Below are 57,671 nucleotides of genomic sequence, written 5' to 3' on the forward strand. Positions count from 1 at the left end.
AGGCGCTCCTCCGGGATCTGCTTGTAGGCGATCTCGCGGATCTTGTCGTGGACGAAGCGGAGCCGCCCCTCGCCGGCCTCCTCGAAGATCTGGCGCATGCGGAGCTCCCGGAGCGCTTCCATCCACGCCTCCTCGTCGACGCCGGCCACGCCGAGGAGCAGCGCCCCGTCGAGCTCGCGGCCGAGCACCGCGGCGATCTGCGCGAGCTCCGCGCTGGCCGGGTGCAAGGCGCGCAGGCGCCGCGTGATCAGGCCCTCCAGCGAGCGCGGCATCGGCATCGCCATCGCCCGCTCGAGCGCCTCGGTCTGCCATGCGCCCGCGGCGTCGCGGGAGAGGAGCCCCGCGTCGATCGCCATGTGCAGGTACTCGGCGATGAAGAACGGGTTGCCGGCCGAGTGCCGGAACAGGAGCTCGTCGAAGTGCCTGGGCGACTCGGGCAGCGCGAGCATCTCGCGGGCCATGGCGCCGGCGCTCTCCTGGGTGAGCCGGCCGAGCTCCACGCTGAGGCTCTCCGGGGCGCGGGCGATGGCGTCGAGCTCGGGGCGCAGCTCGTCCATCCTGTAGGCGCCGAGGACGAGCACGCCCGCGGCCCTGAGGGCGCCGGCGGACAGCTCGGCCAAGAGGCCCAGCGACAGCTCGTCGGCCCACTGCAGGTCGTCGAGCAGGAGCAGGAGCGGCGCGGCCTCGGCCATGGCGAACAGCACCTCGCGCATGCACCGGAAGAGCCGCGCGCGCGCCGCCTGCGCGGGCAGCGGCGGCAGCGGCGGGCGCTCCTCGGCGTAGGGCAGGTCGGCGAGGCTCGCCTCGTAGGGCTCGAGCGCCTTGCCGCGGTCGCCGAAGATGCGCTCGGTCTCCGCGGTGCCGAGGGCGCGGCACCGATCGGCGGCCTCGATGAGGCACGACCGGAACAGGTGCAGCGGCGCGGCCTTGACGGCGCCGTCGTCCGTGCCGATCGCCACGCAGCGCCCGGTCATCACGGCGGCGCCGCGCATCTTGGCGTCGCGCGCGACCTCCATGATGAGCCGCGTCTTGCCGGCGCCGCTCTCGCCGCCGACGAGCACCTTGCCGCCGCGCCGGCGGTCGATGAGCGCGTCGATCTCCCGCCCGAGGCGGCGCACGATCGCGTCGCGCCCCGTCAGCTTGGGCCGGTACAGGTAAGGCGCGGGCCGCGGCGGCGGCACCGGATCGTGCGGGTCGGCGCCGAGCGCCTCGAGCGCTCGCGCCACGTCTTCCGCGTAGCCCAGCCGGTCGCGCGGCTCCTTCGCGAGCAGCCGCAGGACGAGCGCGTCGAGCTCCGGGGGGACGTGGGGCGCGCGGCTGGAGGGCGGCTGGGGCGCGGTCCTGAGGTGGTGCCTGCCGAGCTCGGACTCGGGGGTCGACGGGAACGGCGTGGAGCCGGTGAGGCACTGGTACAGGATGCAGCCGAGCGCGTAGAGGTCGGCGCGCGCGTCGGTGAGCTTCCCGAGGATCTGCTCGGGCGCCATGTACGCGAGCGTCCCCATGACCTCCCTGTCGACGGCGAGCTCCTCGCGGCCCTCGGCGCCGCCGAAGCTCCCGGCGATGCCGAGGTCGACGAGCACGGGCAGGTCGCCGTCGCGCAGGAAGACGTTCGCCGGCTTGAGATCGCGGTGGACGATCCCCTGGCCGTGCAGGTAGGCGAGGGGCGCGCAGAGGCGTCGGATCAGCGTGAGCATGTGGCGGATCGCCTCGCGCGGCGCGGCCGAGCGCGGGGCGGCGGCGCCGGGCCGCGTCGCGGGCGCGCTCAGCGGCGTGGTCTCGGCGGATCGCACCTCGTGCCAGATCTCCTGGATGCAGGTCTGGAGGGTCCGTCCTTCGAGGAGCTCCATGGCGTACCAGGGCAGCCCATCGGAGACGCCCTGATCCACGATCCGCACGACGCCGGGGTGGCGGAGGCGGCCGAGCGCGTAGATCTCGCGCCGGATGCTCGCGATGGTCAGCTCGCTCGCGCTGAAGATGGTCTTGATCGCCGCCGTCTGGCCGGTCTCTCCGTGCCTGCCGCGGTAGACGACGCCCATCCCGCCTTGCCCGAGCCTCCCGAGCAGCCGGTACGGACCGATGTGCGTGCTCGGCGCGGCCTTGGAGCTCGGCGGGGCGTGGCCGGCGAAGTGGGTCGCGTCGTCCGCGGCGGCGGGCGAGCGCGTCTCGGCGGCGACCGCGATGCGCACGCGGCGGAGGGTGCTCGGATCGACGGCGGCGCCGCTGCTGTGCTGGCGGCGCCCTTCACCCGGCGCGCTGGCGCGGCCTGCCGGCGTGGTGCCTGCCGGCGTGGTGTCCGGCACCCGCGGCGATGGGGGGGAGCGGACCCCCGTCTCCTCGTCTCCGCCGGGCGACGGTGGCTGCTGCTTGGGGTCGACCATGGCGTCAGGTCGGGGCGGACCCGTCGTGGGTCCCCCTCGGGGTGCCGCGCCGGGCGATGGTACACGAGAGCCGTCCGGTGTCGCCAGGCGTCGGCGCTGCGGTTTTCGTCCGACATCGTGATCCTGGCCCGCGTCGTTTCCGAGACAGCTCCGCATCTCTGTCCGGAACCCGTGAACGGACACGCTGCTCGAGTACAAGAGCCCTGCCCGATCGGCGTTTCGCCGCGGTGCTCTGCTGCGCCTGTGGGGTTACGGCGTGCAGCATCACGTGGCTCAGATCGACCGGCTGTCGAGCTATCGCGAGCTCACGCTGGTCCTCGTCGTCGCGAGCATTACGCGCACGTTGGTCCGGGAGCTCGATGAAATGGACTGGACGCTGGCGCGCCTGGGCGGAGGTTACGGCCGGATCGACGGCGCGGTGTACACGACCTATCTTGTCGTCACGGACGAGGTGGCGGAGGCCGAGCAGGATGACTTCTTGAGGATCTTCAGCCATCGCCCGGTGCTCGGCCCCGAGGCGCGGCAGTGGTTGCGGCAGTGGGTGAGGCCGGCGAAGGAGGGTACGATGCAAGACGTGGAGGAGATGGAAGGCGACGACGAGATGCTGCAGGAGCTGCTCGACTCGCTGCCGATCGAGCGGCGGCTGGCCGGGCTGACGCTGGAGCAGCGGCTGGCTGGGCTGCCGCCGGCGTATCAGCTGCTGGCGCTCTCCGACGAGGTGCTGCACGGCTTTCCGGACGAGTACCTGCGCTCGCTCCCGGCCGAGGTCCAGGACGCGATCCGGCGCCGGATCGGCCGGCCCTCGGCCTGATCGCTGCGCCCTGGAGAGCGCCGCTTCGGGCGCTCTCCACCGCCCGCCAGCGAGTGAGGCGCGCTGCGGCGCGCGGCGTGGTCGGCGCGGGCAGAACGCGACGCGGCGATCAGACCCCGGTGGCGCCGGACCACGCCGATGCACGTACACCGCGCGTGGCGTGCGGCTTGCTCTGTCGACCCCGCATGAAGCTCGGAACGTGCCTCACCCTCGCGACCGCGCTCGGCGTGCTGACGGCCGGCGGCCCCGCGAGCGCCTGCGACCCTGTGGATACCAGCGTCTCGGAGGGGTTCCTTCGCGCTGCCGCGCCGGGAGAGCCCGCCACGGTGCCACGCAATGTGGCGATCGTGATCTGGGGCGAGCTCCCGGAGCTCTCGCACCTGCTGGTCGAAGAGGCGACCGGCGCCGCCGTCGCCGGCGCTGGCTCCGACGTTCCGGTGGCCCCGCCGGGCTACAGCGTGATTCGCCCCGCCGAGACGCTGGCGCCTGACACCACGTACCGATTGCGCCTGAGGCCGTCCGTCGAGCGCCTCGTCCGGACATCGGATGTCGTCGATGGCACCCCGCCGAGCGCGCCGGTGCTGGCGGGCGGAGACGTCGAGTTCCACGCCAACGAGCCCGCGTGCGGTTACGGCAGCTGCCCGGACATGACCACGCTGACGTTCGATCTGGCCGCGCCCAGCGAGGACGATCACACGCCCGCCGAGGCGCTCGTCTACGCCGTGTACGTCGGCTTCAGCCCGGAGCAGGCGCTCACCAAGTCGCAGCCGGACGCGTGGCTGGAGGGCGATTCGATGTTCCTCTACGTGGACGAGGACCACGTGGGCCGCAACGTGTACATCGCGGTCTCGGCGATCGACGAGGCCGGCAACGAGAGCGAGCGCAGCGAGGTGCTCCAGGTCGAGCGCGAGGCGTCGGGCTGCGCGTTCTCGCGGAGCTCCACGCCGAAGGCGGGGCTCGCCCTGCTGCTCCTGGCCGCGCTCGCGCCGCTCCGGCGCGCGGGGCGGAGGGGAGAACGCGGTTCCGTGGCGCGCGACGGGCGATGAGCTCCACCGGCGCGCGGCACGGAGGGGGAGTGCCCGGAAAGGGAGCGTCCCGGGCCTCTCCTGCCCACGCGCCCTGATCCGGGCGGGCGCCATTCGCTGTCCAGCGCACTGCGACGGCTGTAAGCTCGCTGAAGCAGACTGCAGCTTTGCGCGCGCATGTCGAATCCGGTCCGTCTCTTCCTCTCCGCTGTCCCGAAGGACGCCGCGTTACGTGACGAGCTCGACGTCTGCCTGAAGCCCCACGAGCGCAGCGGGCGGATGGACGTCTGGCACGAGGGGCGGGTCGGCGCCGGAGAGGCGTCCGCGGTGGAGGCGCGGGGAAGAATCGAGGCGGCGGACATCGTGGTGCTGCTGGTGAGCCCTGATTTCCTCGCCTCGGATCGACATCATCACGAGGAGGCGGCGCGCGCGCTCGCCCGGAGCGCTGCGGGCGAGGTGGTGGTCGTGCCGGTGCCTGTCCGGCACTGCGACTGGAGCTGGACGGGTTTCGGTCGGCTGAAACCGCTGCCGGCGGGTGGGCGGCCCGTCAACGCCTGGCCGCATCGGGACGAGCCCTGGGCCGAGGTGACGCGCGGCCTGCTGGAGGTCGCCGGTCAGGCGGCGCGGCGTCGGGCGGCCGGCGGGGGCCCGCGTCCGGGGGCGGCGGGGCTGCCCGACGTCGGGCGGTGCATCGGCCGGGACGCGGAGGTGGAGGCGCTCGCCGCGGCGGTGTCGCGCGATCCTCCCGGGCGCGTGCTCCTCCTCGGCGCGGCGGGGATCGGCAAGAGCACCGTCAGCCGGGCGGTCCTGCACCGGCCCGAGGTCGTGGCCCGCTTCGGGGAGCGGCGCTTCTTCGTGGAGCTCGACGCCGCGCCGGACGCGGCGTCCGCGGCCGTGGCGCTGGCCGACGCGCTGCGCGTCGCGCCCGGACCCGATCTGCGGCAGCGGGCGCTGTCGTTCCTCGCCGCGGGGCCGGCGGTGCTCGCGCTGGACAACCTGGAGACGCCCTGGGATGGCGGCGACCAGGCCGGGACCGAGGCGCTGCTCGCGGAGCTCGTGGCGATGCCGCAGCTCGGCCTCGTGGCGTCGGTGCGGGGCGCGGGGCGGCCGGGGCGCGTGGCCTGGCGCGCGCCGGTCGAGCTCCGGCCGCTCGGACCGGCCGAGGCGGAGGAGATGTTCTGCGCGATCGCGGGCGAGGAGCACCGGGGCGAGCCGGCGCTCACCGAGCTCCTGTCGCTGCAGGAGGGCGTCCCGCTGGCGATCGATCTGCTCGCGAGCGCGGCGCAGGGCAACGATCTCGTCAACCTGAGGGCGGAGTGGGAGCTCAGCCGGGCGGCGGTGCTGGAGCGTGGGGGCGGGGCGCGCGACCGGCTCCGGAGCTGGAAGGCCTCGCTGGAGCTGTCGATCGGCGCGCGGCGGATGACCGCGGAAGCGCATCGACTGCTCGCGGTGCTGGCGGTGCTGCCGGACGGGATCGCGCAGCGGGACCTCCCCGCGATCCTACCGGATGCGGGGCCTGCAGCGGCGCGCGCGCTGGCGCAGCTCCGGCTGGCGTACTTCGAGGCCGGGCGGCTGAAGATGCTCTCGCCCGTGCGCGAGTACGTGAATGGGGCCTATCCGCCGGCTGCCGAGGATCTCGGGCGGGTGATGGAGCACTACGGTGAGCTCGCGCGCACGCTCGGGCCGCTGCCGGGGGGGCCCGGCGGCACCGAGGCGGCCGCGCGGCTCACACCGGAGACGGCGAACCTGGACGCGATGATCCGGCGGGGGCTCGCGGAGGCCGCCGCGGGGCGATGGATCGACGCGGCGGCGGCGTTGACCCGTTTCGCGCGGTTCTCGGGGCATGCGTCGCCGTTGCCCCTCGGCCGGGCGCTGGAGGTGGCGCGGCGCGCCGGAGACAGGCGACGAGAGGCGCTGTGTACCGAGAGCCTTGGAGGCATCGCGCTGAGACGTTCGCAGCACGCCGAGGCCACAGCGCGCTACGAGCAAGCGCTGCCGCTCTATCAGAAGGTGGGGGATGTGCTCGGCGAGGCCAGCTGCATCCGGCGCCTCGGAGACATCGCGCTGGCGCGTTCGCAGCACGCCGAGGCCGCAGCGCGCTACGAGCAAGCGCTGCCGCTCTATCAGAAGGTGGGGGATGTGCTCGGCGAGGCCAACTGCATCAAGAGCCTCGGAAACATCGCCCTGGCGCGTTCGCAGCACGCCCAAGCCACAGCGCGCTACGAGCAAGCGCTGCCGCTCTACCGGAGGGTGGGGGATGTGCTCGGCGAGGCCAACTGCATCAAGAGCCTCGGAGACATCGCGCTGAGACGCTCGCAGCACGCCGAGGCCACGGCGCGCTACGAGCAAGCGCTGCCGCTCTACCGGAGGGTGGGGGATGTGCTCGGCGAGGCCAACTGCATCCGGAGCGTCGGAAACATCGCGCTGAGACGCTCGCAGCACGCCGAGGCCACGGCGCGCTACGAGCAAGCGCTGCCGCTCTACCGGAAGGTGGGGGATGTGCTCGGCGAGGCCAATTGCATCAAGAGCCTCGGTAACATCGCTCTGAGACGCTCGCAGCACACCGAGGCCGCGGGCCGCTACGAGCAAGCGCTGCCGCTCTACCGGAAGGTGGGGGATGTGCTCGGCGAGGCCAATTGCATCAAGAGCCTCGGTAACATCGCTCTGAGACGCTCGCAGCACACCGAGGCCACGGCGCGCTACGAGCAAGCGCGGTCGCTCTACCGGAAGGTGGGGGCTGTGCTCGGCGAGGCCAACTGCCTCCAGAGCCTCGGAAACATCGCGCGAGCCTACGGCGATGCCGGCGCTGCCGGCGCTCTCTACCAGGAAGCCCTCGCGCTGTACCAGCGCATCCCGGAGCCTTACTCGATCGGCTGGACCCATCACCGCCTCGCTGGCATCGCCCCCGACTCCATGGCCCAGCGCCGGCACGTCGAGGCCGCGAGCGCCGCTTGGCGCAGCATCGATCGGATGGACCTGATCGCCCGCCTGGACGAGGACTTCGGCGCCTGACCCGCGTGACACCACCCCGTCCGGTTTGAGGCGCGCCGCCGACTCCTCGATGTGCTCGTCCCGACGCGCTCGAGGTCGCTCGACGCCGATGTGGCGGACCTGGGTCTAGGATGGGACGATCTCGGCGACGGCTACTGGCGGCGTTCCCCCCCCGAGCAACGGGTGGCGGGCCTGCCGCCCGAGCAGGTGCTCTCGGCATTCCCCCCCGAGCAACGGGTGGCGGGCCTGCCGCCCGAGCAGCGGGTGGCCGGGCTGCCGCCCGAGCAGGTGCTCCTTGCGTTGCCCGATGACGTGCTCCGAGCGCTCTCCGATTCCTACCTGGACACGCTCTCGGCGGAAACGAGGGCCGCCATCCGCGCGCGCGTCGGGCGGTAGCGCGCGCCGATCGGTGGCCTGGTCCGGACCACGCCAGACCCGACCCGCAGGTCGTGCCCGCCCGGTCCAGACCACCCCGCAACCGACCCGCACGTCGCGCCCGCCCGGTCCGAACCACCCCGCAGCCAACCCGCAGGTCGCGTCTGCCTGGTCCAGCCCAACGCTCAGCCGACCCGCACGTCGCGCCCGCCCGGTCCGGACCACCCCGCAGCCGACCCGCACGTCGCGCCCGCCCGGTCCGAACCACCCCCCGACCGACCCGCACGTCGCGCCTGCCCCGGTATGCCTACGGCCCCCCGGCCTCCCCGCCGGCATCCACCGGGCTCGCCTCCGCCGACCCCGGCTGCGCCTTGCCCGGCTCCCCGCTCGGCTCCGCCCCCGGCGCCTCGGGCGGCGCCTCCGCCGCCTTGCCCCGCGCCGCCGCAGGGCGCCAGTTCTCGATCGGCGCGAGCAGCTGCTGCGCGATCTCCGTCTTCCTCGGATCCCGCTTGCTGACCATCCCGGACACACGGACCACGTACGTCCGCAGCGCGTCCACGAGCTCGTCCAGGGCCGCGCGCACGTTCGTCACCTCGACCTCGGCGCCCTCCACGGGCGACGTGATCCCCAGCGCCGCGCCGTACGCCTCGTGCGCCTCGTAGAGCCGATCGAGGATCTTCCCCGCGCCGAGCCGCTTCAGCTGCCCCCCGAGCTCGTTGTCCTTGATCATCAGGATGCGCGTATTGCTCTCGGCCCACTCGAGCTTGTACGCGATCTGGGTGAACTTGAGCCCTCTCGGAAACAACGCGGCGCGCAGCGACGCCGCCGTCTCGGCCTCCGGCAGCCCGGGGATCTTCGACCAGCCGCCCAGCACGTCGTAGAGACCGCTCCAGATGGCGTCCACCGTGATATCGGCCGCCTTCGCGCGCGCCGTGTCCTCGGTCGGCTGGGAAGGCAGGCGCGTCGCGACCGCCTGGTTCAAGGTCGCGAGCGCCGACGTCAAATCCTCGTGCGCCTCCATCACCCCCTCGGGGACCCTCCGCGCCGCGCCCCTGTCGCCCAGCACGGCCTTCGCGGCGGTCAACACCTCCGTGCCCAGCGCCTGGGCGGACGGCGCGTCCAGCTTCGGTAGCTGGACCAGATCAACGGCGGTGAACGTTCGTCTCATGCCTCCCTCTTCTCCTGGCCATCTCCTGACCATCTGTGGGCGAACGTAAGCGCTCCCCCGTTGGTCACCGTATATCCCGACCACCCACCCCTCGCCAACGAGCCCACCCGTCGGAGCCATGCTCCGCAAGAAACCGTCAATGCCCCCGGAACCCTGAACGCGCGCCACGCCCACGCCGCGTTCACACCACGTTCAGCTGATCGCGACATCACCGCGAATCCGCGACGCAGCCGCCGTAGCCGCCGTAGCCGACGCAACCGCCATAGCCGCCGTAGCCGACGCAACCGCCGTAGCCGACGCAACCAACCCGGCGCCACCCAGGCACCGCGAGACCCGTTCCCACCCCCCGCGCCCGACGCGTGAACACGCTCGACCAAAAAGTCAGCAATGAGCGTTGTATACCGTGCAAAGGAGGAATATAAGGTGAATCATGCGATACATACGTACAAGCGCCGCGCGCGCTTGCCTCTCCCTCCTCGTGCTCGCTGCGCTCCCCGGGACGGCGTTCGGGGCGACGACCGCGATCACGTTCGTCATCAACCACGCCGATTGCGGCAACGCCGAGTTCTCGCTGTACCTGAACGGGGTCCTCCTCGACACGATCCCGAGCGAGAACGGGTGCGAATGCCGCACGGAGACGCTCCAGAGGGCGTTCACCGAACCCGAGGTGCTGGCCCTCTACGACCCGAACACCTGCAACGATGTCCGGGTCGATATCGACAAAGGCGAGGGCTTGCTCCTCGGCTTCGCGCGCATTCACGTCAATTCGACCGAAGGCTCATCGTACCTGTGCCTGTACGACGCGGAGCGCGGCCCGACCCCGTGCGCGGATCGCGACGTCTGCGACGGCTACAGCGTCGGGCTGACGTCGCTCGGAAGCCAGGACAGGGACGGCATCGCGCCAGGCCTGGGCAGGGGCTGCGACAACTGCCCCGTCACGCACAACCCGGATCAGGCCGACGAGGACGCCGACGGCATCGGCGACGCCTGCGACCCCTGTCCGCGCGGCGACCGCGACCGCGACGCCGTCTGCGACGCGGCCGACAACTGCGCCTCCGCCGCCAACCCGAGCCAGACCGACAGCGACGCCGACGGGATCGGCGACGCCTGCGACAACTGTCCCGCCGCCGCCAATCCAGACCAGGCCGACAGCGACGCCGACGGACACGGGGACGCGTGCGCGCACGCCTGCGTCACCCTGCAGCGAGGCACCTTCGGCGAGGTCGCGGACGCCGATGTCTGGGAAGCGTTCCCCAACTACAGCGACGGCCACGTCCCCTACAACGCCTCGGGCAAAGCCCACGGCTTCCGCAAGCAAGCGCTCTACCGGTTCGGGCTCGACAGCATCCCCGCCGGCGCCACCGTCACGTCCGCCGATTTCGGCGTGGCCGCCTACGGCCCCGGCGACGAGATCGTCCGCATCCATCGCATCACCGCGCCCTGGAGCGAGGACGCCGTCACCTGGAACAACTTCGCCGCGAGCTACGACGCGGACGTCGAGGCCGAGCTCACCTGGATCGGACCCTACGATATGAGCGCCGACCTGACCGGCCTCGTCCAGGCGTGGGTCGACGGCACGGCGCCGAACCACGGCTTCCTCGTCGAGGAGGATCCGATCGGGCGCACGTCGTACCGCTCGAGCGACCACCCCCTCCAGGAGGACCGCCCCTGGCTCGAGGTCTGCTATTTCGCGCGCTGATCCGCGCCGCGCGGCCGCTCCCCCGCGTCCTCCTCCGCGGGGTAGGGCCTGCCGAGCGCGGCGGGGGGCGTCGCGTCGAACGCGCGCAGGAGCGGCCGGCGCGCCGCGTCGGGCAAGAGCGCGCCGAGGCGGGAAAGGAGCCCGCTCGAGGTGAGCCCCAGGACGACGATCATCAGCGCGAACGGCGCCACGCTGAAGACCTGCGTCGGCACCGAAGGCAGCGCGCTCTGGCCGAGGCTCGCCGTCGACGAGAGCACGCCGAACAGGCACGCGCCGAGCGCCGCCCGCACCGGATGAAAGCCGCCGAAGATGACGATCGCCAGCGCGATCCAGCCGTAGCCGGCCGTGTGGCGGTGGCTCCAGCCCGCCTTGAAATCGAGCGAGTACGCCGCGCCGCCGATCCCCACGAGCGCCCCGCCGACGAGCGTCGCCGCGGCGCGCACCCAGGCCACGCGCGCCCCGCGGGCGTGCGCCGCCGCGGGCTGCTCGCCCACGGCCCGGACCAGGAGCCCCGCGCGCGTGCGGTACAGGAACACCCAGGCGCAGGCGACGAGCAGGTAGCTCGCGTACACCACCGGATCGCTCCGGAAGAACAGCGGGCCGAGGATCGGCACGTCCCCGAGCACCGGGATCGCGAGCGCCGGGACCGTCGGACCGGGCACCCGCACGAACGGGCCGCCGAGCACCGACGAGAGATCCGCGCAGAGCATCGCCAGCACGAAGCCGATCGCGATCTGCGAGCGGCGCAGGAAGATCCCGCCGATCGCCACGACCAGCGCGACGAGCGCGCCGGTCGCGGCCGCGGCGGCGAAGCCGGCGAGGACGCTCCCGGTCGAGAGCGCGGCCGCGAAGCCCACCATCGCCGAGAGCATCATCGAGCCCTCCGCCGAGAGGTTGATGACCCCGGCCCGCTCGGCGATCGTCTCGCCGACCGCCGCGATCACGAGCGGCGTCGAGGCCGCGAGCGCGGTCGCGAGGAGCGAGAGGAGCTCGCCGCCGCCCTCGTCCATCAGGCCTCCTCCGGCCGGCCGCCGCCGCGCGCCCCGCGCGCGCTCCAGGGCGACAGCAGCGCGAACAGGACGAGCGCGCCCTGGAGCACGCCCGCGAGCGAGGACTCCAGGCCGAGCGTCATCGGGAGCTTCAGGCTGCCGACGTTGAGCGCGCTGAAGAACAGGGCGATCGGCGCGACGAGCGCCGCGCGCCGGCCCGCGAGCAGCACCACGAGCAGCGCGAGGAAGCCGAGGTTGCTCGAGACGTTCGGGAGGAGCCGGTGGAACGTGCCGAGCACCTGCAGCGCGCCGGCGACGCCGGCGAGCGCGCCCGAGATCGCGAACGCGGCGAGCATCTCCCGCGCCGCCGGGACGCCGAGCACCGCCGCGGCCTCCGGGCTCAGCCCCACCGCCCGCAGCCGGAGCCCGAAGTGGGTCCGCCCGAGCACCACCGCCGCGCCGACGAGCGCGAGCGCCGCGAGCAGGAGCGCGGCCGGGCTCAGGTCGGTGCCGCCCAGCGTGGAGAGCCAGAGCGCGCCGTCGAGCGGCTCGGTGCCGGCCATCGACGCGACGCCAGGCCGCTTCCACGGCCCGAAGACGAGGTAGAGGACCGCCCCCTGGGCGACGAAGTTCATGCCGAGGCCCGCGAAGATCTCGCTCACCCGGGCGCGCGTGTGCAGCGCGCCCGTGAGCGCGCCCCAGAGCACCCCGCCGAGCGCGCCCGCGGCGATCGCGAGCGCGACGGCGAGCCCGGCGGGGAGGCCCGGCCAGAGCGCGCGCGCGGCGCCGGTGGCGCAGACGGCGCCGATGACGAGCTGCCCCTCGACCCCGAGGTGGTACAGGCCGGCGCGGAACGTGAACAGGAGGCCGCTGCCGCAGAGGAGCAGCGGCGCCAGGGTGGCGAGCACCCGCGCGGCCTGATCCGCCGTGCCGAACGCGCCGTCCCACAGGCCCGCGGCCACCGCCGCGGGCGAGGCGCCCAGGAGCGCGCACAGCCCCGCGACGAGCGCGAGCGAGAGGGCGAGCGGCGCGAGCGGCGAAAGGCGGGCGGCGACCTCGCCCGGCCACGCCGGCCGCGCGCCGGGGCCGGATCCGCCGGGCGGCGCGGGGCCGGATCCGCCGGGCGGCGCGGGGCCAGCTCCGCCGGGCGGCACGGGGCCGGCTCCGCCGGGCGGCGCGGGGCTCACGGCGGGCGGCGCGGGGCTCACGGCGGGCGGCGCGGGGCTCATGGCTCGACCCCCGCGGGCGCGGCCGGGGCGGGCTCGTCGAGCTCGCCGCCGATCATCCGGCCGAGCCGGTCCAGGGTGAGCTCGGCCGCGGCGACGGGCCGCGAGACGCGCCCGCCGCTGAAGACGAGGATCCGGTCGCTGTAGCGCATGAGCTCGTCGAGCTCGGACGACGCGAACACGAGCGCCGTCCCGGCCCGGCACCGCGCGAGGAGCTGCTCCCAGACCCACCGCGCCGACGCGAGGTCGAGCCCCCGGGTCGGCTGCTCCAGGAGCAGCAGCGCGAGGCCCTCGGGGAGGAGCGCGAGCTGGGTGCGCTGCTGGTTGCCGCCGGAGAGCGCCTCGACGCGGGTCTCGGGCCGCCCGCGGATCCGGAACGCCTCGATGACCCGCTCGGCGGCGCGGCGGATCTCCCGCGGGCGGAGGAACACCCCCGGCCGGGGCGCGCGCAGGGCGACGTGCTCCTCGAGGGAGAGGCCCGCGATGAGGCCCTCCCGCCGGCGATCCGCGGGCAGGTAGCCCACGCCGGCGCGCAGGAAGGCCGGGTAAGGACGGCCGGTCAGGTCGGCCCCGCCGATCGCGACGCGGCCCTGCCGCACCCGGAGCAGCCCGGCGCAGGCGCGCAGCAGGAGGCGCTGGCCGCTCCCCTCGAGGCCCGCGAGCCCGAGCACCTCGCCGCGGCGCACGGCGAGGCGGGGGAGGCGCAGGTCGAGGCGGTGATCGCCGACGCCGACGTCGTCGAGGGCGAGCGCGACCCCGTCGCCGGCCGTCGGGAGCCGCTCCGGGGGCGCGAGCGCCTCGCCGAACATCAGCGCGACGAGGCGCTCGGCGCCGGCCGGCATCTCCGCCTCGCCGGCCACCTTGCCGTGCCGCAGCACGGTCACGCGGTCGCAGAGCGCCTCGACGTCCGAGAGCTTGTGCGAGACGAGCACGATCGCCTTGCCGTCCTGCTTGAGCCGCCGGAGCGCGGAGAAGAGGGCGTCCTGCTGCGCGCCGGAGATCCCCGTCGTCGGCTCGTCCAGGAGGAGCGCGCGGACGCCCAGCGCGAGGAGCCGCAGGAGCTCGAGCTGCTGGCGCTCCCCGAGGGTGAGCCGCCCGACCTGCTCGTCCGGGTCGACGGAGAAGCCGAACCGCGCCGCGAGCGCGAGCAGCTCCTCGCGCGCCGCGCGGCGGGGGAGGAAGACGCCCGCGGCGCGGCGCGAGGGCGGCGCGGGGGCGGGCGCGCCGCCCTCGTGCCGCGCCGCCGCCGCGGCGCGGGGGCGGGCGACGAGGAAGCTCTCCAGGACGGTGAGGGGAGGGAAGTCGAGCGGCTCCTGGTGGAGCACGCCGACGCCGGCGGCGAGGGCGTCGGCCGGGCTGGCGAGCGCCACCGGACGGCCGTCGAAGAGCAGCCGGCCGGCGTCCGGGCGGAGGAGCCCGCCGAGGATGCGGAGCAGCGTGCTCTTGCCGGCGCCGTTCTCGCCGAGCAGGCCGTGGACGGCGCCCGCCCGGATCGTCAGCGACACGTCGTCGTTGGCCCTGACCGGGCCGAACCGCTTGGCGACGCGCTCGATCTCGATCCGCATGGAGCACCGCCCCGAGGCGGCTACTTGCTCGGCCCGGTGATCCCCTGGACCAGCTGCGGCAGATACCAGATCTGCTGGGGCGTCGCGGTCTCGCCGTCCTTCAAGAAATCGGTGCCGTCCTGGAACTTGAGCGGCCCCTTCCAGAGGTCGAGCCCGTTGGCGAGCGTCAGGACGAACGCGCCGAGCTGCGCCTTGCGCTCGCCCAGCGCGTTGCCCGGCAGGAAGCCGACGACCGAGGCGTCGCCGTTGAGATCGCGGAAGTCCGGCCCTTCCCAGACGAACTCGCTCGCGTACTTGCCCGCCCGCGCCTTCTCGATGGCGTCGCGGTAGAGCGGCGCCCAGTTGTAGTAGGCGACGCCGAGGCAGATGTCCGGCGCCAGGTCGCAGCCGGCCTTGTGGTCGTAATGGACGTACTTGACCTTCTTGCCGGCGCCGCTCGCCTTCTTGGCCTGCAGCGCGGCCTCGGGCGTGTCGAGCCCGGTCAGGAGCACGTCGAAGCCGCTGCTGTAGAAGTCGTCGGCCACCTTGGTGGGGTCGAGGGTGACGCCCGGGATGTTGAACCAGAAGCCGATCCACGCGACCTTGAAGGTGAGCTCCTCCGGCTTCTTCTTCTGGTACTTCTCCCAGCAGTAGCGCGCGCCGAGGTACGCCGCGGTGACGAGCCGGCGGGTCTCGTCGTTCACGAGCGGGCCGAGATACCCGATCTTGCCGGTCTCGGTGCCGAGCGCGGCGGCGCACCCGGAGATGTGCTTGGCCGTCTCGATGCGGCCCATGATGTTGCCCAGGTTGGGCTGGGGCTTGTGGTTCTTGCCGTCCTTCCACGCGTAATCGCCGGAGACGTGGAGGACGGTGACCTGCGGGTGCTTGCGCGCGGTCTCGAGGGCGTCGTCCTTGTAATCGTCGGAGTTGTAGACGACGAGCTTGGCGCCGCGGGAGATGAGGTCGTCCGCGACCTGGGAGCCCTTCACGTTGGGGCGATCGGCCGGGTTCACCTTGTCGACGTACTCGAAGCTGACGTCCGGCATCTTGCCGAGGACCGCCCGGATGCCGTCGTAATGGGCCTGGTTCCACCCCTTGTCGTTGTAGGGGCCGACCAGGATCATGCCCACCTTGTATTGAGCGGTCGGCGCGGCGGCCGACGCGCTCGCCGCGGCGGCGGTCGGCGCGGCGGCGGTCTTCTCCGCGGGCGGGCTCGTGCTCGTCGACGAGCTCTGGCACGCGCCGGCGAGCAGCGACAGCGCGATGGCGACGGCAGAGCGGGGGGCCGCGAATGCCGCGGGCGACTTCGGCGTGCGGGGGATCACCCGATCCATCGTGGGCGGGATTGCCGCAGGGTGTCAAGGACCTGCGGCGGTGTCGGCGGGTCGCGCCACCGGAGCGTGCGGCGCGCGGGGCGGAGGGGCCGTCGCTGGCGGCGGATCACCGGGGGATCTCGATCACGTCCTCGCAGGTGAAGTCGACCCCGAGGGCCGCCTTCGGGTCCGCCTGGATCGTGGCGCAGGTGCTGTCGCAGAGCACGATCTGCGTCGGGTTCTCGGGGCTGTTGTAGCGCCAGGCGTTCTCGGCCGCGCACTCCTGATCGTACGCGAGCGCGGTCGGGTCGCCGTCGCCGCTCGTGTACGTGACGCGGACCTTCTGCGCGTCGAAGGTCCTCCCGTCGGGCGCGCGCGGTATCTCGACCGTGCAGGAGACCGCCGCGCCGCGGATCGCGTCGATGGCGGCCTTGAAGGCGGCCGAGGTCGCCGCGGGGTTGCCGGTGTCGATCAGGTAGGCGTGGTCGGTGCCGCCCGCCACGGCGACGTCGTCCATGTCCTCGACGGTCTCCGGCGCGCCCTGGATGGGCGGGTTGGCGACCCCGATGACGTACGTGGGGATGTTGTTCGAGAGCGCGCTCGAGGCCTCGTCCGCCACGAGCGAGATCTGGTTGTAGCGCGAGCCGCAACCTTGCGGATATCCGTCTGTCACCAGGACAATCGCGTATTTCCCGGGCGTGGTCTCCCGCTGCGCCTCGACGTACGAGATCGTCCCTTGCATCACGAACAGCGTGGGCGTGCCGCCGCGCCAGTCGCTCTCGGTCTCGGGCGTGATGGCGTCGATCGCCTCGGCGAAGGCGGGCGAGGGCAGCGGCGTCATCGGCACCTCCGGCGTCGTGTAGGTGTCCGCGTCGCACTTCGTGTCGGTGTCGCCCTCGCTCGGGAAGAACCGGAGCGAGGCGTTGAGCCCCTCGGACAGGGGGTCGGAGAAGAACTGCTTCGTCGCCGCGACGACGGGATCCCACTTGAGCGACTTGTCGTGCCAGGGGTCGTCGCCCATGCCCATGCTGCCGGACACGTCGAACGCGAAGGCCAGGTAGACGGGCTCGAGATCGGCCTTGGCCGTCTCGGTGGCGCACGCGCCGCCTTCACCGCCCGTGCCGCCGCCGCCCGGGCCGCCGGGGCCCGGGCCACCCGGGCCGATATCGGGCCCCAAGCCCGTGCCGCCTTCGCCCATGCCGCCGCTGGAGCCCGTGGTCGCGCTGCCAGTTCCGGGGCCGGACTGCGAGCTCCCGCCGCTGTCCCCGGCGCCGTTGCTCCCACATGCGACACCGATCGCACCCACTGTCAGCAACACAATGGTCTTCGTGGGCAATTTCATGAGCTGGATCCTCCATGAGCGCGGTCCGGGCGCAGGGTAATGCGCGGAGCCGTCGATGGTGCGTGACACATTCAAGGCAAACGCGGCCGCGAAGCTCGCTTCGAGATCCCGCGGTCCATACAGCATAGCTGACGGAGCTACCTGCCGGCCGACGTCTGACCGCGAAATGATGCTTCACGGCATTGAGGTGCGGCCATGGGACCACCGCGGCACCGCATTCCTTGGATGGTGGTCGCGTGTCTCACGCGCGCAGCTGCGCGGCGCCGGGGTGCGGGGGTGAGGGCCCGGAGCGCCGCGTTCTCGCGTGCGGCCGCGCGGCGCTGCCGGGTCAATGCACCTGGAGCGCGAGCTTGCCGAGGTGGTGACGGCCGAGGGCGAGGTGGGCTTCGGCGGCCTGGGCCAGGGGGAATCGGCGGGCGATCTCGACGTGGAAGGGGCCGGACGCGACAAGGCGGTTCAGCCGTTCGATGAGGTCGGCGTCCGGCTCGCCGTTGTAGCTGGCGAGCTGGACGGCCGGGCGGGCCTCCGGCGCGGGCTGGACGCCGTTCGGGTAGGCGGCGCGCCCGCCGTCGCGCAAGGCGAGCAGCGCTCGCTGAGCGGCCTCGCCGCCGGCGACGAGCAGGGCGGCATCGAGCCCGTCGGGCGCGAACGCGCGGGCGGCGGCCAGCACATCGCCCTTGCGCCCGTCGACGGCGGCGTCGGCGCCCAGCCGCTCGACCAGCGCCACGCCGTCGTCGCCCGAGGCGACCGCGAGCACCCGGGCGCCCATCCGTTTGGCGAGCTGTACGGCCGTGTGCCCGACGCCGCCGCTGGCGCCGAAGATCACCACCGATTCGCCCTGCTTCAGCCGCAGCGTGTCGTCCAGGCCGCGCAGCGCGGTGGTGGCGACGCCGCCCATCACGGCCGCCTGCTCGAGCGTGAGCGCGCCAGGGATCGAGGAGACGAGATCGGCGCGCACGGCGGCGTACTCTGCATAGAACCCGCCCTTGGGGTTGAGGAAGCCGAGCGCGTAGACGCGGTCGCCCGGGCGGAAGCGGCGGACGTGCTCGCCCACCGCGACGACGGTGCCCGCGCCCTCGGAGCCGAGCACGTACGGAAACCGGGGCGGCTGCCCGAGCATCTCGGCGTAACCGCCTTCGCGCTCGAAGGGGTCCCATTCGCCGACGCCGGCGACCTCGACGCGAATGAGGACCTCGGCCGGGCCGAGGGTAGGGACAGGGACCGTTCGAAGGGCGAGCGTGTCGGGACCGCCGAAATGGTCGATCGCGATCGCCCGCATCGTGCTGGGTGTCGATTGTTCCATGGGTGACCTCCTGGAAGGTGATTCATGGGAAGAGGACCGCAAGGGCGCAAGGGACGCAGGGGGAGGAGAAGAATTTAACTCCACCTCTGTCCCCTTGTGCTCCTTGCGCCTTTGCGGTCTCTCCTATTGCTGCATGCCGTGCTCTCAGGACACCGCCGCCTCGGCGGCGGCCGGGGGCGCCTCGACGGCGGCGCGCGCGGGGCGGAGCGGGTGCGTCTCGACGCGCCAGATGCCCTCGTCGGTCAGCCGGACCGCCGCGAACCGGGCGACGCCGTCGAGGTGGCCGTCCGTCTCGTGCCCCAGCGTCGACGAGGGGTGCGCGTAGACGCTGACGCGACCGCCGCTCTTCGAGCGGTAATGGCCGAAGAACGCGAGGTGCTTGTGCCCGTGCAGCACGAGCGCGCTGTTCTTCTTCGGGTTCTTCTGCTGGTACGCCGCGAGGATCTCGAGCAGGCGCGGGCCATCCATCGCGATCATGAACGTGTCGTTGAGCGAGATCGGCCCCGCGAGGCGCGCCACGTGGTGGTGCAGGAGCACGATGACCGGGCCGGAGCCCCGCCGGAGCGCGCGGGCCAGGCGCCGGAGCTGACCGCCGCCGATCTGCCCGATCGCGTTCGACCCCACGAACCGCGAGCGGTAACGGTTCGAGTTGAGCCCGAAGATCCGGATTCCCCCCTCGAGATCGAGCCGCCGGGGATACAGGCCCGCGATCGCGCGCAGCCGGCGCCGCGCCCGCTTGCGGGCGGGGATGTGCAGGCGGGGCTGGAAGGGGCCGCGCTCCACCCGGGTGAGCACCTCGATGAAGCGCTGCTCGCGCTCGGCCCGCTTCTTGAGGTACGGGTCCGGCGACGTGCCGACGTTGATGGCGATATCGTGGTTGCCAGGCACCATGAGCACCTGCGACGACGCCGGGATGCCGGAGAGCGCCGCCTCGAGCTCGGCCCACTGCGCCTCTTCCCCGAGATCGGTCATGTCGCCCGTCAGCGCGACGAGCGGCGGCTTCATGGCCGCGATCTCCGCGACGAGCCGCCGGAGACGGCCGGTCAGCTCGGCGGTGTCGGGGCGCGCGACCCCCTCGGGCCACGCGGCCGAGCCCTCCTCGATCTCGTACGGCTCGCGGCCGCCCGCGGTGATGTGCAGATCGGAGAGCTGGCAGAGCACGAGCCGCCCGCCGGGGATCGCGTCCCCAGGGTCGGGGAACAGCGTCGCCGCGCCGCCATACCGCAGGATCACCCGGGTCGCCTCGCCCAGGGCGAACGCGAGCCAGGCATACAGCGAGAGCCCGAGCGCGAGCAGCGCGAGCGCGATGCAGCCGGCGAGGACGAACGCCGCGCCGCCGCCGAAAGAGAGCCTGCCGCCCGCAGGGAACCACGCGAGATGGGGACCGAGGGACGAGAGGATCGATCCGTCCAGCCACGCGGTGAGCCAGCTCGGGACCCCGATCTCGAGGAGATGCGCGATGAACCCGCCGGCGAGGCAGACCGCGGCGAGGACGAGGAACAGCAGGATCAGGCGATCGCGGACGACGTCGATGACGTCGACGACCTCGCCGAGCCTGCCCCGGAACGACGAGCGGAAATAGCGGCTCCCGTAGGAGACCTTCTTCCACGTCTCCGGCCGCCACACGCGGCCGCGGCTCGCGATGCGCGAGACGACCACGGCGGGGGCGACGATCAGCGCGGACAGGACGAGCACCGGCAGGAGCGCCAGGTAGAGAATTCGTAGGGCCGCCCTTCGCACGATGCCTCATTTGACGTGCCCCGGGCAGGACCGTCAAGCAGCCGCTCGGGTGGGGAGGCGGCGGCGCGCGCCCTGAAAGTTGCCGAAATTGATGGATGTCCGTAGCAGTAAGCGCGAGCCGTCCCACCGATGTCCTGCCCCGAGACGCCGCACGACCCGGCCTCCGCGCCGCGACCGTCCGCGCCGAGCGATCCGCCGCCGGCGCTCTCGACAGGCCCGCGCGCCGCGCCTGCGCCGAGCGCGCCGGGGCGCCGGCGCGGATCGATCGCGGCGCTCGCCGCCGCGGGCGCGCTCGGCGCGGGCGCGCTCGGCGCGGCCGCCGCCGTGGGGGCCGCGGCGCACGCGAACGCGCCCGCGGCGCGGGCCGCGGCGCCGCTCATCGCGGGCGCGCTGCAGGAGCGCGCGCTCGCCGCGTCGGCCGCGCCGCCGGAGCGCGCGGCGCCCGGCGGGGACGAGGAGGACGAGGAGGACGTCGAGCCGGACACGCTGGAGGAGCAGCGCCTCCGGCTCTTCGCGCGGATGCGGGGCGAGCTCGCGCTCTCCGACGAGGCGATGCGGGAGGTCGAGGCGATCTTCGCGGCGTCGCCGGTGCTCGGGCAGGGCAACCCCGCGCTCTCGCGTCACCCGATGTCGCGATCCGAGTGCCGCCGCGCCCGGGAGCTCGCGGGCGTCGCGCCGGCGCGCGAGCCGGCCTGCGGCGCGCCGGGGATGGTGCCGCTCTTCGATCCCACGCGCGGGCAGACCGCGGAGAGCGCGCCGGTCTGCATCGATCAGCTCGAGTTCCCGAACATCCCCTGCGAGTATCCGGTCGTGCACGTCCGGGCGCGCGAAGCGGCGCTCCTCTGCAGGGCGATCGGGAAACGGATCTGCGATGCGCACGAGTGGGAAGGGGCGTGCGCCGGCGCCCTGAGGGAGCCCGACGTCGAGTACGAGTGGGAGAGGCCCCGGGACGAGGCGAGCTGGCACCACAACCTCCTTCGCGAGAAGGTGTGGAGCTACGGTCCCGAGAAGAACCACGCGCTCTGCGGGACGGGGAGCGCCCGCACGCCGGGCTGCCCGGGCGGCGGGTGGGACCGCTGCGGCTCCAACACGTATCCGGCCGGCGCCTTCCCCGCGTGCCGGAGCCGCCTCGGGGTCTTCGATCTGCACGGCAACGTCGCCGAGCACATGAGCCTGCCCATCCTGCCCGACGAGCTCGCGCGGCGCGGCGACCGGGGCTTCACCGAGATGAAGGGCAGCTGGTTCGCGTTCTCGTCGATGGAGGTCCACGCCGACGACTGCCGGTGGCGCGCGCCCGACTGGCACGGAACGCGGCTCATGAGCAAGGGCAGCCACGCGAACTACCACCTGGGTTTCCGCTGCTGCAAGGACATCGCGCCGAGAGCGGCCCCGAGCGGATCGACCGCCGCGGCGCCGGGGACGGCCGAGGGCGAGGGAGCGGAGGTGGCTGGAGTGAAGAAGCGACGAGGCGGAGGGGCGGCGATCAGGCCTTGAACGCGTCGTAACGGCCGGCGCGCGGCGCGACGCGCGCCTCGAGGGCGGCCCGCTCGGCGGGCGGCATGGGGAAGGGCAGGGACCTCGCGCCGAGGTTCTCGCGCACCTCGGCGATCGAGGAGCAGCCGATGATCACCGTGTCGGCGTGGCTCGCCGCATAGCGGATGAGCTCGCTCGGGCTCGCGGCGCGATCCTGGAGCAGGCGGCCAGCGGCCATGATCTTCATGCCGATGACGCCGACGCCGCGCCGCCGCGCCTCCTCGACCACCGTCGTCAGGAACGGGAGCCGCGCCGGATCGGCGGGGTTGATCGCGCAAAGCACGGTGTCGACCGGATAGCGCCGCATCGCCTCGACGAGGATCTGCGGGTCGTGGTGCCCGGTGATCCCCACGTGGCGCACGCGGCCGTCCGCCCTGGCCTGCTCCACGGCCTCGATCGCGCCCCCCTTGCCGAAGATGGCGTCGAGCTCGTCCAGCTCGCGCAGATCGTGCAACTGCCACAGATCGAGGTGGTCAGTCCCGAGGCGGCGCAGGCTGTCGTCGAGCAGCCTGAGCGCGCCGTCGCGATCGCGCGCGTGCGTCTTGGAGGCGAGGAAGACCTGCTCGCGCGCCCTCGGCCCGGCGGCGCGGAAGGCCTCACCATAGTAGTCCTGGCTCTGCTGATATGCAGGCGCGGTGTCGCAGTACCTGACCCCGAGGCGCAGCGCCTCCAGGATCACCGGCACCGCCTCGCGATGCCGGCCGGTGGTCCGGAGGATCCCCTCTCCGCCGAGCGACACCGCCTCCACCTGCACGCCGGTCCGCCCGAGCGTGCGGGGCGGCGCCGCCGCGGCGCCTCGCGAGGCCGCAGGCGCCGCGGACGGCGCGCCTCCGGCGGCGATGGCCGCGGCGGTCGTGGCGGCCGCGGGCAACGACCCGCGGCGACTCGCGTCGGCCCCTTCCGTCTCGCTCGGCTCGTTGCTCATGCGTCCTCCGGAGAAACGTTCTACCAACCCGCTGTCCGCACGTAAACGGCCGTCCGGATCCCCGCAACGCAGGTTCGCTCACATGAGCCCACCTGCACGCATCTGGTGGTCTGTCGACGCAGGGTTGCTCTGGCGCGGCGGACTCGAGCGCGCACGGCGGAGCTGCGGAGTTCGAGCGCCCACCGTGGAGCCGCGGTGACGGAGGCGGATGGTTACGGCCCGAGTCGATCGATTCGCGCCCTGTCTTCGTTGGTCACAAACGGCGCATCCTGAGCAGGTGAGGCGCAGGGGCCGGGGACTCCGCTGCGGCGCGGGCTGTTTCTGGCCGGGTCAGACGATCGGCCCGCGGGGCGGCGCGCGCCGGCCGCCCGCGCGCCGCCGGAGCTGCGCCGCGCCTCTCGTTCACGACGGCCGCGGCGCGGGCGGGAGCGCACGTGATCTGCTCGAACGCGCGCGATAGCGCGGTTTGCGCGCCGCGCGAGCGACGACCGCTGAAGCGGGGAGTTCGTCATCTCCAGCGGACGCGCGCGGCGCGCGCGCGATAGGCCCGCCGCGCGGTGGCCGTCCCGCCGGTCTTCGCGATGAGAACCCGGGAAACCAGCGCCGGCGCTGATCCAGAGAATGCCTTTTCGCGGGCGCGGCGCGGCCGGCGGCGCGAGCTCCGAGCGGCAGTGTCTGCACACGAAAGGTGAGGCACACAGCCTGCTCTTCGATGAGCCCAAGATGGCGCGGGCCTTCCGGCCATCACGGGATATTGAGGAGGACAACAACATGCTTTCGATTCATGGTAAGGTGCTGGGACTCGCGGTGGTGATGGCGGCGCTGGGCACGGGGTGCGCCGTCGACTCGGCGAGCGACGTGGAGCTCGACGAGGCCGGCCTCGACGAGGTCGAGCAGGTCGATTCGACCGCCGAGGCCCTCGAGGGGGATGACGCGACGAGGGGCGGGTTCCAACAGGCGCCGAGCAAGGCGCCGCTCAAGGGGGGGCTGCAGGGTCCTGTGGATCTCGGCCAGGCGCCGGTCGGCCTGCAGGGGCCGGCTCCCGGTCTCCAGGCGCCGATCGATCAGGTCGGCCAGGCGCCGATTGGCCAGGTCGGCCAGGCGCCGATTGGTCAAGGGCCTGTCGGCGTGCCGGGCCTCGGCGCGCCGGGCCTGCCGGGCCTCGGCCTGCCGGGCGTCGGCGTGCCGGGCGTCGGCCTGCCGGGCCTCGGCCTCGGCATGCCGGGCTTCGGCGCCGTGGGCTCGCGCTTCGGCGGCTTCGGCTTCGGCGGCTTCGGCTGCTGCCCGTCGATTTTTAACAACAATACCAACGTCAACATCAACACGATCTTTGACGACTTCCGCTTCCGCGACGACTTCCGCTTCTGCCGGCCCTTCCACGACGACTTCCGCGACGACGACTTCCGCTTCTGCCGGCCCTTCCACGACGACTTCCGCTTCCACGACGACTTCCGCTTCTGCCCGCCCTTCCACCGCTTCTGCCCGCCGTTCCACCACTTCTGCCGGCCGCACCACTGCGGTGGGGGGGGCGGGGGCGATTTCGGCTGGTAGCCGGCGCTCGGACCGCGGCAGAAGCTAGCGCCACGCCCGCTCGCGCGGCGCTAGCAGCGCTCTCGACCTCGCCCTCGAGGGCCGATCGGCATCGGCCCTCGGTGGCTGGCTCTCTCGCAGACATCCCGCGCGGCCGCCTGGGGCCTACCCCCAGGCGGCCAGCGACGCCGGGGACGTGACGGCGGCGGAGGCGGGTGGCGGCCGGCTCGACCGGACGCGGCGTGGCCAGGTGAGGCCGCGCCTCGCGCCGGGTGACAGGTGCGCGCCCCCTCACGAGCGCGGCGTGTCCCGCGAGACTGTACGCGCATGCGCATCGACGACGGGTTGGGCCGCGAGCGCGCGCGCGCTCGCGGACATTGCCCCCCCGTGCGCGATCCCTTAGAGTGGCCGGAACGCTGTGATCGGCACGATCATCGACGGCAAATACCAGATACGCAAGCTGCTCGGGGAGGGCGCCATGGGCTCGGTCTACGAGGCCGAGCACACGGGGACCGGCCGCCGCTGCGCCGTGAAGGTGATCAGCTCGGCCGATCTCACGCGCGATCCGAAGGTGGTCAGCCGCTTCCAGCGCGAGGCGCGCGCGGCGGGCGCGATCGACACGCAGCACATCACCCAGGTGCTCGACGCCGGCGTCGACCGCGACTCGAAACTGCCCTTCCTCGCCATGGAGTACCTCGCCGGCGAGGACGTCCACCAGCTCATCAAGCGCGTCGGGCCGCTCGCGCCCGACCTCGCGCTGCGCATCGTGGCGCAGTCGTGCCTCGGGCTCCAGAAGGCGCACGAGGCGAGCGTCGTCCACCGCGACATCAAGCCGCACAACCTGTTCCTCTCGTGGCGCGACGCCGGCGAGATCCTCGTCAAGCTGCTCGATTTCGGCATCGCCAAGGTCAAGATGGACCGGGCGAACGAGACCGAGGGCGCCGACCTCACGCGCACCGGGAACCTCATCGGCTCGCCGCTCTACATGTCGCCCGAGCAGGCGCGCGGGCAGAAGGAGATCGATCACCGCACCGACATCTGGTCGCTCGGCGCCGTGCTCTACCAGGCGCTCACCGGGCGAACGCCGTACCATCACATCACCGCGCTCGGCGAGCTCATCATCGCGATCTGCTCGGATCCCCCGCCGCCGGTGCAGGACTTCGCGCCGTGGGTGCCGCCGGAGGTGGCGGCGATCGTGCACCGCTGCCTGCTGCAGGCGCCCGGGCAGCGCTACCAGAGCGCGCAGGAGATGTTCGGCGCCATCCGGCCGCTGCTCCCCTACGGCTGGGGCATCCACGAGAGCATGCTCGTGCCGCTGCCGGACGCGGTGCGCAGGCAGTCCGCGCCGCGGCTCTCGATGAACGTCAACGCCCCGCCCGCGAACCAGAGCGGCGCGTACGCCGCCGCGTCGCCCGCCAACCAGAGCGGAGGGTACGCGGCGCTCGCGGCCTCGCCCGCGAACCAGAGCGGCGCGTACGCCGCCGCGTCGCCCGCCAACCAGAGCGGAGGGTACCCCGCGGTCCCGCACGAGCACCGCGGAGGAGGGTACCCGTCGTTCGCGCCGCCCCCGAACCCGAGCGGGCCGCACGGCGCGATCGCGCCGGCCGCCAACCACGCCGGCGCCGCGACCACCGGGGCGCTCACGCAGTCGCATCGCGGCACGCAGCCCGGCGCGTCGCGGGTGCCCGTCGTGGCCGGCGCCGCGCTGCTCGCCGCGGGCATCGCGGCCGGCGTGTACTTCGTCGGCGACCGGTCGCCAGAGCCCGCCGCGCCGCCGGCGGCGTCGGCGACCCCGGAGGTGCTCCCGACGGCGGCGGCCACCCCGACGCCGACCCCGGCGCCGACGCCCCCGCCCGCCGCGACGGGGACGTCGGAGGCCGTCGCGGCCGAGCCGCAGCCCAGGCGCGTTCAGGTGGTCATCCTGCCGCCCGACGCCTCGGTCGAGGTCGAAGGCGAGCGCGCGACCACCAGGAACGGGATCCTCGAGATCACCGGGCCGCTCGGGAGCGAGCACAGGGTGCGCGTGTTCAAGGGGGCGAACGAGGCGGTGACCGACGTGATCGTGACGACCAGCGGCGCGCGGCCGCTCAAGATCGAGCTCGCGCCGACCCCGGCGAAGGGCGCCCCGGCGCCTCCGGCGAAGAGCGCCTCCGCCGCGCCGCCGACGGCGCCGGCGCCGGCGCCGTCGACCTACAAGGGGATCATCAACGACACCGAAGAGTTCGGAAAGTAAGCGCAGAAGAACAAGGCTGAGTACGGTGCTCGATCGAATGGATCTGCGTACGCGGCGCGGCGGCTCGTGTCCTCTCTCCCTCGCGCGGCGGCCCCGGCCGCCGCGGCGGCTGCGCGCGCTCTCGGCCGCGCTCGCCGTCGCGGTCGCCGCGGGGCCGGCGCTCGCGCAGCCGGCGCCGGCCGCTGCGGAGGGCGCCGCGCCGGCCGGCGGGGAGGGCGCCGCGCCGGCCGAGGAGGCGCCCGTCTCCGAGACGACCCGGCAGGTCGCGCGGCTCCACTTCGAGAAGGGGCTCGCCCTGCTGCGCGAGGAGGCCTGGGGCCCCGCGCTCGCCGAGTTCCTCCTCTCGCGCAAGCTCTACCCGACGCGCGCGGCCACGAACAACGCCGCGATCGCGCTGCGCAAGCTCCAGCGCTACGACGAGGCGCTCGAGATGTTCGAGACCTTCCTGCGCGATTTCACCATGTCGGCCGCCGAGCGCGCGGTCGCGCAGCGCGAGATCGCCGAGCTGCGCGCGCTCGTGGGGACGCTCGACATCACGAACGCCGAGCCCGGGGCGTCGATCGTGGTGAGCGGCGAGGAGCGCGGGCAGTACCCGCCCGTCAAGCCGATCCGCGTCGCCGCGGGCGCGCACGTCGTCCGCGTGTTCAAGGAGGGCTACGAGCCGGTCGAGGTGCGCGTCGACGTCGCCGGGGGCCAGACGGTCACGGTGAACGCGAAGCTCCGGAGGCTGGTCCGCTCCGGCCGGCTGCGCGTCGTGGAGCGGGCCGGCAAGACGGTCGACGTGCTCGTGGACAACGTGGTCGTGGGGCAGACCCCGTGGATCGGCACGCTGTCGGTCGGCGATCACATGGTGGCGCTGCGCGGCGCGGGGAAGCTCGGGACGCAGCCGACGGCGGCGCCCGTGAAGCCGCAGGAGCTCACGACGCTGTCGCTCCTCGCCGAGGACCTCGACGCGTCGCTGCGGGTCGACCCCACGCCGCCCGGCGCGAGCGTCTGGATCAACTCGGTCAACGTGGGCAACGGCGTCTGGCTGGGCCGGCTCAAGGCCGGCGCGCACCGGGTGGAGGTGAAGGCCGACGGGTTCGTCTCCGAGGCGCGCACGGTGACGCTGCAGAAGGGCCAGCGGCAGGGCCTGAGCCTCGCGCTCGAGCGCGACGAGGACGCGGAGATCTGGCGCAAGCCGCCGAAGATCACGCTCGAGGCGAGCGCCTCGTTCCTCGTGGCGCCGACCTTCGGGGGCGACGTCGCGAGCGCCTGCGGCTCGGGGTGCGCGAGCGCGATCGGCCTCGGCGGGCTCGGCACGATCCACGGCGGCTACGAGCTCGGCTCGGGGCTCGGCGTCGGGATCGAGCTCGGCGGCATCGTCGCGGCGCAGCAGCTCGAGGAGCGCGCGGCGGAGCTCCGGCCGGTCGGCTACCGGGATCCGCTCGGCGGCGCGGCGAGCGACGCGCTCCGCCTGGGCGGCTTCCTGGCCGGCGCGACGTTCGGGTACCACCTCGGCGAGCAGTACCCCGCGCTGCTGCGGCTCGGCGCCGGCGTGCTCGTGGGCGAGGTCCGCGACGAGCGGACCGGCAGGTTCAGGACGACCCAGGGGGCGTGGTTCAACACGTACCCGGTGGTCGACTTCGCCCCGGCGACGTACTTCTACGTGGATCCGGAGGCGAGGCTGGGCGTGCGGTTGGGGGAGCGCTGGGAGCTCTCGGCCAGCGTGAAGCTGCTCCTCCTGATCGGCCTCAGCAAGCCGTCGTGGGACAGGACCATCGAGCTCGCGGCGTCGACCGACGGCATCGGGACGTACGGGCAGGAGTCGCTCATGGGCGACGTCGTCCTGATGATCGCGCCCGGGGCGAGCCTGCGGTACCAGTTCTGAGGAGATCGAGCTAGCAGCCGCGGAATCGCGGCGCGCCGTCGGGTCGCGACGGGGGAGGCGCCGCGCCGCGACGGCGCCTCAGGAGCAGCGCGAGCGCGAGCGTGAGCCCCCAGCCGGCGCTCGAGCTCGACCCGCTGCGCATCTTGCAGTCGCAGCCGCCTTCGAACGTCGGCACCGTCGCGCCGTCGCCGCCGCCCGCGTCGCCGCCGGCCGCTCCGCCGCCGCCGCTCGCGTCCGTGGACCCGCCGGCGCCCCCGCCGCCGCCTGGGCCACCGCCGCCGGCAGCGTCGCTGCCCGCCATACCGCCGCCGCCCTCGGCGCCCGTCGAGTCGCAGACGTCGCCGACCCCGTTCAGATCGCTGTCCGCCTGATCATCATTCCGGTCATCGGGGCAGTTGTCGCAGGCGTCGCCTCGAGCATCTCCGTCTCTGTTCTCCTGCTCGCGGTTCTGCAGGAGCCGGCAGTTGTCGAGCGGATCCCCGCGCGCGTCCACGTCGTCGATCCCGTCGCCGTCATCGTCCGGATCGCAGGCGTCGCCCTGGCCGTCGTCGTCGGTGTCGGTCTGCATGTCAGGCGGCTGCGGAGGCGCGGGCAAGTCCGGCCCGTTCGGCGCGAAGGGACAATTGTCGAGCGGATCGCCGCTCGCGTCGACGTCATTCACCCCGTCGTTGTCGTCATCCTCGTCGCACGCATCCCCTGCGCTGTCGCCATCGTTGTTCTCCTGCATGCGGTTGGGGACGCGAAAGCAGTTATCCATGCGGTTCTCGACGCCATCCGCGTCGATGTCGCCGGCGTCGCACGCGTCCCCGATGCGGTTCTCGTCGATGTCCTCCTGATCCACGTTGGGCGTCGTACGACAGTTGTCGAGCACCACGCCGCCGGTCGCCGTGTCGAGGCGGCCATCCAACACCGAGTCGTCGTCCGAGTCGTCGTCGCGGTAGTCGGGGACATGGTCCCGGGTCGGCTCGTTCCGATCCGTGTCCGCGGGGAACGGCGTGGCGCTCGGATCTCCGGCCTCATCGCTATCGTCGACGTAATCGCCGTCGCTGTCCGGATCCCGTACGTCGTAGTCACCGTCGCCGTCCGTGTCGACGGGGGCGCTGAAGTAGCAAGGACCGGTGCATCGGGTCAGCGCGTCCGGGATCGTGTCGTTGTCCGTGTCGACCAGCGTGAGCTCGTGGCACTCGTCCGCGCCGCACGCCGCCACCGCGTCGGGGACGCCGTCGCTGCCCGTATCGACGCTCGGCCGGAAGCACTCGGTGTCGCTCTCGGCGCACACCTTGAGGCTGTCGGGCAGGCCATCGTCGCCGGTGTCCACCGCCACGGCGACGTAGCAATGCGGAGCGCTGGCGGCGGCGACGCAGATGAAGAGCCCGTCGATGATGCCGTCGGGCGCGCCGCTCGCCTCGCGGTCCCACGCGACGCAGCTCATGCCATCCGGGCACACCTCGATCGCGTCAGGGATCGTGTCCCCGTCGTGATCGGCGTTGAACGGGCTCGTGGTCCAGAAGATCTCGAGCTGGTTGGCGATCCCATCGTTGTCCGCGTCGCGATCGCACTCGTCTCCGACCCCATCGTCGTCGGTGTCGCCCTGCAACGGGTTGAACCGCAGGGGGCAGTTGTCGAGCGCCGCGCCAGCCCCGTCCACATCGTCGACACCGTCGCCGTCGTCGTCGGGATCGCACGCGTTTCCCAGGCCGTCGCGATCCGTGTCGAGCTGGTTGTCGAGCGGCGGAGCGCTCGGGCTGCGCGGCCCGTTGGGGACGAAGCGGCAGTTGTCGAGGACATGTCCGGCGCCATCGACGTCGTTCACGCCATCGTCGTCGTCATCGGGGTCGCACGCGTCGCCGGCGTCGTCGTTGTCGAAGTCGTCCTGGTCCTCGTTCGCGAGCAGCCAGCAGTTGTCGTCGCCGTCGTCGAAGACGCCGTTGCCGTTCACGTCGTCGACCACCCCGTCGTCGTCGTCGTCGGGGTCGCACGCGTCGCCGGCGTCGTCGTTGTCGAAGTCGTCCTGGTCCTCGTTCGCGAGCAGCCAGCAGTTGTCGTCGCCGTCGTCGAAGACGCCGTTGCCGTTCACGTCGTCGACCACCCCGTCGTCGTCGTCGTCGGGGTCGCACGCGTCGCCGGCGTCGTCGTTGTCGAAGTCGTCCTGGTCCTCGTTCGCGAGCAGCCAGCAGTTGTCGTCGCCGTCGTCGAAGACGCCGTTGCCGTTCACGTCGTCGACCACCCCGTCGTCGTCATCGTCGGGGTCGCACGCGTCGCCGGCGTCGTCGTTGTCGAAGTCGTCCTGGTCCTCGTTCGCGAGCAGCCAGCAGTTGTCGTCGCCGTCGTCGAAGACGCCGTTGCCGTTCACGTCGTCGACCACCCCGTCGTCGTCGTCGTCGGGGTCGCACGCGTCGCCGGCGTCGTCGTTGTCGAAGTCGTCCTGGTCCTCGTTCGCGAGCAGCCAGCAGTTGTCGTCGCCGTCGTCGAAGACGCCGTTGCCGTTCACGTCGTCGACCACCCCGTCGTCGTCGTCGTCGGGGTCGCACGCGTCGCCGGCGTCGTCGTTGTCGAAGTCGTCCTGGTCCTCGTTCGCGAGCAGCCAGCAGTTGTCGTCGCCGTCGTCGAAGACGCCGTTGCCGTTCACGTCGTCGACCACCCCGTCGTCGTCGTCATCGGGGTCGCACGCGTCGCCGGCGTCGTCGTTGTCGAAGTCGTCCTGGTCCTCGTTCGCGAGCAGCCAGCAGTTGTCGTCGCCGTCGTCGAAGACGCCGTTGCCGTTCACGTCGTCGACCACCCCGTCGTCGTCGTCGTCGGGGTCGCACGCGTCGCCGGCGTCGTCGTTGTCGAAGTCGTCCTGGTCCTCGTTCGCGAGCAGCCAGCAGTTGTCGTCGCCGTCGTCGATGTTGCCGTTGCCGTTCACGTCGTCGACGACGCCGTCGCTGTCGTCGTCGTCATCGCAGATGTCGCCGTCGCCATCACGATCGAAGTCGCTCTGGTCCGGACCGGGGGTGAGCGGACAGTTGTCGCAGGCATCGCCGATGCCATCATGGTCGCTGTCCAGCTGGTCGTCCGAGGTGTCCAAGGGTGTTGGACCTAGCGGACCGTTCTGTACGAATGGACAGTTATCGAGCGGATCGCCGCTCGCGTTGACGTCATTCACGCCGTCATTGTCGTCATCAGGGTCGCAGACGTCTCCTAAGAGATCGCCATCCTTGTTCTCCTGATATGGATTGTAATTGGTTCGGCAATTGTCGCGCCCGTTGCGGACGCCGTCATTATCACAGTCTGCGTCGGGGTTGTTCGGATTGCATTGTTGCGCCCACGACTCCTTCGAGAGTAGGCATATGGACAGCATGACGAACAGGAGAGGGCATACTCGGTGGATGCGCCGCTTCAGCGCACCGGGCTTCCCCGCTGCAGCTACTTCGCGCATACGTCCCCCGATGAGCACTCCCCCTCGGCGCCCGTGCAACGGCATGACGAATTGACGCAATGGTTCCCGAACCCAGAGCAATCCGTGTCCTCATCACATTCAACGACCTTGCAGTAACGCCCCATGGCATCGTCGATGCCGATGCACGTAGAAGCCCCAGGGCAATCAGTGTCTTCCGTTGCAGGCGCGCACGGCAGCACGCATTGGTTGACACCCTCCACCGACACGCACTGGCTGACCTCCGGGAGGCCGAGCGCCACGCAATCGCTCGGCATCGTGCATTGTGCCGGCCCGCAGACCTTGCGGGCAAGATCGCAGGTGTAGTGAATGCTCGGACAGTTCGCCTCACCCGGTTGGCAGCAGTCAGCTGGCTCATTGCATCCCGGGAGACAATAACCGTACATACGGTCGCTCCCGCCCGCACCGCCTGTGCCTCCCTCGCCGCCGACACCTCCTCCGCCGCCCGTGCCTCCCTCGCCGCCGACACCTCCTCCGCCGCCCGTGCCTCCCTCGCCGCCGACACCTCCTCCGCCGCCCGTGCCTCCCTCGCCGCCCGCCCCGCCGGCAGCCCCGGCGCCGCCCTCGCCGCCGCTCGACGTGCTGGCGCTCGACGTCCTCGTGCCGCCTCCGCCGCCATCCGAGCCGCACGCCGTTTGAATCGCCGTCGCCGCAACAAGCAGAAGAAGGACGCCTCGCCGCATTGAGCACGCTCCCGAGCTGGATACCCCACTCTTCGTACACCCCTCGTCTTCCGCCTGACAAGCAAACACGCCGGGGCAGCGTCGGCTTCGGATGACGCACGAAAGGGCAGCGCGTCAACACCCGTGTAGGCCTCTGTCCTACACGAATTTGCGACACGGGGACCCGGCGCTTTCGCCCTGGTTGCAGGCGCAACGACGTTCTCTGGTATCGTGGCCGCGCGCATCCGTCGGTCCCCCGCGTGCGCACGGATCGACCCCTGACACAAGGACCCGGCACGTGCCCAGATCCAAGCTCCGACGAGCCGCCCCGCCGCGGCGAACCACGCGGCATTTCCCCGTCATGCCGGCGGTCTTCGCCCTCGCTGCGTGCTCGAGCGACCCTTCCGCTCCCGTCGATCCGCCCGTGGCTCCGGCCGTCGCGGCGCCCACGTACTCCGCGTCAGCAGCGGTCCGGGTCAAGGAAATCGGCGCGCGTGTTCCCGGATTTGACGCGGCATTCGTCGGGCGACCCGCGCCGGCGCGCCGCTTCGAGGCCACGCCCGGCGGCGCCCTCCGCCCCGTGCTCCCGGCCCCGCGCGCGGGCGCGCACACCGCGACGGTCGAGCTCGCGGCGCGCGCGACCGCTCCCACGCGCATCACCGACGACGTCTCCGGCCTGCGGCTCGCCTTCTCTCTCGAGGGCGCCTCGGAGGCGCTCGTCACCCTGGCCGACGGCATCGCGATCCGCGCCGGCGCCGCGCCTTCGGGGGGGGATCTGCTCCACCGCGTGGACCGCCACGGCATCGAGGATCTCGCCTATTACGAGCGCGTCCCGGCCACGGAGGAGCTCCGTTATCGCGTCGACGTCACGGGGGCCGCGGGGCTCCGCCTCGTCGCGCGGACGCTCGAGTTCCTCGACGCCGAGGGCGTGCCGCGGCTGCGGATCGCGCCGCCGTACGTGCTCGACGCGGGCGGCGCGCGCGTCGCGGCGCGCCTCTCCGTCGAGGGCTGCGCCGTCGACGAGAGCCCGCGCGCGCCGTGGCGGCGACCCGTCACCCCGCCCGGCGCGCCTGCGTGCACGGTGAAGGTCTCGTGGGATGGGTCGGGCGTGCGCTACCCCGCGGTGGTGGACCCGGACTGGACGGAGACGGGCACCATGAGCGAGGCGCGCGCCCGGCCCACGGCCACGCTGCTCGACCCGGCCGATGATGCGAGCGAGGTGCTCGTCGCAGGCGGCTTCGACGCCGCGAACGCACCGCTCCAGTCCGCCGAGCTTTACGAGCCGCTGCGTCGCGTGTTCGCGCGGACGGGCGACATGAAGCAACGGCGAGGCGGTCACACGGCGACGCGCCTCGGCGACGGCCGCGTGCTCGTGGTCGGGAGCGGCGCGCCTCGCTTCGATCTCGCGACAACCGGGCTCCCAGGAGGCTCGACCGAGCTCTACCTGCCCGCGGCAGGCACCTTCTTGGAGGGCCCCACCCTGTCCCAGGCCCGGCTCGATCACACGGCGACGCTGCTCCACGACGGCCGCGTGCTCATCGCCGGCGGTGCGCCGACCCTCGGCGTCACACCGTTGAACTCCTTCGTGCTCTACGACCCCGTCGAGAACTCGCTCGGCGCGCTCGGCACCGGCACCATGCAGCGCCCGCGCCGGGGCCACGCGTCTGTCCTGCTCAACAACGGCGCGGTGCTCATCACCGGCGGCCTCGTGAGCTCCTCGCTGGCCGCGCAGTTCATGGAGATCTACACGCCCGTCCCGGGCGGGCTCGGGAGCACCGCCGCGGTGCCGTTCAACATGCGGAGCGATCGCGCGTTCCACACGGCGACCCTGCTCAACCCGGGGGCAGATCCCGTCGTCACTCCGTCCGTCGTGCTGCTTGCCGGTGGCGTCAACGCGACAAGCGGCAATGCTTACCTGCGCACGGCTGAGCTGTTCACGAGCGGCGCCACGGAGCAGAGATCGCTCCCCGCGATGAGCAGCGAGCGCGTACATCACAGCGCGACGCTGCTGCCCTCCGGTGACGTGCTGATCGCGGGCGGCGCGAGCGCGACCGCGGCTTTGAGCAACAGCGTCGAGATCTACTCCAGGCAGCGCAGGACCTTCTCCCCGCTGGAGGACACGCCCATGATGGAGGTGAGCCGCGCGCGGCACGCCGCCGTCCTGGTCAACGGCGGTGATTCCATCTCTTCGGGAGTGGGGGTGCTCGTCGTCGGCGGCGGCAGCGGGCTCGAGGGGGCCAGGGCAGAGATCCTGTTGAAGGACCTGGGCGAAACATGCGTTGTTGACAAGGAGTGCCTGTCCGGGTTTTGCGCTAAGGAGTGCTTGTCCGGGTCTTGCGCTGACGCTGAAGGCGTCTGCTGCGATCGGAGCTGCGACGCGGAGTGCGAGTCGTGCACGAAGGAGGGCAAGCAAGACGGCAGCCGCACCGGGGAGTGCGGGGCCGCGGTGGCGGGCAAGCTTCTGCCCGTGCACTGCAAGACCAACGTCGCGGGGCACGGCATCGAGGTACACAATGAATGTAACGGCATGGGCCGGGCCGTCCCGAACGAGTTGACGAGAGACTGCACGCCGGGCACGTGTTCCGGAGATCGGTGCAGGACTTACTGCACGCCGGAGCTCCCCTGCGACGCCACCGGATGGTGCGATTACAGCGCCTCCGACGGCGCCGGCGGCGCTGGCGGCACCGCAGGAGCCGGCGGCGCGGCGGGAGCCGGCGGCGCGGCGGGAGCCGGCGGCGCGGCGGGAGCCGGCGGCGCGGCGGGAGCTGGCGGCGCGGCGGGAGCTGGCGGCGCGGCGGGAGCTGGCGGCGCTGGCGGCACCGCGGGAGCTGGCGGCGCTGGCGGCATCGCGGGAGCCGGCGGCGCTGGCGGCATCGCGGGAGCCGGCAGCGCGGCGGGAGCCGGCGGCACCGCGGGAGCCGGCGGCGCCGACGACGGCATACCTCCGGGAGCCGGCGTATGCCGGAAGAAGGTCGAGCTCGGCGGTGCCTGCACTGAAGACGCGCAGTGCCTCGGCCTGTCCGGCGGCGCCGAGCCGGGACACTGCGTCGACGGCGTGTGCTGCGATCTCCCGTGCGAAGGGGCGTGCCAGGCATGCAACCTCCCGAACAGCAACGGCAGGTGCTCCCCGCTGGGATCCCTCGACGCACCCGAGCGACCCCTGCCGGATCATCCGACATGCCCCGGGGACGGCGACTGCGCCGGCGTCTGCACGGGCAAGGCCGACGCGACGTGCTCGTTCCCGCGGAGCGACAGGCGATTCAAGGACCCCGAGTGCGCCTGCCCGGGCGGCGATTGCACCTTCGGTCCCGCCATACTGACGGAGTTCCTGTGCGATGGTGCAGGCAGCTACACGCCGACAGCCGAGCGCTGCGGCGGTGAGAGCGGCGGTTATCGCTGCGCCAGCAGCAGATCTTGCAAGGATAGCTGCACGTCGGACGCCGACTGCATCAGCGACTTCATCTGTGCAGACGGCGCGTGCGTCGCGCTGGAGGGCCCGCTCTGCGACGGCGAGCACACGGTCCGCGTCCCCGGCGCCACGGACATCGAGTGCGCGCCCTACCGCTGTGACGGCAGCGCCTGCAGGACCACCTGCACGACGCTCAGCGACTGCGTCTCTCCCCATGTCTGCAATCTCGCCGGCCGCTGCATCGACATTGACGAGATCCCGATGGCGGGCGCCCCGAGCTGCTCCTGCAGCGCGGTCGGCACCTCGGAGGACGATCGATCCCGCTGGGGGCTCCTCCTCGTCGTCCTCGTCGGCACCGTTCTCCGTCGGCGCGCGCTTCGCCCCTGATCTCGTCTCCCCTCGAGGCGCGATGGCATGTTGCCCCCCGCCGCACCCCCCCGCTATCGTGGCCGGCCGATGAGGCCTTCCTCCTCCGTCGCAGCGGTCGCTTCCGCGGCCGTCCTCATGACGCTCGCCAGCGCGTCGAGAGGCCAGTCCACCGGCGGCTTCTCCCTCAACCGGTTCGAACCGGCGCCCGCCGGGGACGCCTTCTTCGGCGTACCGTCCCCCGCCGCTCCCGGCCACTTCGCGGCGCGCGTCCACGCGATGCTCGATTACTCCCACCTGCCGATCCGCACGAGCGGCGAGGCCGATGTCGCCATCGTCTCCTCGCAGGCGTACCTGCGCCTCGACGCCTCGCTCGCCCTGTGGGAGCGCCTGCTGCTCTCGATCGATGCGCCGCTCGCCATCGCGCAAGGGGGCGACGACCCGAGCCTCCCCGGTGTGCAGTTCACCGAGCTGACGGCGCCCGAGCTCGGCGATCTCCGCCTCGGCGCGCGGCTCCGCCTGCTCGGCGAGGACGCGGGCCCGGTCCAGCTCGGGCTCGGCGGCTACCTGTTCGCGCCCACGGGCTCGCCCGCGCAGTACACCGGCGACGCGGAGGTCCGCGGCGCCTTCCACGGGAGCATCGGCGGGCGCGCCGGCTCGACGCTCGGTTTCCTCTGGAATGCGACCGGCGGCGTCGAGCTCGGCGGAGGGGAGAACCGCCCTCCGTTGGTCACGTTCGGCGGCGCCGCGGGGCTCCTCCTGGGCGGCGATCTCCTCCAGCTCGGCGCCGAGCTCTACGGCGCAGCGCCGCTCGGCGAGGAGCTCGTGCTGTCGAGCGTGCCGGCCACGCCCGCGGACGCCGGCGTCAACGCCGAGCTGCTCTTCGGCGCCAAGCTGCGGGTCCTCGGCGGCCTGACGTTCGGCGCCGCGATCGGGCCCGGCCTCCTGAACGCCGTCGGCACGCCGACCGTCCGCGCCGTCGGCATGCTCGGCTGGGCGCCCCTCCCGAAGTCGGCCCCGGAGCGCGCGCAGGCCGTGGCCGCGGCTGGCGACAAGGACGACGACGGCATCGACGACCACATCGACGCCTGTCCCGACGTCAAGGGCGATCCTTCGCCCGATCCCGCGAAGGACGGCTGCCCTCCGGCGGACCGCGACGGCGACGCGGTGCTCGACATCGACGACGCCTGCCCGTCCACCCCTGGCGCTCGCAGCGCCGACGCCACGCAGAACGGCTGCCCGGACGACTCGGACGACGACGGCTTCCACGACGGCATCGACGCTTGCCCCAGCGTGCGCGGCGGCCCGAGCGACGACCCGAAGCTCGTGGGCTGCCCGAGCGACGCGGACGGCGACGGCATCGCCGACGCCTCGGACGCCTGCCCGAAGGTCAAGGGGCCAGCGAGCCAGAACCCGAAGCAGAACGGCTGCCCGGATGATCCGGACGGCGACGGCGTCCGCGGCGCCGCGGACGCCTGCCCGAACGAGCGGGGGCTCTCCGACCCCGATCCACGGCAGAACGGCTGCCCGAAATTCGTCCGCGTGAACGCCGACGAGATCACGACGTCGAAGCCGGTGCAGTTCGTCGTCTACGGCAAGACCCGCGCCCAGACGGTCGATCCCGTCTCCGACGAGATCCTGTACGAGGTGCGCGACGCCATCCAGCAGAACCCGGACATCGAGCTCGTCGAGGTGCAGGGCCACACGGACGACAGCGGCACCGAGGAGTACAACCAGCGCTTGTCCCAGGAGCGCGCGGAGGCCGTCCTCTCGTGGCTCGTGGCCGCGGGGGTGCCGCGAGAGAAGCTCGTCGCCAGGGGCTACGGCTTCGAGCAGCCGCTCGGGGACAACCGCGTCAAGACAGGGCGCCAGAAGAACCGCCGCGTCCAGTTCGTGATCATCAAGCGCAAAGGACGGCAGTAGCGAGCGGGCGAGGTCGTCGCGATTGCGACCTCGCCACGCCACAACGCCCGAGACACCACACCCCCCGACAGCCGCGCCGAGCCTTGCAGCCAGGGCAATCAGGGCCATCGACGCGCCGCCGCGCCCTCCGCCATCGCCCGACACCAGTCGTGACCGTTCCCTGACAGCCGTGGTCAGGCGCGTGTGTCACCTTGAGGGATGCTCCATACGGTGGCAATCTCAGATATCCATCTTTGCGAGCTCGAGCCGGGTGACGGTCTATGGATGCGTTACCGTCAGGCTCCTTACTCCCCCGACAGCGAGGTCGCGGCGATGCTGGACGCGCTTCGGGACGAGATGAAGCAGGGCACGGCGCGCGGCGCCGGGCGGCATGAGCTCACGCTGGTGCTCAACGGCGACGTGTTCGACCTCGACGCGCCGCGCGTGATCGATCAGAAGAGCGTCTTCCACGACCTGCCGCGCAGCGCCGAGCACGCGGTCCCCGCGATGCAGGCGATCCTCGCGGACCACCCGGTGTTCATCGAGGCGCTGGGCCGCGTCGTCGCGGATGGCCACACCGTCGTGTTCATCTCCGGCAACCACGACGTTCAGCTCACGTTGCCCGAGGTGCGCGACCTGGTCCGGTCCCGCGTGGTCGAGGCGGCGCTCGCCGCGCTGGACGGCGCGCCGCGCCCCGGATCGAGCGCGCCCGAGGCCGCGCGGGCGCGCGCGGCGCTGGGCGCGCGCGTCGTGTTCCGCGCCTGGTTCCACAAGACGCCGGACGGCATCATCGTGGAGCACGGCAACCAGTACGACGCCTATTGCAGCTACCGCTACCCCATGGTCCCGTTCGGCCGGAAGCCGGGCGAGATCCAGCCGACCATGGGCTCGCTCGTGTGCCGGTTGCTCGTCTCGCGGATGGGGTACTTCAACCCGCACGTGGACGCCTCGTTCATGCTGTCCGCGTTCGGCTACCTCGCGCACTGGGCGCGCTATTACCTGTTCTCGCGCCGCTCGCTCGCGGGGGCGTGGGCGCTCGGCGCGCTCCGCACGGTCGTCGAGCTCGTGCGCCGGCGCGAGCCCGAGCGTCGCGCCCGCCTGCGCGAGTGCCTCGCCGCCGCCGCGCAGGAGACGGGCGCCCCGCTCCGCGCCGTCGCCCGCCACGCCCGCCTGTTCGCGCCGCCGGCCGAGGACCGGCTGGGGCTCGTCGCGCGCGAGCTCTGGCTCGACCGGGCCGCCCTGGCGCTGCTCGCGGTCGCCGTGGCCCTCGTGTGGCTGCTGCTCGCGCCGACCTGGCTCGCGCCGGCGGCGCTCGTCGCGCCGGCGGGGCTCGTCGTCTACGAGCGCCTCGTGCCGAAGCTCCCGCTCGAGGCCACCTGGCAGCGGGTCAGCCGCGCCGCGCGCCAGGTCGCCCGCGCCCACCGCGCCAGGGCGGTCGTCTTCGGCCACACGCACACGCCCGAGGGCAGCTGGGAGGGCGGGCTGTTCTTCGGCAACACCGGCTCGTGGTCCGCCGCCTTCGAGGACATCGCCTGCACCAAGCCGGTCTTCGCCGCGCGCCCCCTGGTCTGGCTGCGGTCCGAGCCTGGCGCGGGCAGCGCCGCGCGCCTCTCGGGCGGGCTCGTGACCTGGAAGAACGGCCGCTTCGAGGCCCGCACGGCCAGCGTCCCGCCCCCCGCCGAGCAGCTCCGCGAGCCGCACGGCGCCCCCCCGCCGCTGCGGTCGCCCGCGACCGCGGCGCTGCGCACGTAGCGCGCGTGCTCGAGCGGCCCGGCGCTCCCCGCTCGAATTGAGCCCCTTCCTGACTTGCGCGAGGCGTCCGGCCGCTGGATGCTGCCCGGAGTCGACATGCGTCCCGCCGACGAGGAAGCTCCGTGAACTCCCCGCTCCGCATCGAAGCCGCCGGTGAAAGCCATGTTGGCCGCCAGCGCGAGCACAACGAGGACAGCTTCGCCGTCGATCTGGATCTCGGCCTCTTCGTCGTCGCGGACGGCATCGGCGGCGCCGCCGGGGGGGAGATCGCGTCGCGGATGGCGGTCGACATCGTGCAGTCGTGCTGCAAGGAGGGCGAGGGCGAGATCACGCAGCCCACGGGCTACGACGAGGCCGCGGGCCCCTTGGAGCTGCGCCTGGTCTCGTCCATCTGGCGCGCCAACGAGCGCATCTTCGAGGTGGGGCAGCGCGACCCGCGCTTCTACGGGATGGGGACGACGTTTGCGGGCGTGTACGCCGACGCGACCTCGGCGTGCATCGCGCACGTGGGCGACAGCCGGGTCTACCGGTACCGCGAGCACCGGCTGGAGCGGCTCACCGAGGACCACTCGCTCTGGAACGAGCACCTGCACAGCGGCGAGCAGCTGCCCGACGACGTCGATCCGCTGCTCGCCCGCAACGTCGTGACGCGCGCGCTCGGGATGGGGAAGACGGTCGACGTCGCCACGCGCATCGAGCGCCCCGAGGCCGGCGATCTCCTGCTCATCTGCTCGGACGGCCTCTCCGGCCCGGTCCCCGAGCCGGAGATCGCCGAGCTGCTCGCGCAGGGCGCCGATCTCGCCACGACGGCCCGCTCGCTCATCGACCGCGCCAACCAGCACGGCGGCCCCGACAACGTGACGTGCGTCCTCATCCGCTGGACCCCCGCCGCCTAGCGCCCCCAACCGCCCGCTCTCTCCCCGACGGACGCCCGCTCGCCACGCTCCTACCGCCCGCTCTCTCCCCCAACGGATGTGCGCTCGCGGCGCTCACCCGCACAGGAGACGGGCCCAGATCGGCGTTTTCGGCGCGGAGGCGTACTCTTGTACGCCGAGCACCGAAAACGTCGAGCTGGGCCCGTATCCGCAGCGGGTGAGCGCCTAAGGCAGGGCGGGGATGCCGAGGAGGTCTGCGGATCGCGTCATGTCGTACGCGAGCGTGCCCGGCGTCGCGTCGTCGCTCTCGCGCTCGACGAGCGAGAACAGCTTGCCGAACGGGGTCGCGAGCTGCTCCTCGGTCGGCGCCTCCTCGCTCCACTCGTCCGGCAGCGGCGGCAGCGCGTCGCCCTCGATCGCGTCGTACGCGCTCGACAGCCGGTCGAAGCCGGCGAGCACCGCCTGGTCGACCTCCGCGCCCTCGGCCCCCTTGGTGAGCAGCCACGGCTGGAAGGCGGCGTAGGTCTGCGCGCCGGCCGCGACGTTCGCGCGCATGTCGGCGAGGGTGTACTGCGCATAGCGCGACTCCTCCTCTCCGGTCGCCGCCTTGCTCGTCTTCTCGACCTGCTCCAGGATCGAGTTGATCACCCCGCGGTACGCGGACGGCGCGTCGAGCGCGAGGCCCTCGAAATCCGCCTTCATCTTCTCCGCGTCGGCCTTGAGCCGCTCGCAGAGCTCCCCCTTGAACGCCGCCGCCTCGGCCTCGGTGGACGGGAAGGCCGCGGCCTTGTAGTTCGTGAGCGCCGACTCGAAGGCGAGGACGGGCTCCGGGATCTCGTCCGCCCAGAGGATGCGCTCGACGGCGTGCACGCCGGTCACCCCCTCGTCGTCGAAGAGGTCTTCGTCGGCCGCGACCTCGATGAACGCGTCGTAGCGGGCGTCCGTCGAGTAGTCGAGGTCCGGAAAGACGACCGCGATGGCCCCCTCGACGCGCTCATAGGACTGCCGCGCCTCCTTCCACGCGGCCTTCATCGCGTCGACGGCCGCCTTGTCGCTCGACGCGCTCCACCCGTCCTCGTCCGGCTCGGGCGCGGCCGCCTGGAGCGCGGCCGTGGCGGCGGCGAACTCGTCGAGGTTGTCCTGGATGAAGGCCTTCACCTCGAGCACCGCCCGTCGCTCGTAATCCGCGTCGGTGTACAGCGTCTCGTTGTCGCTCCCGCACGCGGGGAGCGAGAGGGCGGCGGCGGCGATGGCCAGACCGGACCGCAGGCAGGCGGGGATATGCATGGATCTTTCGAGCTCCTTGGTCGCGGCTCGCCCGGAGCGAGCGCGGGATGTCGGTTGGCGCGAGCGCGCGCGCCGGCGAACGTCGTTCAGAGCGCGCGCACGAAGTCGATGAGGGCCTCGCGATCCTCCCGGGAGAGGGCGCGGAAGGCGGCGACCACGTCGGCCGCCTCCGACCCCGGGCCGTCGTGGAGCAGGATGGCCTGCTCGATGGTCCTGGCGCGGCCGTCGTGGAGGTACGAGGTGCTGTGGCGCATGCCGATGAGCGGCGCCGTCCGCCAGGCGACGGAGCTCGCCGACTCGTCGGCCAGCCCGTCGGCGAGATCGGCGCCGAGGTCGTGCAGGAGGAAATCGGTGTAGACGGGCGCGTCGATGTCCGCGAGCTGCGCGATCGGGTAATCGGCGCGCGTCCGCAGCGAGGGGACGTGGCAAGCGGCGCAGTCGACCTCGGCGAACAGCGCCTGACCGCGCTCGTCGGCGGGCGCGCGCCTCGGGATCTCTAGCAAGCGCATGTAGTCGGCGACGGCGTTCACCGTGTCGACGGTCACGTCCTCGCCCGGCTTGGCGTCGTCCGTGAGCCCGTCGGGGTTCGGCAGCTCGTCGGGGCGGAGCGGCGAGGTGATGCCCATGTCGCCCTGGTAGGCGTCGGCCGTGAAGTCATCGAGCGTCGCGACCCGCGCCTTGAACCCGAAGCGGCCGATGAGGTTCTCGTCGCCCTCGGCGAAGGTGTGGAACGACTCGTCCGCGTTCTTCTTCGAGTGGAACACCACCCGGTTGATGCGCCCGCGGATGGCGTCGCCGCGCGCGGCCTGCTCGGCCGCGACCCGCTCGATCTCGGCGTCGTCGACCGCCTCCATGTACCCGCGCCCGAACACCGGCGGGCCGAGGCGCTGCGACAGCTTGATCGTCCCCTCGATCTCGGGCCGCGCGAGCGTCGTCGCCCCGGCGACCCCGTAGGGCCGCATCGTGTGCCCGTAGGGGAGCGCCGCCTGATCCACCGCCGGCGTCACGCCGTCGGCCTCGACGAGCACCATCTTCTGGACGGCGCCCGGACCGCGCGCGGCCCCCTCGTGGCACCCCGCGCACGAGGAGCGGATGTACAGCGGCCCGAGCCCGTCGCGCTCGCGAAACACGAAGTCGAAGAGCGCGTCGCCCTCCTTGAACCGGGCCACCTGCTCCGCCGAGGCGCCGTGCAGCGGGATGTCGCTGAGATCATCGCCGATCAGCTGGAGGCCGAGCAGCGGGTCGGCGGGCGCAGGCTCTCCGCCGCAGCCGACGAGGAAGAGCACCGGAAGCGCGAGAACTGAGGCAAATCGCGACATGTTGTCGACGCGTAGCGTAAGGGTAAGTGAAAGTCACTGTCAACAACCGGAAAGCCACGCTGGCCGCTGCTGATCTCGCATGGACGGTTCGCGTCGCCGCGCGAAGCGCGGCGGAGGTCCAGGCGTTACACTGCGGGGCCGGCGCGGACGGGGCCCACGCTGGAGGACGGCGGATGACGCAGCGAGATGACGAGCGGCGCGCGGCCTCGATGGCCCTCGGAGGCGGGCTGCGGGAGATCGCGTGGCTCGACGATCGCCGCGCGGCCCACCTGGCGCTCAACGCCGGCTGGCTCCGGTACATGGGCCCTGGCTACGGCAACGACGTCTGCTCGATGTGCGGCGCGCTCCTCGAGCGGGGCACGGCGTACATGCACTGCGCGCCCTGCCTGGCGACGCGCGGGATCGACGAGCAGGCGCTGCTCCGCGCGTGCGCGGAGGCGATGGCCGAGGACTGGCCGTTCCAGGACCGCCGGCCCGACGGCAGGCGCTGGGCGCACGCGCTGATCGCGTTCTGGCGGAACCACGTCGATCCGATGGAGTCGAGGGCGGTCCCGTACCGGAACAACACGCTCGAGTCCGCCTTCCACTATATGAAGCGGCGGCTCGCCGAGGCGGGCGTCGCGGAGATCTGGACGTTGCCTGACGAGAGCCAGCGCGGGCTCGACCCTGCGATGGTCGTGCGCGCCCGGGGCGGCGCGCTGGCGATCGGCGTCGCCACGCAGCGCCGCATCGCGACGGCCGAGGACGGCGCGCCCGGCGGGCACGTCGCGCTGTTCGACGAGTTCCTCCGCCTCGCGGGCGTGGGGGAGGGGTTCCTGGTGGTCGAGAAGCTGAGCCGGCGCGCGCGGCGCGACGCGCCCGTCCGGGAGAGCGCGGTGACCACCGACGAGGGACGGCGCGTGACGCAGCTCCGCTGCATGCAGGAGGACCGGAGCTGGCCTGCGCCCCCCGCGCCGGAGTAGGCGCTCTCCGGCGGACGGCGCGCTACTGCCGGAAGGACTGCTCGATGTCGTAGATCTCGGCCGCGACGCCGTCCTGCCCGTTGTACCGCGCCGAGCCCCCGCGCCCGCCGAGCCCGGCCTCGCCGAGCTCGATGGTCGTGTTCGAGAGGGAAGGCTCCCTGACCGCGTAGGCGACGGCGATCGAATGCCCGCCGAGCCCACCGCCGCCGTGGCCGCCCCGGCCGCCTCGCCCGCCCGGGCCGCCGCTGCAGGCGGCGTTCAGCCCCGTGGCCTCGCCCAGGGTGCCGGCGGGCCCGCCCTCGCCGCCCTCGCCGCCCTCCTGGCCCCTGCCGCCGTCTCCGCCGTCGCCCCCGCGGCCGGTCTTCAGCACCACGTCGTTGAAGAGGACCGTCGCGCTCCCCGCGAACACGGCGATGCTCGCCCCGCCCGCGCCCCCGCCGTTGCCGCCGAGCCCACCGCAGCCGCCGGCGCCCCCGGAGCCGCCCGCGGCGCCTCCCGCCGTGCTCTCGAACGGGCACATCATCGCGCCCGCGCCGCCCTTGGCGCCGCCGCCGCCCCCGCCGCCCTGGCCCGGCTTGCCCGGCGTGCCGTCGCCGGCGAGCGGGCCGGTGTACCCGTCGAGGATCACGTCGCCGAAGCCGACCGCCCCCGCGCCCGGACGCCCATCTTCGCCGTCCGCGCCCGCCACGCCCGGCGTGCAGGCCCTGCTGCTGGACTCGCCCCTCCCGCCGTTCTCCGCGCTGCTCTCCGCGCCGCGCGGGTCCCCGTGGCCGCCATCGGAGCCCGACGTGACCGAACCGACGCCCCCGCTGCCGCTGCGCGAGTCGTCCTCGCGGTCGTCGGGCGTACCGCAGGTGTTGAACACCGGGGCTCCGCCGAGGACCGAAGCGGACGTGCACGCGGCGTTGCCGAAGTTGCCGGACTGCCCCGGCGCGGCGGGGTCGCTCGCGAACGACTCGCCCGCTCTGCCCGGCGCCCCGTCGCCCGCCTCGAGGATGCACCGCGTGAAGTCGACCGGGATCCCCGAGGTGTTCGCGGCGATCGAGGAGCGGCCTGCCAGCTCGGCGCGGGTCGGCGAGATCGAGCGCGCGATGACGTGGAGGTCCTCGACGATCACCGTCGAGGCGCCGCTGCCGCCATGGAACTTGAGCGGTGTCTCGCCTTCAGGCGCGGTGAGGGTCGTCTTCTTCTTGTCGCCTATCCACCGCCACTCGTCGCGGCAATCGAGCCCACCGAAGATGCTGTGTCCCGCGGGCACGAGCAGCGCCTCGTCGAACTCCTCGGCGCAGACGTAGATGCGCTTTCCCTTGCTCCAGGCGAGCTCGAGCGCCTTCGAGAGCGTCTTCAGCGGCGCCCCCGAGGTCCCCGCGTTGCCGTCGTGCCCGGTGCGGGCGACCCACAGGCCGCACGACGAAGCGATCTTCCCCTTGACCTTGCTCGGAGTGCAGTCGTCGTCCGACGGCTCATCCTCGATGGGTATCTGGATGGAATCACCCCCGCCGAGGCTGCAACCGCTGGCCGTCGCCGCGGCAGCCGAAATGAATCCCAGCAATACGAGTGCATCAGCTTTGAATTGAATCCCCATACTATTCTTATTCCGGCCACCCCGGCGCGTTTACCAAGCAAAGCGACCTGGCGCCTCCCGCGCGGCGCGCCCTCAACGCATGTTCTCGTCGCGGCCGCGGTCGCCGCCGCGTGTCAGCGCCGCGCGCGGCGGGGGCTTGGAGCGCGACGTCCCCCGCCGGAAGGAGGCGTATCTGCCGAGTCGCCGTCGCGGTCGCCCATCGCGCTTGCCCATCGCGGTGGTTTCCGTGCGAACATCGGCGCATGAGCGCGAACCTGAAGGACCTCGTGCGCGAGCTGCTCGACGCCGGCGGCGGGGAGCAGCTCGAAGGCGGTCGCTTCCTGCCGCTCGTCACGCTCGAGTCGGGCGCGCGGGTGGGGCTCGACAGCGCGGGGGCCTGGGTCTTCGCGCCCGAGGACGGCGGGGCGGCTCAGGCGTTCGCGCCCGAGCGCGGGCGCGTCTTCTTCGAGGTGCTGGAGTCGAGGCGGGACGACTTCGACGCGAGCATCGAGGCGGCGGCGAAGGCCGCGGGCTTGCCCCCCGAGGAGGTGGCCTTCTCGTTCCCCGCGGTCGACGTCGTCCGGGCGGTGCTCGCGCGGGGCCTGCCGAGCATGACGCGCCTCGCGCTCGCCTGGCTCCGGCTCACGGAGGCGCGGGAGCTCCGCGCCGACATCGTGGCCGTGTCGCGCGACCCGACCATGCCGGTGCCCATCCGGGACCTGGCGGAGCGGCTCACGGTCCCGGAGTGAGCCCGCGCCCCGCGGCCGAGGCCCCGCCTCGAGGCGGGGCCGGCGCGGGGGAGGGCGGTCGGACGGCGGCGAGCGACCCGACCGGGACGGGCCAGATCAGACGGTCGCGAACGAGTCGACGGGGATGTCCAGGGCGGACGAGTCCTCGCGGCCGAGGAGCTCGGCGGAGAACTTCGCGTGCGGGAGCACGTTGGACGCGAAGTAGAGGGCCGCGTGCTTCTTGCCCTCGTAGAAGGCGCGGTCCTTCGCGCCGGCGTCGCCCTGCGGCAAGGTGTCCAGCGCCTTGAGCGCGATGACCGCGCCGTCGAGCAGGAGCCAGCCGATGGCCAGCTCGCTCATCATCTCGAGGAAGCGGTTCGCCGCGAGCGGCACCATCGGCATCTTGCCCATCTGGAACCACGAGAGCAGCCGCATCGCGGTGCCGGCGACCGCCTCGTGCGCCTCGCGGAGCTCCTTGACGCTCGCGGCGAGGACGGGGTGCTTCTCGTGCGCCTTCACGAACTCGGCCACGTCGTTCAGGAAGGCCTGCAGGTTGGCCCCGCCGGCCTGGCCGAGCTTGCGCCCGACGAGGTCCATCGCCTGGATGTGGTTCGTGCCCTCGTAGATCGAGAAGACCTTCGCGTCGCGGCAGTACTGCTCGACCGGGTAGTCCTTCGTGTACCCGGCGCCGCCGAAGGTCTGGATCGCCGTCTCGCAGACGCGGAACGCCTGATCGGACGAGTAGGCCTTCACGAGCGGCACGAGCAGGTCGACCTGGCCCTGGTTGTACGCCGCCGCGCGGTCGTCCTTGCCCTGGTAGACGGCGACCGCGTCCTGGTGGCGCGCGAGCTTGATGATCAGCGCGCGGATGCCCTCCACGCGGCTCTTCATGTCGAGCAGCATCCGCCGCACGTCCGGGTGGTCGACGATCGGCACGCGCGGCGCCGTCGCGTCCTTCCACTGGAGGATCGACGAGCCCTGCTTGCGGTCCTTCGCGTACTCGAGCGCGTTCAGGTACGCGGACGACGCGACCGACACGCCCTGCAGGCCCACCGAGATGCGCGCGCCGTTCATCATCCGGAACATCTGCGGCATGCCCTGGTGCTCGACGGTGCCGACGAGCTCCCCGAGGCAGCCGTCGTTCTCGCCGAAGTTGAGCACGCACGTCGACGAGCCGTTGATGCCCATCTTGTGCTCGATGTTGCCGACGAGGACGTCGTTCGGCTCGCCGAGCGAGCCGTCGTCGTTCACCCGGAACTTCGGCACGACGAACAGGCTGAGCCCCTTCGTCCCGGGCGGAGCGCCCTCGACGCGGGCGAGCACGAGGTGCACGACGTTCTCGGTGAGGTCCTGGTCGCCGCCGGAGATGAAGATCTTCGTGCCGCGGATCAGGTACTTGCCGTCCTTCTGCTTCACCGCGGTCGTCCGCGAGGAGCCGACGTCCGAGCCGGCCTGGGGCTCGGTCAGGCACATCGTCCCGCTCCACTGCCCGCCGAACATCCGCTTCAGGTAGATGTCGCGCTGCCGCGGCGTCCCGAAGTGCTCGATCAGCTCCGCCGCCCCGTACGTCAGCCCGGGGTACATGTTGAGCGCCGCGTTGGCGCCGCAGAGGAACTCCTCGACCACCGTGTAGAGCGTGAAGGGGCCGCCCTGGCCGTCGTAGGCGGGCGAGACGGAGACCGACTTCCACCCGGCCTCGTACAGCTTGTCCCAGGCCTCCTTGAACCCCGGCGGGGTCTTGACCTGCCCCGCCTCGATGCGACAGCCGACCCGATCGCCGACCGTGTTCAGCGGGCCGAAGACCTCGCACGCGAACTTGTACGACTCGTCGACGACCATCGAGACCTCGTCGCGCCCCCACGCCTCGTACGGCGCGTTGCCGAGCAGCTCGTCTAGGCGGAACTGCTCGAACAGGAGGAAGCGGATCTCGCGGAGGTCAGCCTTGTAGCGGTTCTGGAAGGTTTGGGCGTTCGACATGGGAGACCTCCTCGGTGCCGCGGCATCCGGCGCTGGCAGCCGGTACCCTTCCCGGTCTACCGCGCAGCCGCGGCATAGTTCTTCATTCGCCTAGCATGCCGCCGCGTCGCGTCAACATGCGTCCGTGACAGGGGGGCCATCTTGCGGAAATCAGAGGTGATCGGGGGTACCGACGGGGGTGTCGTGGGGCGGGTCGGCGGCGGGCGCCAGGGCGGTGGATCCGACGGGCGGCGCGGCGTAGGCTCCGTCGCGATCGAACCATGTCCGACCCGGCTTACATCACGCCCGGCGGGGCGAAGAAGCTGTCCGAGGAGCTCGCGCGCCTCCGTTCCGTGGAGCGGCCGCGCATCGTCCAGGAGGTCGCCGACGCGGCGGCGCAGGGCGACCGCTCCGAGAACGCCGAGTACATCTACGGCAAGAAGAAGCTGCGCGAGATCGATCGGCGGATGCACTACCTGACCAAGCGGCTGGAGAAGGCCGTGGTGGTCGACCCGTCGGAGCAGCGCGGCGACAAGGTCTTCTTCGGCGCGACGGTCGAGATCGAGGACGAGGACGGCGCGCGCCACACCTACCAGATCGTGGGCGAGGACGAGATCGACAGCGCGGCCGGGCGCATCAGCTGGCGCTCGCCGGTCGGCCGATCGCTCCTCGGCAAGCGCGCGGGCGACGTGATCACCGTGCGCCGCCCGGCGGGCGAGGCGGAGATGGAGATCATTTCGGTGCGGTACGGCTGAGCGCCGCAGAGGCGCGGCCGGAGGAGAAGGAGCAGGAGTTCGGCATGAGGATCTTGCACACGATGCTGCGGGTCGGCGATCTCGAGCGCTCGATCGGCTTCTACAGGGACGTGCTCGGGATGCAGCTCCTGTCGCGGAAGGACTACCCGGAGGGCAAGTTCACGCTGTGCTTCCTCGGGTACGGGAGGAACCCGGAGCACGCGGAGATCGAGCTCACGCACAACTGGGGCGTGGAGAAGTACGAGCTCGGCACGGCGTACGGGCACGTCGCGCTCGGGGTGGACGACATCTACGCGGCCTGCGACCGCATCCGCGCGGCGGGCGGGAAGATCACGCGCGAGCCGGGCCCGATGAAGCACGGCAAGACGGTGATCGCGTTCGTCGAGGATCCGGACGGCTACAAGGTCGAGCTCATCGAGGAGTCGAGCCGCAACCAGTAGCCCGACGATCGAGGCCGGCAGGCCGAGGTCGAGGCGAGGTCGAGGAGAGGGCGCGAGACCGGAGAGGGCGCGGAGGGGGACGGAGGCTCGAGGGCCTCCGCGGCTTCCGCGCCTCCTCTCGTGGGTCTCCTCGCGAGGCGCCGAGGCTCAGGCGCTGGCGACCGGCGCGGCGTCGTTCGCCGGCTCGGGGGCGGGCAGCGCGCCGCCGTCCGCGGCGGACGCCTCGTCGGCCGGCGCCTTCGCCGGCGCCTCGGCGGCCGCGCCGCTCGCGGCCGCTGCGGCCTTCTCGGCGTTCCGCGGGCGGCCGCGCGGCTTCTGCAGGAGCGACGGGGCCAGGTCGCCGTCGCCGCCCTCGTGCCAGCGCAGGTAGGCGACGGCGCGGCGGCACTCCTCGTAGGCCTTGGCGACCAGCGAGATCGCGCGGGCGCGGCGATCGCTCGCGTCGGTGATCTTCGGCGCGGCGGACGAGCCCTTGCCGGGCTTCGCGGCGAGCGCGGCGAGGAGGCGCACGCCGAGATCCGCGGCGCGCTCGAGCTCCTCGTCCTCGACCGCCGTCTTCGCGCGGACCTTGTCCCAGGAGCCGCGGAACAGCTCGGCCAGGGCGATGAGATCGCTCGCGAGATCCGTGTGGCCCTTGCCCTTGCGGATGTCGGCGACGCGCTGCTTGTCGAGCAGGTTCCGGTAGGCGAGCGCCTCGGCGGCGACGAGGAGCCCCTCGCGCAGCGTGCCGGCGTCGTCGGCGAGCTTCTTCGCGTCGAGCTCGCTCGCGGGCGTGCTGTAGAGCAGGTCGGCGTACCACGCCGCGAGGGCGTAGTCCTCGAGCTCGTCCAGCATCTCGATCGGGTGGTTCGGGAGATCGCGGACGATCTCGTCGCGGAGCTCGCGCAGGTGGGGCAGGGCGGAGAGCACGGAGCTCACGGCCCTGGGGACCTCGACGTAGACGGTCACGAGGTCCTCGGGGCCGAGCTCGATGAGCTTCGGCTCAACGCGGCCGTACGCCGCGAGCGCGGCGGCAGGCGAGGACGGGAGAACGGGAGCAGGTGCTGCTTTCGGGGGTCGCGCCATACAGATGTCTCCAGCGGAGGGCGCGCACACTGCCAGACGGAAGCGCGAAGGGAAAGGGGGGCGTGCGATGACGCGACGTCCATCTCGCCCTCGCCCCTCGCCGCCGCCGCGCTTCCGCATGGCGGGCCGCCAAGTCAAGCCTGGAGATCGCGAGGGCAGCACATTCCGGCGATGCAATGGGTTTTCTCGCGATCCGTCGCGGCGGCCCGCCGGCGCGCACCCCTTTCGGACGCGCCCCGCGCGGGCGCGCGATCTCCGCCGGACGGCGGCCTGTCCAGAACAGGCTCGGCAGGGCGCCGCGCTCTGGTAGATTGCCGCCCGAGGAATCGAGACATCATGTACGCGATTGCGATCATCCGTTACCGGCGCCCGCTCGACGAGGTGCTGAAGGTCGTCGACGACCACCGCGCTTATCTCAAGAGGCTCATCGATCAAGGGCTGGTGCTCGCGTCAGGGCCGCTCGATCCGCGCTACGGCGGAGCGATCCTGCTCCGGGTGCCGGACGACGCGGCCGGGGCGACGCTGGATCAGATCCGGGACGGCGATCCCTTCACGCAGAAGGGGATTGCGCAGTACGAGCTCCTGCCGTGGGCGCCGGTGTTCGGGAAAGAGGAGCTCGATCGGGTCTTCGCCCCGAAGGCCTGAGGGCGGCGTCGCGCCGCGGCCCGCGCGCTACGGCGCTCCGAACGCCAGCACGCCCGCGTCGTCGGTCGTGTGGGCGCTGCCCGGCGTGACGCGGATCACGAGCTCCGCCCCTTGCGGCACGACGGCCACGTCGTAGCCGGCCCTCGGCGAGAGGCCGGTGATCACGTGCCTGCGCGTCGCGGCGGGCACCCGATAGGACACCGGCCCCGGGCTCGCTTGCAGGTCCGAGCGGAAGAGGACGGCCCGGCCCGCCACGAGGGCGCCCTCGACGCCGGAGCCCTGAGCGCCCTCGATCCGCACGGCCGCGTCCATCGCCGCGCCTGCGTCCGCGCCTTGCAGCACGTGGAGGAAGCGGACGTCCGCGGGGCCGGCCGGGTCCTCCACGACGAGGCGGTGGGTCGTCGGCTCCATCTCCGCCGCGTCGTCGACGTCCTCGACCGGCACGGCCGTCATGCGGGCGCTGCGGGGCAGGAGGCTCTGCACGAACAGCGCCTGCCCCCTCGGGGTCACGGTGGTGGCCGTCCGGCCCGAGATCTGCGGCGCCGCGGTCGTCATCAGGTTGAACCGCTTGAACCGGCCGGCGGTGCGCGAGGCCGCGCGGTCGTAGACCACCACGTGATCGGGCTCCAGCCAGACGACCGACCGGCTCGCGTGGACGATGTCGCGGGCGGCGTCCGAGGGGACCCAGGCGTTCGGGCGGGTGTTGTAGAGGTCTGTCGCGACGCCCTCGGCGAACACGTAGCCTGCGCCCCGGCTCATGCGCGCGATCGGGTCGCCGGCGGCGCGCCCTTCGCGCCACTGGCCGCCTCGCGGGGCGAGCTCCTTCTCGAACCAGCGCAGCCGCGACGGCTGGTCGTTCTGCAGCGAGAGGGTGTTGTGATAGTCGGCCGTGGTCCCGATGAGGTTGCTGGAGTAACTCGTGTGCTCCTTGGTCAACCACTCTCCCTTCCGGTAGAGCTCGATCTGATTGCAGTCGCCGAGCTGGTGGTTGATGGTGACCCAGCCGCACCGCCACGTGAACCACGTCGCGCTCTTGGTCCAGTCCGAGCGCGCGAGGACGGCGCCGCGGCCCGGCGCCCGCTCGAAGAAGACGGTGGGCATCGCCGGGCGAGGATCCGGCGGGAGCGGCGCCGCCGGGTCGAAGAGCAAGAAGCTCAGGATGGCCCGGCTCGGGACGGGCGAGCCCCAGACCTTGGACGTGCGCGCGTAGAGCGAGGGCGCGCCGCCCTCGAACGCGTTGGCCACGATCCAGCGCGACTTCTGCAAGCGCGCCGTGTTGCCGGTGAGGAGGTCGTAGACGCCCAGCGAGCCGAACACCTCGGCGAAGCGCGGCTCGACCCGGACGCGCAAGGTGTCGCCGTAGTTCGCCGCCTCGTAGACCGGCCCGAGGTCGGGCATCGACGGGTAGGTGACCGGGCCCGGCGAGATCGAGTGCAGGAACCCGTCCGAGAACCGGTCCCAGTACCCGCTGCGCAAGAGGCCGATCTGCGGGCCTGACAGGGCGCGGGCGCCGTAGCCGGCGGTGTGGAGCGCGAGGAGCGCTTGGTGGAGGCACGCCAGCCCCCCGCCGTAGAGGAAGCCCTCGACGGGCAGGCCGCCGCTGGCCACGCCGAGGCCGTCGGGCGAGACGCCGAGGTGCTTGGCGGCGATCTCGGGGGCCTCGAAGACGGCGAAGGCCTGATAGAGCCAGGCGCCGGTCGCGTCCGCGCGGTAGCTGCGCAGCGTGTTGCCGAGCGCCTCCGGCGGGGTGTTCGGATCGAGCGGGCGGTCGTCCGCCTCGTCCATCGCGAGCGACATCAGCGTGACCTGGCGCAGGTGGCCGAGATAGAAGTTGTTCGCCGCCCACCGGAGCTGGAGCGAATCGCGGAGCAGCGCCGGATCGTTCATGACCCCGACCGGGTGGGGGTGCTCGTTGCCCGCCGTGGCGGCGTGAAGGTTGTCGTCAGCCCACCTGAGAAAAACCTGCCGTATTTTGGCCTTGTCCCCGGCGGAGAGCACGGGGCGGCCGCTCGCGTCGATCGCGCCGTAGATCCAGTCCACCGTCAGCGGGAACCCATCACCCCACCAGCGCGAGCGGTCGCCGGTCGCGAACCCCGGGTCGCGGAAGGGCTGGCCGTCGGCGCGCCCCTTGCTCGCCTCCTCGATGGCGTACATCAGCAGGTTGCGCGCCCTGACGGCGTGGACCGGGCGGGCCGCGACGTCCGGATCGATGAGCGACATGAAGGCGAAGAACTCGGCGTATGCCTCGGTCGGATACTGCACGTAGGCGTTGGTGCCGCCGTCCGGCCACGCCGGGTTCGGCCGGCCATTCGGGTAGAAGCGGCCGTCGTACGCTGCGATGGCGCCCTGGAGCGCGGGCAGCAGGGCCTCCTTGTACATGCGGTTGCGGCTGTCGGCCGCCCACCCGCGCAGCCTGGGGAGGTGGTCTTTCGTGAGCCAGAGTCGCGGGTGACCTGCGGTGGGCGCCGCGTCGGCGCGCGCCGCCGCGCCGACAAGGCCCAGAGAGAGCACCGCGGCGGTGAGGATGTGGTGAATCGGTCGCATGCGATCCTCGGTGTTGCTCGGCGCGAACAGCCGCGCCGGCCAGCGTCGATCGACGCCGAGCAGCACGCGTCATGCCGGGTACAAGCGTGCGCGCCCCGCGTCACCCCGCAAGCGCCGAGCGTTCCTGCCGAACGGCGCCCGGCGCCGAAGCGCGCACCCGCGAAACATTCAAGAAACATTGCCGAAACATCGCAACCGCCGCAACCGGCGCAACCGACGAGACCAGCGCGACCAACGCGACCAACGACCCGCGAGGCCGCCGCGCCGCCCGTCTCCGGGCGCAGGCCCGGTCCAGAAAGGACGAGGTGACGCGAATCTGTCGCACATGGGCGCGGATCTGCCGCTACACTACGAGAAGATGGGAGCCCTCCGCAGTATGCTCGCGCCAGACTTCTCCCCGTTCCTCGGCGATCCACGGATCGTCGGCGAGGGCAATCTCGTGAAAGGCACCCTGATCGGCTCGCGCGCCCAGGCGCTGCGGCAGAGCTATGGCGAGCGGTTCGTGGTGGATCTCGGCCGCCAGCTGTCGCCGCAGGCGGCCCGCTATCTCAGCGATCCGCCGATCCCGTCGACCTGGAACGAGATGGCGCCGCTCATCGAGATCGACTGCGCGCTCATCCACGGCGTCTTCGCCGGCAGGATGGAGAAGATGCGCCACTTCGGCGCGGACGTCGCCCGGAACGATCTGACGACGATCTACAAGACGATGGCGCTGGGGAGCTCGCCGTCGATGCTCTTCAAGCGCTTCGGCCTCGTGTACAGGACTTACTTCAAGTACGGCGACTTCAGCGTGCGGGTCGTCAGCGACGTCGCGGGGACGGTCACGCTCTCGGGCGGCGGCCTGCCGCTCTACCTGTGCAGTCAGGGCATCTCCGGCTGGATCGAGGCGGGCCTTACGCTCGCGGGCAGCCGGCGCATCGCGGTCGAGCACACGACCTGCAGGCACCGCGGGGCGCCGCGGTGCACCTGGTCGATCTCGTGGGGGTGAGCGGCGAGGGAGGGGCCTGCGCGGTCCCGCCCGAGCCCGGCGCAGCGCGACGTCCCAAGCGTCAGGCGGCGGCCCGCCCGCCTTCTTCGAACGCCGCCCGCGCGAGCAGCCGGCGCAGCGCCTCCGCGCTCTCCTCCCAGGACGGGGGCGCCGCCTCCGCGAACGCGCCGTCGTCCCAGGTCCGCGCGAGCGCGTCGCGCAGCGCGCGGCCGAGCGCTCCGGCGTCGCGCGGCGCGACGAGCAACCCGGTGCGCCCCGGCGTCACCACGTCCGGAATGCCCCCCACGCGCGTCGCCACCACGGGCCGCGCCGCGGAGAGCGCCTCGAGCACCACGTTCGGAGTGCCCTCCGCCCAGCTCGGGAGCGCCAGCAGATCCGTCGCCGCGAGGTGGCGGGCAACCTGGGCGAGCGGCCTCGCCCCGACCGCGATGATCCTGCCACGCTCGCCCCGCAGCTCGGCCGACCCGCGATCGCGCCGCAGCGCCGCCTGCTCGACCGCCGCCCACTCCGGGCCGTCGCCGACGACCACGAGGTGGATCGGCTCGCCGCCGTCCCGGTCGATCGTCTCGAACGCGCGCAGCAGCTCGTGAATGCCCTTCTCCCGGCTGACGTTCCCGACGAACGTCACGACGCGCCCGCGCTCCGGGAGCCCGAGCTCGCGCCGGGCGGCGCGCCGGTCCGCCGGGCGGAAGAGCGCGCGGTCGACCCCGTTGCGGACGAGGACCGCGCGATCCCGCGGGGCGCCGAGCGCCGCGAGCGCCTCCACCATCGGACGGCTCACGCCGATGGCGTACGCGGCCGACCGGAGCGCGCCGCCGACGAGCGGGCGCACCGAGCGCCAGCGGGCAACGACGTTCACGTCCGTGCCGTGGGCCTTCACCGCATAGGGGAGGCCGAGCATCCGGGCGAGCAGTGCCGCCGCGCAGGCGTCGGGGTACAGCCACGCCCCGAGCACGACGTCGAACCGCCCGCGCAGCCGCGGGACGTACGGCAGGAGCCCCGCCAGGTAGAGCGGCGCGTTCACCGGCGCCAGCACGCGGCCCGCCCCCGGCAGGTACGGCGCGCGCGGGTGCACCACCGGCACGCCGTCGATCTCGTCGCGCTCGGGCACCGCCGTCAGGCGGCCCGGCCGCGTGCGCCCGCCCAGGAGCGATACGCCCGGGTGGTACGGGATCGCGGCCAGCACCTCCACCTCGCAGCGCCGCGACAGCGCCGCGAGCTGCTGCCGCTGGAACGCGCACGACAGCGGCTCAACCCGGTTCGGAAAGATGCGCGTCACCCAGAGAACGCGCAGCGGCCTCGACAAGCCTTCCTCCTCCATGCCCGCGCCCACGCCAGATTTCATGATGTAATTCATGTTACAAGCTGTCCTTCCGCCCCAGCGGGGCAGGGGCGGACTCGAGGTACGTCCCGCCCTGCCTGCGCACGTCCACGCCGCGAGAGCGCGCGGTGCCAGCCCCCGAGGAGCGCTCAGGTCGCCGCCGCGCGCCACGCGCGCCACGCGCGCCGCATGCCGGGGTCAAATTTGTAATGTTGCAAACATCAGCGAACGTGGGACGCTCCGGGCGCCGGGCGCGCTGCCGGGGAGGGGAGAGCGGCCGATTCGGGTCGCTCCCGCCGCGCGGCGTGCCGCTCGACAGCAAGGGGGCGCGTGTTCTCGTTCGTCTTGCCGATGTGGGAGTCCGACGTGACGGCGCAGGCGGCGGTGGAGCAGAGCGTGGCGTCGAACGTCGGGGACGTCGGCTCCGGCGCGCTGATGGCCGGCGTCGGGGGCTCGGTCGAGGGCTCGCTGCGCGGGGAGAGCTCGCGCTACGGGTTCAGCGTCGACGGGAGCTACGGGCGGGTCCTTCAGATCTCGCTCGACGCGGCGCGATCCGCGCCGTCCGACAGCGTCTCGGCGCGCCTCGGCGGGGGAGCGGGCTGGACGCTCTCGCCGCGCGCGGACCTCTCGATGGTGGCGGCCGGCTACCTGGCGACCCGCCTCGGCGTTCGCGCCGCCGACGCGCTCGCCGCGCGCGATCCGTTCCTGTACGGCAATCGCCTGCAATACACGCTCTCCGGGGGACCGGCCCTGTCGATCACGACGTCGCGGCGATCCGCGGCGCGCGTCGAGCTCGGGTACGAGCAGGCCGGCGCGCTGTCGGCCGATGACCCGGCCGGCGTCGGGATCGACGCGCACACGGGGCGGGCCCAGGTGAGCACGTCGATCGACCTCGGCGCGCTGGACACGCTGACCCCCGAGCTCCGGTACGAGATCACCCAGTATCATCACGCGCTGCTCGACACCGAGCTCACGCGCGGCGAAGCCCGCGTCCACGCAGGCGCGGCGCTCCTGTCCGCGACTCACGAGCTCACGCGCAACGCCTCGGCGCGCGCCTCGGGCGGCGTGACCGTCGCGAGCCCGCCGCCCGTGCTGTCGTCGCGCGACGCGGTGATCGCGCCGACGGCGCGGGTCGGCCTCACCTACGTGCAGGAGCGCTACCGGCTGACAGCGGGGTACGCGTACGCGTATACGTCGCTCGGGCCGAGGATCGGATTCGGGCACGAGCACGAGGCGTCCCTCGAAGCGAGCTTTCGGCCCGCGCGGGGCGGCGCGACCCGCGATCTCCTCGTGACCGGCGTCGCCCGCTTCTCGACCGGCAGCGCCCCCGTCGCCGCGAATCCGCCGCTCCACCTCGCCCCCGGCGCGCCGGCGCCCTCCAGGGAAGGATCGCTGTCCACGACCACGGCGCTCGCGGGCGCGGAGATCGCCTATCCCCTGGCGCGCGGGATCGCGCTGCGCGGCGGCGTCGACCTGGAGTTCGTGCGCGCCGCGCTCGACCCGGCGCCGAGCGCAGGCGAGGTCGGCGGCTCGCTGAGGAGCATCGTGATGGCCGGGATCTCGGGGACGCTGTCGACGGATCGCCACCGGACCGTGCGCCGCGATCCCGACAGCGCATGGGACGACGAGCGCCGCGCCGCGATGATCCAGGGAATGCCTTCCGGCCGCTGGCGACCGCCCGAGCCGGGCCGCGAGCGCGA

At 72.7% G+C, this 57,671-nt stretch carries 38 protein-coding genes and 2 pseudogenes (2 of these 40 running past the window's edge); 20 read left to right on the forward strand and 20 right to left on the reverse strand.

The features are described 5' to 3' along the window. A protein-coding gene (locus WME83_RS21525; RefSeq protein WP_437321168.1) for a serine/threonine-protein kinase crosses the window boundary here: on the reverse strand, window positions 1–2,378 show its 5' portion. Its footprint begins 1,408 nt before the window's first position; the window shows 2,378 of its 3,786 coding nt (coding positions 1–2,378); its start codon is at window positions 2,376–2,378; its stop codon lies beyond the left edge, outside the window. A gap of 268 nt (window positions 2,379–2,646) precedes the next feature. On the opposite strand from WME83_RS21525, the gene WME83_RS21530 reads away from it, so the two are divergent. From WME83_RS21530 to WME83_RS21545, 4 genes are all read left to right on the forward strand, one after another. Beyond that, window positions 2,647–3,189 (forward strand): hypothetical protein, encoded by a 543-nt coding sequence (locus WME83_RS21530; protein WP_437321169.1) that lies wholly within the window; start codon window positions 2,647–2,649, stop codon window positions 3,187–3,189. Window positions 3,190–3,374: 185 nt separating this feature from the next. After that, the gene (locus WME83_RS21535; protein ID WP_437321170.1) at window positions 3,375–4,235 is read left to right on the forward strand and encodes a hypothetical protein; all 861 of its coding nucleotides are present in this window, start codon (window positions 3,375–3,377) and stop codon (window positions 4,233–4,235) included. A 156-nt stretch (window positions 4,236–4,391) separates the two neighbouring features. Then, a complete protein-coding gene (locus WME83_RS21540; RefSeq protein WP_437321171.1) occupies window positions 4,392–7,226 on the forward strand; it encodes a tetratricopeptide repeat protein in 2,835 nt (944 codons plus the stop codon). 51 nt (window positions 7,227–7,277) lie between these two features. Further along, window positions 7,278–7,601, forward strand: a complete 324-nt coding sequence (locus tag WME83_RS21545; RefSeq protein ID WP_437321172.1) for a hypothetical protein — start codon at window positions 7,278–7,280, stop codon at window positions 7,599–7,601. A 286-nt stretch (window positions 7,602–7,887) separates the two neighbouring features. Here the strand turns inward: WME83_RS21545 and WME83_RS21550 are convergent, their stop codons facing one another. Then, the gene (locus tag WME83_RS21550; RefSeq protein WP_437321173.1) at window positions 7,888–8,748 is read right to left on the reverse strand and encodes a hypothetical protein; all 861 of its coding nucleotides are present in this window, start codon (window positions 8,746–8,748) and stop codon (window positions 7,888–7,890) included. Window positions 8,749–9,178: 430 nt separating this feature from the next. Between WME83_RS21550 and WME83_RS21555 the strand changes: the two genes are divergently transcribed. Continuing rightward, window positions 9,179–10,447 carry a DNRLRE domain-containing protein gene (locus WME83_RS21555; protein ID WP_437321174.1) on the forward strand — a complete coding sequence of 423 codons (1,269 nt, stop codon included), beginning with the start codon at window positions 9,179–9,181 and terminating at the stop codon, window positions 10,445–10,447. On the opposite strand, the gene WME83_RS21560 is transcribed toward WME83_RS21555, so the two are convergent. The 8 genes and pseudogenes from WME83_RS21560 to WME83_RS21595 all read right to left on the reverse strand — a co-directional run bounded on the left by WME83_RS21560 (window position 10,432) and on the right by WME83_RS21595 (window position 19,904). Beyond that, window positions 10,432–11,457, reverse strand: coding sequence for an ABC transporter permease (locus WME83_RS21560; RefSeq protein WP_437321175.1), 1,026 nt, complete (start codon window positions 11,455–11,457; stop codon window positions 10,432–10,434). The two genes, WME83_RS21555 and WME83_RS21560, sit on opposite strands and share 16 nt — an antisense overlap. Continuing rightward, window positions 11,457–12,665 carry an ABC transporter permease gene (locus WME83_RS21565; RefSeq protein ID WP_437321176.1) on the reverse strand — a complete coding sequence of 403 codons (1,209 nt, stop codon included), beginning with the start codon at window positions 12,663–12,665 and terminating at the stop codon, window positions 11,457–11,459. The genes WME83_RS21560 and WME83_RS21565 overlap by 1 nt, the downstream gene beginning before the upstream one ends. Next, entirely contained in the window at window positions 12,662–13,504 is an 843-nt protein-coding gene (locus tag WME83_RS21570) for an ATP-binding cassette domain-containing protein (protein WP_437322024.1), read from the reverse strand. Before WME83_RS21570 ends, WME83_RS21565 begins: the two co-directional genes overlap by 4 nt. Before the next feature lie 174 nt (window positions 13,505–13,678). Then, window positions 13,679–14,164: pseudogene (locus WME83_RS21575) on the reverse strand (ATP-binding cassette domain-containing protein); the annotation flags it as partial. Window positions 14,165–14,247: 83 nt separating this feature from the next. Beyond that, a complete protein-coding gene (locus tag WME83_RS21580) occupies window positions 14,248–15,531 on the reverse strand; it encodes a BMP family lipoprotein (RefSeq protein WP_437321177.1) in 1,284 nt (427 codons plus the stop codon). A gap of 115 nt (window positions 15,532–15,646) precedes the next feature. Further along, window positions 15,647–16,861 carry a vWA domain-containing protein gene (locus WME83_RS21585; protein WP_437321178.1) on the reverse strand — a complete coding sequence of 405 codons (1,215 nt, stop codon included), beginning with the start codon at window positions 16,859–16,861 and terminating at the stop codon, window positions 15,647–15,649. Between the two features lie 328 nt (window positions 16,862–17,189). Then, window positions 17,190–18,164, reverse strand: coding sequence for a quinone oxidoreductase family protein (locus WME83_RS21590; protein ID WP_437321179.1), 975 nt, complete (start codon window positions 18,162–18,164; stop codon window positions 17,190–17,192). A gap of 144 nt (window positions 18,165–18,308) precedes the next feature. Beyond that, window positions 18,309–19,904, reverse strand: coding sequence for a metallophosphoesterase family protein (locus WME83_RS21595; protein ID WP_437321180.1), 1,596 nt, complete (start codon window positions 19,902–19,904; stop codon window positions 18,309–18,311). Between the two features lie 129 nt (window positions 19,905–20,033). On the opposite strand from WME83_RS21595, the gene WME83_RS21600 reads away from it, so the two are divergent. Further along, window positions 20,034–21,398 carry an SUMF1/EgtB/PvdO family nonheme iron enzyme gene (locus tag WME83_RS21600; protein ID WP_437321181.1) on the forward strand — a complete coding sequence of 455 codons (1,365 nt, stop codon included), beginning with the start codon at window positions 20,034–20,036 and terminating at the stop codon, window positions 21,396–21,398. Here the strand turns inward: WME83_RS21600 and WME83_RS21605 are convergent. Further along, entirely contained in the window at window positions 21,388–22,362 is a 975-nt protein-coding gene (locus WME83_RS21605; RefSeq protein ID WP_437321182.1) for an aldo/keto reductase, read from the reverse strand. The two genes, WME83_RS21600 and WME83_RS21605, sit on opposite strands and share 11 nt — an antisense overlap. 621 nt (window positions 22,363–22,983) lie before the next feature. On the opposite strand from WME83_RS21605, the gene WME83_RS21610 reads away from it, so the two are divergent. The 3 genes from WME83_RS21610 to WME83_RS21620 all read left to right on the forward strand — a co-directional run bounded on the left by WME83_RS21610 (window position 22,984) and on the right by WME83_RS21620 (window position 27,995). Beyond that, window positions 22,984–23,913 carry a hypothetical protein gene (locus WME83_RS21610; protein ID WP_437321183.1) on the forward strand — a complete coding sequence of 310 codons (930 nt, stop codon included), beginning with the start codon at window positions 22,984–22,986 and terminating at the stop codon, window positions 23,911–23,913. A gap of 397 nt (window positions 23,914–24,310) precedes the next feature. After that, on the forward strand, window positions 24,311–26,125 hold the full coding sequence (locus WME83_RS21615) for a serine/threonine protein kinase (RefSeq protein ID WP_437321184.1): 1,815 nt from the start codon (window positions 24,311–24,313) through the stop codon (window positions 26,123–26,125). Between the two features lie 25 nt (window positions 26,126–26,150). Further along, window positions 26,151–27,995: a PEGA domain-containing protein gene (locus WME83_RS21620; RefSeq protein ID WP_437321185.1), complete on the forward strand. Its 1,845-nt coding sequence runs from the start codon at window positions 26,151–26,153 to the stop codon at window positions 27,993–27,995. 10 nt (window positions 27,996–28,005) lie between these two features. Here WME83_RS21620 and WME83_RS21625 read toward each other — a convergent pair whose 3' ends face one another. Together WME83_RS21625 and WME83_RS21630 are read right to left on the reverse strand one after the other, a co-directional pair. Then, window positions 28,006–31,062, reverse strand: a complete 3,057-nt coding sequence (locus WME83_RS21625) for a thrombospondin type 3 repeat-containing protein (RefSeq protein ID WP_437322025.1) — start codon at window positions 31,060–31,062, stop codon at window positions 28,006–28,008. Between the two features lie 33 nt (window positions 31,063–31,095). Further along, window positions 31,096–31,458: pseudogene (locus WME83_RS21630) on the reverse strand (thrombospondin type 3 repeat-containing protein); the annotation flags it as partial. 1,215 nt (window positions 31,459–32,673) lie between these two features. Between WME83_RS21630 and WME83_RS21635 the strand changes: the two are divergent. The 4 genes from WME83_RS21635 (at window position 32,674) to WME83_RS21650 (ending at window position 40,418) form a co-directional block, all read left to right on the forward strand. Then, the gene (locus WME83_RS21635) at window positions 32,674–35,889 is read left to right on the forward strand and encodes a kelch repeat-containing protein (protein WP_437321186.1); all 3,216 of its coding nucleotides are present in this window, start codon (window positions 32,674–32,676) and stop codon (window positions 35,887–35,889) included. A gap of 117 nt (window positions 35,890–36,006) precedes the next feature. After that, window positions 36,007–37,791, forward strand: coding sequence for an OmpA family protein (locus WME83_RS21640; RefSeq protein WP_437321187.1), 1,785 nt, complete (start codon window positions 36,007–36,009; stop codon window positions 37,789–37,791). 264 nt (window positions 37,792–38,055) lie between these two features. Beyond that, window positions 38,056–39,522 (forward strand): hypothetical protein, encoded by a 1,467-nt coding sequence (locus tag WME83_RS21645; RefSeq protein ID WP_437321188.1) that lies wholly within the window; start codon window positions 38,056–38,058, stop codon window positions 39,520–39,522. Between the two features lie 122 nt (window positions 39,523–39,644). Further along, a complete protein-coding gene (locus tag WME83_RS21650) occupies window positions 39,645–40,418 on the forward strand; it encodes a PP2C family protein-serine/threonine phosphatase (RefSeq protein WP_437321189.1) in 774 nt (257 codons plus the stop codon). Between the two features lie 204 nt (window positions 40,419–40,622). On the opposite strand, the gene WME83_RS21655 is transcribed toward WME83_RS21650, so the two are convergent. Further along, window positions 40,623–41,684, reverse strand: a complete 1,062-nt coding sequence (locus WME83_RS21655) for an EfeM/EfeO family lipoprotein (protein ID WP_437321190.1) — start codon at window positions 41,682–41,684, stop codon at window positions 40,623–40,625. Window positions 41,685–41,770: 86 nt separating this feature from the next. Then, window positions 41,771–43,003, reverse strand: a complete 1,233-nt coding sequence (locus tag WME83_RS21660; protein ID WP_437321191.1) for a di-heme oxidoredictase family protein — start codon at window positions 43,001–43,003, stop codon at window positions 41,771–41,773. Between the two features lie 173 nt (window positions 43,004–43,176). Between WME83_RS21660 and WME83_RS21665 the strand changes: the two genes are divergently transcribed. Beyond that, window positions 43,177–43,965 carry a hypothetical protein gene (locus WME83_RS21665; RefSeq protein WP_437321192.1) on the forward strand — a complete coding sequence of 263 codons (789 nt, stop codon included), beginning with the start codon at window positions 43,177–43,179 and terminating at the stop codon, window positions 43,963–43,965. A gap of 22 nt (window positions 43,966–43,987) precedes the next feature. Here WME83_RS21665 and WME83_RS21670 read toward each other — a convergent pair whose 3' ends face one another. Beyond that, window positions 43,988–45,517, reverse strand: a complete 1,530-nt coding sequence (locus WME83_RS21670; protein WP_437321193.1) for a PGRS family protein — start codon at window positions 45,515–45,517, stop codon at window positions 43,988–43,990. Between the two features lie 275 nt (window positions 45,518–45,792). Here WME83_RS21670 and WME83_RS21675 point away from each other — a divergent pair, with 275 nt between their 5' ends. Next, a complete protein-coding gene (locus tag WME83_RS21675; protein ID WP_437321194.1) occupies window positions 45,793–46,278 on the forward strand; it encodes a hypothetical protein in 486 nt (161 codons plus the stop codon). Window positions 46,279–46,374: 96 nt separating this feature from the next. On the opposite strand, the gene WME83_RS21680 is transcribed toward WME83_RS21675, so the two are convergent. Beyond that, the gene (locus WME83_RS21680) at window positions 46,375–48,234 is read right to left on the reverse strand and encodes an acyl-CoA dehydrogenase (RefSeq protein WP_437321195.1); all 1,860 of its coding nucleotides are present in this window, start codon (window positions 48,232–48,234) and stop codon (window positions 46,375–46,377) included. Window positions 48,235–48,494: 260 nt separating this feature from the next. Between WME83_RS21680 and greB the strand changes: the two genes are divergently transcribed. Together greB and gloA are read left to right on the forward strand one after the other, a co-directional pair. Next, window positions 48,495–48,968, forward strand: coding sequence for a transcription elongation factor GreB (gene greB / locus WME83_RS21685; protein ID WP_437321196.1), 474 nt, complete (start codon window positions 48,495–48,497; stop codon window positions 48,966–48,968). A gap of 44 nt (window positions 48,969–49,012) precedes the next feature. Then, window positions 49,013–49,408 (forward strand): lactoylglutathione lyase, encoded by a 396-nt coding sequence (gene gloA / locus WME83_RS21690; protein ID WP_061628651.1) that lies wholly within the window; start codon window positions 49,013–49,015, stop codon window positions 49,406–49,408. Window positions 49,409–49,555: 147 nt separating this feature from the next. On the opposite strand, the gene WME83_RS21695 is transcribed toward gloA, so the two are convergent. After that, complete coding sequence (locus WME83_RS21695; protein WP_437321197.1) at window positions 49,556–50,473, reverse strand: hypothetical protein; 918 nt, start codon at window positions 50,471–50,473, stop codon at window positions 49,556–49,558. 336 nt (window positions 50,474–50,809) lie between these two features. On the opposite strand from WME83_RS21695, the gene WME83_RS21700 reads away from it, so the two are divergent. Then, a complete protein-coding gene (locus tag WME83_RS21700) occupies window positions 50,810–51,118 on the forward strand; it encodes a YciI family protein (RefSeq protein ID WP_437321198.1) in 309 nt (102 codons plus the stop codon). A gap of 27 nt (window positions 51,119–51,145) precedes the next feature. On the opposite strand, the gene WME83_RS21705 is transcribed toward WME83_RS21700, so the two are convergent. After that, on the reverse strand, window positions 51,146–53,662 hold the full coding sequence (locus WME83_RS21705) for a hypothetical protein (protein ID WP_437321199.1): 2,517 nt from the start codon (window positions 53,660–53,662) through the stop codon (window positions 51,146–51,148). Between the two features lie 376 nt (window positions 53,663–54,038). On the opposite strand from WME83_RS21705, the gene WME83_RS21710 reads away from it, so the two are divergent. Further along, the gene (locus WME83_RS21710; protein WP_437321200.1) at window positions 54,039–54,650 is read left to right on the forward strand and encodes a hypothetical protein; all 612 of its coding nucleotides are present in this window, start codon (window positions 54,039–54,041) and stop codon (window positions 54,648–54,650) included. A 61-nt stretch (window positions 54,651–54,711) separates the two neighbouring features. On the opposite strand, the gene WME83_RS21715 is transcribed toward WME83_RS21710, so the two are convergent. Next, window positions 54,712–55,995, reverse strand: a complete 1,284-nt coding sequence (locus WME83_RS21715) for a glycosyltransferase family 4 protein (protein ID WP_437321201.1) — start codon at window positions 55,993–55,995, stop codon at window positions 54,712–54,714. A 306-nt stretch (window positions 55,996–56,301) separates the two neighbouring features. Between WME83_RS21715 and WME83_RS21720 the strand changes: the two genes are divergently transcribed. Continuing rightward, a protein-coding gene (locus WME83_RS21720) for a hypothetical protein (protein ID WP_437321202.1) crosses the window boundary here: on the forward strand, window positions 56,302–57,671 show its 5' portion. Its footprint extends 94 nt past the window's final position; only the first 1,370 of its 1,464 coding nucleotides appear in the window; it begins with the start codon at window positions 56,302–56,304; its stop codon lies off the right edge, out of view.

Origin of the sequence: Sorangium sp. So ce385 (assembly GCF_051474135.1) — a bacterium.
GTDB lineage: Bacteria > Myxococcota_A > Polyangia > Polyangiales > Polyangiaceae > Sorangium > Sorangium cellulosum_D.

Bases quoted from the DNA above. Each gene is read 5' to 3' on its own strand.
- WME83_RS21535 (WP_437321170.1), top strand. From the start codon at position 3,375: ATGAAGCTCGGAACGTGCCTCACCCTCGCGACCGCGCTCGGCGTGCTG.
- WME83_RS21540 (WP_437321171.1), top strand. From the start codon at position 4,392: ATGTCGAATCCGGTCCGTCTCTTCCTCTCCGCTGTCCCGAAGGACGCC.
- WME83_RS21550 (WP_437321173.1), bottom strand. From the start codon at position 8,748: ATGAGACGAACGTTCACCGCCGTTGATCTGGTCCAGCTACCGAAGCTG.
- WME83_RS21555 (WP_437321174.1), top strand. From the start codon at position 9,179: ATGCGATACATACGTACAAGCGCCGCGCGCGCTTGCCTCTCCCTCCTC.
- WME83_RS21560 (WP_437321175.1), bottom strand. From the start codon at position 11,457: ATGGACGAGGGCGGCGGCGAGCTCCTCTCGCTCCTCGCGACCGCGCTC.
- WME83_RS21565 (WP_437321176.1), bottom strand. From the start codon at position 12,665: ATGAGCCCCGCGCCGCCCGCCGTGAGCCCCGCGCCGCCCGCCGTGAGC.
- WME83_RS21570 (WP_437322024.1), bottom strand. From the start codon at position 13,504: ATGCCGGCCGGCGCCGAGCGCCTCGTCGCGCTGATGTTCGGCGAGGCG.
- WME83_RS21585 (WP_437321178.1), bottom strand. From the start codon at position 16,861: ATGAAATTGCCCACGAAGACCATTGTGTTGCTGACAGTGGGTGCGATC.
- WME83_RS21590 (WP_437321179.1), bottom strand. From the start codon at position 18,164: ATGGAACAATCGACACCCAGCACGATGCGGGCGATCGCGATCGACCAT.
- WME83_RS21600 (WP_437321181.1), top strand. From the start codon at position 20,034: ATGTCCTGCCCCGAGACGCCGCACGACCCGGCCTCCGCGCCGCGACCG.
- WME83_RS21605 (WP_437321182.1), bottom strand. From the start codon at position 22,362: ATGAGCAACGAGCCGAGCGAGACGGAAGGGGCCGACGCGAGTCGCCGC.
- WME83_RS21610 (WP_437321183.1), top strand. From the start codon at position 22,984: ATGCCTTTTCGCGGGCGCGGCGCGGCCGGCGGCGCGAGCTCCGAGCGG.
- WME83_RS21640 (WP_437321187.1), top strand. From the start codon at position 36,007: ATGACGCTCGCCAGCGCGTCGAGAGGCCAGTCCACCGGCGGCTTCTCC.
- WME83_RS21645 (WP_437321188.1), top strand. From the start codon at position 38,056: ATGCGTTACCGTCAGGCTCCTTACTCCCCCGACAGCGAGGTCGCGGCG.
- WME83_RS21655 (WP_437321190.1), bottom strand. From the start codon at position 41,684: ATGCATATCCCCGCCTGCCTGCGGTCCGGTCTGGCCATCGCCGCCGCC.
- WME83_RS21660 (WP_437321191.1), bottom strand. From the start codon at position 43,003: ATGTCGCGATTTGCCTCAGTTCTCGCGCTTCCGGTGCTCTTCCTCGTC.
- WME83_RS21665 (WP_437321192.1), top strand. From the start codon at position 43,177: ATGACGCAGCGAGATGACGAGCGGCGCGCGGCCTCGATGGCCCTCGGA.
- WME83_RS21675 (WP_437321194.1), top strand. From the start codon at position 45,793: ATGAGCGCGAACCTGAAGGACCTCGTGCGCGAGCTGCTCGACGCCGGC.
- WME83_RS21680 (WP_437321195.1), bottom strand. From the start codon at position 48,234: ATGTCGAACGCCCAAACCTTCCAGAACCGCTACAAGGCTGACCTCCGC.
- greB (WP_437321196.1), top strand. From the start codon at position 48,495: ATGTCCGACCCGGCTTACATCACGCCCGGCGGGGCGAAGAAGCTGTCC.
- gloA (WP_061628651.1), top strand. From the start codon at position 49,013: ATGAGGATCTTGCACACGATGCTGCGGGTCGGCGATCTCGAGCGCTCG.
- WME83_RS21695 (WP_437321197.1), bottom strand. From the start codon at position 50,473: ATGGCGCGACCCCCGAAAGCAGCACCTGCTCCCGTTCTCCCGTCCTCG.
- WME83_RS21700 (WP_437321198.1), top strand. From the start codon at position 50,810: ATGTACGCGATTGCGATCATCCGTTACCGGCGCCCGCTCGACGAGGTG.
- WME83_RS21705 (WP_437321199.1), bottom strand. From the start codon at position 53,662: ATGCGACCGATTCACCACATCCTCACCGCCGCGGTGCTCTCTCTGGGC.
- WME83_RS21710 (WP_437321200.1), top strand. From the start codon at position 54,039: ATGCTCGCGCCAGACTTCTCCCCGTTCCTCGGCGATCCACGGATCGTC.
- WME83_RS21715 (WP_437321201.1), bottom strand. From the start codon at position 55,995: ATGAAATCTGGCGTGGGCGCGGGCATGGAGGAGGAAGGCTTGTCGAGG.